54 protein-coding genes, 1 tRNA gene, 1 pseudogene and 1 other annotated feature (1 of these 57 running past the window's edge) are annotated in these 56,819 nt (G+C 61.4%); of the genes and pseudogenes, 31 read left to right on the top strand and 25 right to left on the bottom strand.

Going from position 1 to position 56,819, the window contains the following annotated elements; genetic code table 11:
• Positions 1–63: 63 nt before the first annotated feature.
• The 3 genes from ABS761_RS07465 to ABS761_RS07475 form a co-directional block, all read right to left on the bottom strand.
• The gene (locus ABS761_RS07465) at positions 64–501 is read right to left on the bottom strand and encodes a hypothetical protein (protein WP_350407498.1); all 438 of its coding nucleotides are present in this window, start codon (positions 499–501) and stop codon (positions 64–66) included.
• Between the two features lie 361 nt (positions 502–862).
• Positions 863–1,771, bottom strand: coding sequence for a retron St85 family RNA-directed DNA polymerase (locus ABS761_RS07470; protein ID WP_350407499.1), 909 nt, complete (start codon positions 1,769–1,771; stop codon positions 863–865).
• The gene (locus tag ABS761_RS07475) at positions 1,761–2,690 is read right to left on the bottom strand and encodes a retron St85 family effector protein (RefSeq protein ID WP_350407500.1); all 930 of its coding nucleotides are present in this window, start codon (positions 2,688–2,690) and stop codon (positions 1,761–1,763) included. Before ABS761_RS07475 ends, ABS761_RS07470 begins: the two co-directional genes overlap by 11 nt.
• Positions 2,691–3,203: 513 nt before the next feature.
• Here ABS761_RS07475 and ABS761_RS07480 point away from each other — a divergent pair.
• The 4 genes from ABS761_RS07480 to ABS761_RS07495 are packed head-to-tail and all read left to right on the top strand — an operon-like array spanning position 3,204 to position 7,722.
• The gene (locus tag ABS761_RS07480; RefSeq protein WP_502881398.1) at positions 3,204–4,922 is read left to right on the top strand and encodes a TnsB C-terminal domain-containing protein; all 1,719 of its coding nucleotides are present in this window, start codon (positions 3,204–3,206) and stop codon (positions 4,920–4,922) included.
• A 2-nt stretch (positions 4,923–4,924) separates the two neighbouring features.
• Positions 4,925–5,833: a TniB family NTP-binding protein gene (locus tag ABS761_RS07485; protein WP_350407502.1), complete on the top strand. Its 909-nt coding sequence runs from the start codon at positions 4,925–4,927 to the stop codon at positions 5,831–5,833.
• The gene (locus ABS761_RS07490; protein ID WP_350407503.1) at positions 5,830–7,047 is read left to right on the top strand and encodes a TniQ family protein; all 1,218 of its coding nucleotides are present in this window, start codon (positions 5,830–5,832) and stop codon (positions 7,045–7,047) included. The genes ABS761_RS07485 and ABS761_RS07490 overlap by 4 nt, the downstream gene beginning before the upstream one ends.
• A gap of 60 nt (positions 7,048–7,107) precedes the next feature.
• Positions 7,108–7,722, top strand: coding sequence for a recombinase family protein (locus tag ABS761_RS07495; protein ID WP_010981357.1), 615 nt, complete (start codon positions 7,108–7,110; stop codon positions 7,720–7,722).
• Positions 7,723–7,760: 38 nt separating this feature from the next.
• On the opposite strand, the gene ABS761_RS07500 is transcribed toward ABS761_RS07495, so the two are convergent.
• The 7 genes from ABS761_RS07500 to merT form a co-directional block, all read right to left on the bottom strand.
• Positions 7,761–7,964 (bottom strand): DUF3330 domain-containing protein, encoded by a 204-nt coding sequence (locus tag ABS761_RS07500; RefSeq protein WP_005413391.1) that lies wholly within the window; start codon positions 7,962–7,964, stop codon positions 7,761–7,763.
• A 132-nt stretch (positions 7,965–8,096) separates the two neighbouring features.
• Complete coding sequence (merE, locus tag ABS761_RS07505; protein ID WP_005413392.1) at positions 8,097–8,333, bottom strand: broad-spectrum mercury transporter MerE; 237 nt, start codon at positions 8,331–8,333, stop codon at positions 8,097–8,099.
• Complete coding sequence (gene merD, locus ABS761_RS07510) at positions 8,330–8,695, bottom strand: mercury resistance co-regulator MerD (protein ID WP_005798827.1); 366 nt, start codon at positions 8,693–8,695, stop codon at positions 8,330–8,332. Before merD ends, merE begins: the two co-directional genes overlap by 4 nt.
• A gap of 17 nt (positions 8,696–8,712) precedes the next feature.
• Positions 8,713–10,398 (bottom strand): mercury(II) reductase, encoded by a 1,686-nt coding sequence (merA, locus tag ABS761_RS07515; protein ID WP_005798829.1) that lies wholly within the window; start codon positions 10,396–10,398, stop codon positions 8,713–8,715.
• A 38-nt stretch (positions 10,399–10,436) separates the two neighbouring features.
• Positions 10,437–10,862 (bottom strand): organomercurial transporter MerC, encoded by a 426-nt coding sequence (merC, locus tag ABS761_RS07520; protein ID WP_000522996.1) that lies wholly within the window; start codon positions 10,860–10,862, stop codon positions 10,437–10,439.
• Between the two features lie 27 nt (positions 10,863–10,889).
• Positions 10,890–11,165, bottom strand: a complete 276-nt coding sequence (merP, locus tag ABS761_RS07525) for a mercury resistance system periplasmic binding protein MerP (protein WP_004178136.1) — start codon at positions 11,163–11,165, stop codon at positions 10,890–10,892.
• A 13-nt stretch (positions 11,166–11,178) separates the two neighbouring features.
• Complete coding sequence (merT, locus tag ABS761_RS07530) at positions 11,179–11,529, bottom strand: mercuric ion transporter MerT (RefSeq protein ID WP_005798838.1); 351 nt, start codon at positions 11,527–11,529, stop codon at positions 11,179–11,181.
• A 71-nt stretch (positions 11,530–11,600) separates the two neighbouring features.
• On the opposite strand from merT, the gene merR reads away from it, so the two are divergent.
• The 8 genes and pseudogenes from merR to ABS761_RS07570 form a co-directional block, all read left to right on the top strand.
• On the top strand, positions 11,601–12,035 hold the full coding sequence (gene merR / locus ABS761_RS07535) for a mercury resistance transcriptional regulator MerR (protein ID WP_005798840.1): 435 nt from the start codon (positions 11,601–11,603) through the stop codon (positions 12,033–12,035).
• Positions 12,036–12,224: 189 nt separating this feature from the next.
• A complete protein-coding gene (locus tag ABS761_RS07540) occupies positions 12,225–12,794 on the top strand; it encodes a recombinase family protein (protein ID WP_350407505.1) in 570 nt (189 codons plus the stop codon).
• Between the two features lie 84 nt (positions 12,795–12,878).
• Entirely contained in the window at positions 12,879–14,546 is a 1,668-nt protein-coding gene (locus ABS761_RS07545) for an Eco57I restriction-modification methylase domain-containing protein (protein WP_350407506.1), read from the top strand.
• Positions 14,547–15,287, top strand: coding sequence for a PaeR7I family type II restriction endonuclease (locus tag ABS761_RS07550; protein ID WP_350407507.1), 741 nt, complete (start codon positions 14,547–14,549; stop codon positions 15,285–15,287).
• Between the two features lie 57 nt (positions 15,288–15,344).
• Positions 15,345–17,618, top strand: coding sequence for an AAA family ATPase (locus ABS761_RS07555; protein WP_350407508.1), 2,274 nt, complete (start codon positions 15,345–15,347; stop codon positions 17,616–17,618).
• Complete coding sequence (locus ABS761_RS07560; RefSeq protein WP_350407509.1) at positions 17,615–19,459, top strand: UvrD-helicase domain-containing protein; 1,845 nt, start codon at positions 17,615–17,617, stop codon at positions 19,457–19,459. The genes ABS761_RS07555 and ABS761_RS07560 overlap by 4 nt, the downstream gene beginning before the upstream one ends.
• A 92-nt stretch (positions 19,460–19,551) precedes the next feature.
• Positions 19,552–20,780, top strand: a protein-coding gene (locus tag ABS761_RS07565; protein WP_350407510.1) for an IS3 family transposase whose coding sequence is annotated in 2 segments (ribosomal slippage) — positions 19,552–19,831 and positions 19,831–20,780 — 1,230 coding nt in all. Because the reading frame shifts where the segments join, the coding sequence is not laid out codon by codon here.
• Positions 19,830–19,946, top strand: a sequence feature (AL1L pseudoknot). Its footprint overlaps the gene before it by 117 nt.
• A gap of 39 nt (positions 20,781–20,819) precedes the next feature.
• A pseudogene (locus ABS761_RS07570) lies at positions 20,820–20,975 on the top strand (ATP-binding protein); the annotation flags it as partial.
• Positions 20,976–21,195: 220 nt separating this feature from the next.
• On the opposite strand, the gene ABS761_RS07575 reads toward ABS761_RS07570, so the two are convergent.
• The 5 genes from ABS761_RS07575 to ABS761_RS07595 all read right to left on the bottom strand — a co-directional run bounded on the left by ABS761_RS07575 (position 21,196) and on the right by ABS761_RS07595 (position 29,321).
• Entirely contained in the window at positions 21,196–22,305 is a 1,110-nt protein-coding gene (locus tag ABS761_RS07575) for a site-specific integrase (RefSeq protein ID WP_350407511.1), read from the bottom strand.
• A 247-nt stretch (positions 22,306–22,552) separates the two neighbouring features.
• Complete coding sequence (locus ABS761_RS07580) at positions 22,553–24,061, bottom strand: cyclic nucleotide-binding domain-containing protein (protein WP_350407512.1); 1,509 nt, start codon at positions 24,059–24,061, stop codon at positions 22,553–22,555.
• Complete coding sequence (locus ABS761_RS07585; RefSeq protein WP_350407513.1) at positions 24,058–26,307, bottom strand: CHASE2 domain-containing protein; 2,250 nt, start codon at positions 26,305–26,307, stop codon at positions 24,058–24,060. The genes ABS761_RS07580 and ABS761_RS07585 overlap by 4 nt, the downstream gene beginning before the upstream one ends.
• A 4-nt stretch (positions 26,308–26,311) precedes the next feature.
• Entirely contained in the window at positions 26,312–27,874 is a 1,563-nt protein-coding gene (locus ABS761_RS07590) for a FecR family protein (RefSeq protein ID WP_350407514.1), read from the bottom strand.
• The gene (locus tag ABS761_RS07595; protein ID WP_350407515.1) at positions 27,861–29,321 is read right to left on the bottom strand and encodes a porin family protein; all 1,461 of its coding nucleotides are present in this window, start codon (positions 29,319–29,321) and stop codon (positions 27,861–27,863) included. The genes ABS761_RS07590 and ABS761_RS07595 overlap by 14 nt, the downstream gene beginning before the upstream one ends.
• A gap of 83 nt (positions 29,322–29,404) precedes the next feature.
• Between ABS761_RS07595 and ABS761_RS07600 the strand changes: the two genes are divergently transcribed.
• The 3 genes from ABS761_RS07600 to ABS761_RS07610 all read left to right on the top strand — a co-directional run bounded on the left by ABS761_RS07600 (position 29,405) and on the right by ABS761_RS07610 (position 34,809).
• Complete coding sequence (locus ABS761_RS07600) at positions 29,405–30,262, top strand: metallophosphoesterase (protein ID WP_350407516.1); 858 nt, start codon at positions 29,405–29,407, stop codon at positions 30,260–30,262.
• 179 nt (positions 30,263–30,441) lie between these two features.
• Positions 30,442–32,280, top strand: a complete 1,839-nt coding sequence (locus tag ABS761_RS07605; RefSeq protein WP_350407517.1) for a phosphoenolpyruvate carboxykinase (GTP) — start codon at positions 30,442–30,444, stop codon at positions 32,278–32,280.
• 273 nt (positions 32,281–32,553) lie between these two features.
• Positions 32,554–34,809 carry an arylsulfatase gene (locus ABS761_RS07610; protein ID WP_350407518.1) on the top strand — a complete coding sequence of 752 codons (2,256 nt, stop codon included), beginning with the start codon at positions 32,554–32,556 and terminating at the stop codon, positions 34,807–34,809.
• Positions 34,810–34,849: 40 nt separating this feature from the next.
• Here ABS761_RS07610 and ABS761_RS07615 read toward each other — a convergent pair whose 3' ends face one another.
• Positions 34,850–35,740, bottom strand: coding sequence for a LysR family transcriptional regulator (locus ABS761_RS07615; protein WP_350407519.1), 891 nt, complete (start codon positions 35,738–35,740; stop codon positions 34,850–34,852).
• Between the two features lie 113 nt (positions 35,741–35,853).
• Here ABS761_RS07615 and ABS761_RS07620 point away from each other — a divergent pair, with 113 nt between their 5' ends.
• From ABS761_RS07620 to ABS761_RS07655, 8 genes are all read left to right on the top strand, one after another.
• Positions 35,854–36,840: a 2-hydroxyacid dehydrogenase gene (locus ABS761_RS07620; protein WP_350407520.1), complete on the top strand. Its 987-nt coding sequence runs from the start codon at positions 35,854–35,856 to the stop codon at positions 36,838–36,840.
• A gap of 36 nt (positions 36,841–36,876) precedes the next feature.
• A complete protein-coding gene (dgoD, locus tag ABS761_RS07625; protein WP_350407521.1) occupies positions 36,877–38,055 on the top strand; it encodes a galactonate dehydratase in 1,179 nt (392 codons plus the stop codon).
• Positions 38,056–38,112: 57 nt separating this feature from the next.
• The gene (locus tag ABS761_RS07630) at positions 38,113–39,234 is read left to right on the top strand and encodes a maleylacetate reductase (protein WP_350407522.1); all 1,122 of its coding nucleotides are present in this window, start codon (positions 38,113–38,115) and stop codon (positions 39,232–39,234) included.
• A gap of 50 nt (positions 39,235–39,284) precedes the next feature.
• Complete coding sequence (locus ABS761_RS07635) at positions 39,285–40,379, top strand: TRAP transporter substrate-binding protein (RefSeq protein ID WP_350407523.1); 1,095 nt, start codon at positions 39,285–39,287, stop codon at positions 40,377–40,379.
• A 57-nt stretch (positions 40,380–40,436) separates the two neighbouring features.
• A complete protein-coding gene (locus ABS761_RS07640; RefSeq protein ID WP_350407524.1) occupies positions 40,437–41,033 on the top strand; it encodes a TRAP transporter small permease subunit in 597 nt (198 codons plus the stop codon).
• Positions 41,026–42,309, top strand: coding sequence for a TRAP transporter large permease (locus tag ABS761_RS07645; protein WP_350407525.1), 1,284 nt, complete (start codon positions 41,026–41,028; stop codon positions 42,307–42,309). Before ABS761_RS07640 ends, ABS761_RS07645 begins: the two co-directional genes overlap by 8 nt.
• 389 nt (positions 42,310–42,698) lie before the next feature.
• The gene (locus tag ABS761_RS07650; RefSeq protein WP_350407527.1) at positions 42,699–43,229 is read left to right on the top strand and encodes a lipid-binding SYLF domain-containing protein; all 531 of its coding nucleotides are present in this window, start codon (positions 42,699–42,701) and stop codon (positions 43,227–43,229) included.
• Between the two features lie 54 nt (positions 43,230–43,283).
• Positions 43,284–43,844, top strand: a complete 561-nt coding sequence (locus ABS761_RS07655) for a DUF2478 domain-containing protein (RefSeq protein WP_350407528.1) — start codon at positions 43,284–43,286, stop codon at positions 43,842–43,844.
• A gap of 38 nt (positions 43,845–43,882) precedes the next feature.
• Here ABS761_RS07655 and ABS761_RS07660 read toward each other — a convergent pair whose 3' ends face one another.
• Entirely contained in the window at positions 43,883–44,293 is a 411-nt protein-coding gene (locus tag ABS761_RS07660; protein ID WP_350407529.1) for a YgiW/YdeI family stress tolerance OB fold protein, read from the bottom strand.
• Positions 44,294–44,604: 311 nt separating this feature from the next.
• Here ABS761_RS07660 and ABS761_RS07665 point away from each other — a divergent pair, with 311 nt between their 5' ends.
• Positions 44,605–45,807: an MFS transporter gene (locus tag ABS761_RS07665; RefSeq protein ID WP_350407530.1), complete on the top strand. Its 1,203-nt coding sequence runs from the start codon at positions 44,605–44,607 to the stop codon at positions 45,805–45,807.
• Positions 45,808–45,936: 129 nt separating this feature from the next.
• Here ABS761_RS07665 and ABS761_RS07670 read toward each other — a convergent pair whose 3' ends face one another.
• Positions 45,937–46,143, bottom strand: a complete 207-nt coding sequence (locus tag ABS761_RS07670; RefSeq protein WP_350407531.1) for a hypothetical protein — start codon at positions 46,141–46,143, stop codon at positions 45,937–45,939.
• 71 nt (positions 46,144–46,214) lie between these two features.
• Here ABS761_RS07670 and ABS761_RS07675 point away from each other — a divergent pair, with 71 nt between their 5' ends.
• Complete coding sequence (locus ABS761_RS07675; protein WP_350407532.1) at positions 46,215–46,691, top strand: MaoC family dehydratase; 477 nt, start codon at positions 46,215–46,217, stop codon at positions 46,689–46,691.
• 89 nt (positions 46,692–46,780) lie between these two features.
• Here the strand turns inward: ABS761_RS07675 and ABS761_RS07680 are convergent, their stop codons facing one another.
• From ABS761_RS07680 to ABS761_RS07700, 5 genes are all read right to left on the bottom strand, one after another.
• Entirely contained in the window at positions 46,781–47,719 is a 939-nt protein-coding gene (locus tag ABS761_RS07680; protein ID WP_350407534.1) for an alpha/beta hydrolase family protein, read from the bottom strand.
• A gap of 77 nt (positions 47,720–47,796) precedes the next feature.
• Entirely contained in the window at positions 47,797–48,564 is a 768-nt protein-coding gene (locus tag ABS761_RS07685; RefSeq protein ID WP_350407535.1) for an anti-sigma factor family protein, read from the bottom strand.
• On the bottom strand, positions 48,561–49,079 hold the full coding sequence (locus tag ABS761_RS07690; protein ID WP_350407536.1) for a sigma-70 family RNA polymerase sigma factor: 519 nt from the start codon (positions 49,077–49,079) through the stop codon (positions 48,561–48,563). Before ABS761_RS07690 ends, ABS761_RS07685 begins: the two co-directional genes overlap by 4 nt.
• A 69-nt stretch (positions 49,080–49,148) precedes the next feature.
• The gene (locus tag ABS761_RS07695; RefSeq protein WP_350407537.1) at positions 49,149–49,511 is read right to left on the bottom strand and encodes a COG4315 family predicted lipoprotein; all 363 of its coding nucleotides are present in this window, start codon (positions 49,509–49,511) and stop codon (positions 49,149–49,151) included.
• A gap of 254 nt (positions 49,512–49,765) precedes the next feature.
• A complete protein-coding gene (locus ABS761_RS07700) occupies positions 49,766–50,374 on the bottom strand; it encodes a TetR/AcrR family transcriptional regulator (RefSeq protein WP_350407538.1) in 609 nt (202 codons plus the stop codon).
• Between the two features lie 128 nt (positions 50,375–50,502).
• Here ABS761_RS07700 and ABS761_RS07705 point away from each other — a divergent pair, with 128 nt between their 5' ends.
• Positions 50,503–51,264: an SDR family NAD(P)-dependent oxidoreductase gene (locus ABS761_RS07705; RefSeq protein WP_350407540.1), complete on the top strand. Its 762-nt coding sequence runs from the start codon at positions 50,503–50,505 to the stop codon at positions 51,262–51,264.
• A gap of 150 nt (positions 51,265–51,414) precedes the next feature.
• Here ABS761_RS07705 and ABS761_RS07710 read toward each other — a convergent pair.
• Positions 51,415–51,490 (bottom strand) — tRNA-Phe (locus tag ABS761_RS07710).
• Positions 51,491–51,610: 120 nt separating this feature from the next.
• Here ABS761_RS07710 and hemA point away from each other — a divergent pair.
• From hemA to ABS761_RS07735, 5 genes are all read left to right on the top strand, one after another.
• Entirely contained in the window at positions 51,611–52,888 is a 1,278-nt protein-coding gene (hemA, locus tag ABS761_RS07715) for a glutamyl-tRNA reductase (RefSeq protein WP_350407541.1), read from the top strand.
• An 85-nt stretch (positions 52,889–52,973) separates the two neighbouring features.
• A complete protein-coding gene (gene prfA, locus ABS761_RS07720; RefSeq protein WP_350407542.1) occupies positions 52,974–54,053 on the top strand; it encodes a peptide chain release factor 1 in 1,080 nt (359 codons plus the stop codon).
• 84 nt (positions 54,054–54,137) lie between these two features.
• A complete protein-coding gene (gene prmC, locus ABS761_RS07725) occupies positions 54,138–54,947 on the top strand; it encodes a peptide chain release factor N(5)-glutamine methyltransferase (RefSeq protein WP_350407543.1) in 810 nt (269 codons plus the stop codon).
• A 26-nt stretch (positions 54,948–54,973) separates the two neighbouring features.
• Complete coding sequence (grxD, locus tag ABS761_RS07730; protein ID WP_350407545.1) at positions 54,974–55,315, top strand: Grx4 family monothiol glutaredoxin; 342 nt, start codon at positions 54,974–54,976, stop codon at positions 55,313–55,315.
• 115 nt (positions 55,316–55,430) lie between these two features.
• On the top strand, positions 55,431–56,642 hold the full coding sequence (locus ABS761_RS07735) for an HD-GYP domain-containing protein (RefSeq protein WP_350407546.1): 1,212 nt from the start codon (positions 55,431–55,433) through the stop codon (positions 56,640–56,642).
• Positions 56,643–56,708: 66 nt separating this feature from the next.
• Here the strand turns inward: ABS761_RS07735 and ABS761_RS07740 are convergent, their stop codons facing one another.
• On the bottom strand, positions 56,709–56,819 hold the 3' end of the coding sequence (locus tag ABS761_RS07740; protein ID WP_350407548.1) for an MFS transporter. Its footprint extends 1,134 nt past the window's final position; 111 of the gene's 1,245 nt are visible here — the last part of the coding sequence; the start codon falls outside the window, past its right edge; the stop codon is at positions 56,709–56,711.

Raw genomic sequence — 56,819 nt, forward strand, 5'->3', positions numbered from 1 at the left:
TCGGGGGCGTCCTGATCGGGTCTCGTTCAACAACCTACATTCTGACAGGTCCACGGGACTTGTTCAGATGTTCCTTAGAGCTTCGTCATGACCGTGAACAATAAATACGCGAGTTGAATCTTTTGGGATAGACCCTCTTGCTTTTTCTGATGCAGCAGTATTCTGATGCAGCACTTCTTGTGAAAAATCGTACTCGTCATTCCCGATGTCTAGGCGGAGAGAATCGATGAAGGCCAAAGATGGTTCTCCATCCTCGCGCATAAAGACATCGTAATCGCTCTCTGATCCGCCACGAAAGAAGACGCCGTGGTGCAATTTTCTGTCCAGCATTGCGCGTGCGCCAGGAAAATTCTCATCTAGAAACTTATCGATCTGGCGTCGCCAGGCCGCAAAGCGTTCGCGCCCAAAGTCAGAGCCACGCTGCGAGTACGCACTTGCAACATCAGCAACAAGACGATCTTTAAATTTTTCCAGTTGGTCTAGTGCCTGCTGTTTATCCATTTTACGGGAACCTCTCATTGGTAGCTAACGTAGTGTATTCCGCAGAATCTGCGGGATACACTGGATCATGCGGAATACTCTGAACACTGACTCCTCCTGGAGGTGGTTTACAGCCTGGGTTTGCAGGCGTAGAGCTGCTTAAATATCTAAGTATAAAATTTTCGCGAAATCCCGCGAGCTTCAGGTAGACGAACTATAGCTTGCGAGCGAGTAGAGTCCGAGTTCTTCAAAGCATCTTTCGGACTGCGAGCAAGCCGGGTTGTGACCCAATGGCCGCTCTTGTGAATGGTGCTTGCCGTCGGCTTGGGCGAAGCAATTTTGTGACGAGTGGAACCACTGAGAAACTAGGCATGCACTCAGCTCAAAGCATGGACTGCTCCAAGCGCTTACGAAATCCCGGTTCAATGTTTTCTGCGAACGCTACAAAACCCTCTAGTGCCTGGGCTTCTTCTGCACTCAACCTTCCATGGATTTTTCGATGGAACATGGCCCTAATTAGCCTTTTTCGGTCTCTACCAATTGAAATGCTGCCTGAAGGAGTTAGAACAAGACCCGTTACCACCCGTTTGCTTGCTCGCGAGGCCCTTACAACCTTAGCCATATTTAGTTCTATGCGCGGGTATGCTAGGTCACGTAATAACTGCTTGACTACTTCAACGTAGCGATCCAACTTACCTGGCTCCGCCGCAGACAGCGTAATGTCGTCAGCGTACCTGGTGTAGGTTACATGCTCATCGTTTGCAATGTCCCCAAGTAAGCGGTCAAAATCATACATCAGGCTGTTCGACAACATTGGAGAGGTCGGCGCGCCGATACATAATCGAAGAGGGTATTCTCGCCGTGGCATCCAACAGCATGTATGGGCTATGATTTCTCTAGCCGACTCCCCAAGAAAATCAGCGCAGTAATGTTCGAGATGGGTTTGAATATCGTGCTTAACGATAGATGGAAAATAATTCGAAAAATCTAGTTTCAGTAAGTGCCGGCTATCGCGGTGAGCAGTCGCGTTCGCCCTGATTGAAGTGCCAGTCATATAAGCGGTGGCGGCCTCATGGATGGGCAAGCGATCTTTTAAATAGCGAATCAACCAACGCTGAATCGTTTTAACTTCACGGGCCGGCTGAGCGACCTCCCGCATCCCTCCCGATTTTTTAGGAATGTAGAAGACCTTGTACCGCAGCGGAGCGGTTCTTGTGAGCAAAGAAATATGCGAAGGCAATATACCAAGATCCGCTGCCATCTGAAGAATGATATCTGGTTCACGCTGCATGTCGCCCTCGCACCTCTTGAATTGCTCTGAATCGTTTTTTATCTCCTTTCTCGTACTCCGATAGGAGATCTGTGCGGAAGCGCATTAAATCGAATGGACCATCTTGAATGCTAAGGCGGACAAAATGCTGCGGCTCAACGCTGATATAGAACCGTTGATCACCCTTTGGTTCCATCGCTAATAGCTTGACTCGCTCCAGCAAAAATAATGTCTGTTTTAGATTCGTTTCACTGCATTCAATTCCAAGCCCTACGAGCAGTTGACGTAACTCGCGAAGAGTCAATGCCGAACATAGGTTCAAAAGATCGCAAATTAGCAAAGCGATGTCTAGCCATCCACCTGGATTTAACACTCTTTCAGGCATTGCTTGCGAGGCCCTGAATCGAATCGCATCGGCCAGCTCTGTTTGTATTTCTGTGGCGACATCAGGATCAAAAATAGAATATCGGCCCTGTGGTTTTGTCCAGCGATGGCACTCCGCCAGATTCTCGTGCGTCTTTTCAAGATAGTCGATCGGGCCGAGCTTGATAAAGGATCCGCTTTGATAATGATCGGTCTCGATGAATATCAGAAGCTTCTTATTGAACTCTTTGATCGCAGAAAATAGGCCAAGTTCTGCAATGGATCCGGCGCTTTCCAACACGACAACGATTACCGAAGACAGCTCGGCGAGATGTCTTTCAAAAGACACTAAGTCGCGATACGTTGCCTCATGGGACCAGTCCTTGTAGTCCTCCGCAACACGAATTCGTGCTTCAAAAGCGTCGTCCTTTGCCAGTTCACGGTGGATCGCATCTCTAATGGATAGTGGCTTAGCCGACCGGATATCAGTCGGACCTCCGCACAAGAAAATAAAACCCTCGTAAGGCTTTATCCTTGAGGTCGCGAGATTCAGTTTGGCTAAAAGAAGATCTCGCATCGGACAAATTCGCTTAAAAAGCGTTCTTACCTTTAAGATGCTGCGAAAGCGGCTTCGGGTTTTTCGAGTGCTCGCAGGAAAACGCGAAGCCGCTTTCGCAGCTTAAATGCACCCAATTATTGCAAGTCTGGCGAAGCGCCCGACATATCCACGTAACCCTTGACGTAGAAACGCGTAAGAACCGCCAAAGGTTAAATCAGACTACATTTGCTGTCAATCTGAAACGACGTGTTTTGGTGTTGTTTGGCCCGCAATTACTGCTTTGGGTCGATTGCTGCAGATGACATGACCAGTTTGGAGCCAACCTCATGATCCTTCCCGGAAAAGCGTTGCGACTTGTGCTTCTGCTCCAATACCTTGTTCAACAAACGGTGGTTTTCTGAACAGATGAAAATATCGCAATTTTTCTGTCATTTTCAGAAGACGACTGCACCATTCAGCGCGGTTTGAAGCCTCTTGTGCATACGGCTCCTGACAGCCAGATATCAGGACTCCTCTGCACGAAACTCGTCTATGCTCAATACTCGTATGCACCAAAGCGAGATGAGCATGGCGACCGATACCGCACCGATTACCGAGCACGGCGTGGCCACCCTGCCAGAACAGGCATGGGAGCGTGCGCGTCGTCGCGCGGAGATCATTGGGCCGTTGGCGCAGTCGGAGACGGTTGGGCATGAAGCGGCCGACGCGGCAGCCCAGGCATTGGGGCTGTCCCGGCGGCAGGTCTACGTCCTGATCCGCCGTGCCCGGCTAGGATCGGGGCTGGTCACTGACTTGGCTCTTGGGCAGTCGAGCGGTGGCAAAGGTAAAGGCCGCTTGCCGGAGTCGGTCGAACGAATCATCCGCGAGTTACTGCAAAAGCGCTTCCTGACCAAGCAGAAGCGTAGCTTGGCGGCGTTCCACCGCGAAGTTGTGCGGGCGTGCAAGCTGCAAAAGCTGCGGGTGCCGGCGCGCAACACGGTGGCTCTGCGGATCGCCGGCCTCGATCCGCGCGAGGTCACTCACCGCCGGGAAGGACAAGATGCCGCCCGCGACCTGCAAGGTGTTGGTGGTGTTCCGCCACCCGTCTCCGCGCCGCTGGAGCAGGTGCAGATCGACCACACAGTCATCGACCTGATCGTGGTGGACGAGCGCGACCGGCAACCGATTGGCCGTCCATACCTGACCCTCGCCATCGACGTATTCACCCGCTGCGTGGTTGGCATGGTCGTTACGCTGGAAGCCCCGTCCGCCGTCTCGGTCGGCTTGTGCTTGGTGCATGCCGCCTGCGACAAGCGCCCTTGGTTGGAAGGGTTGAACGTAGAGATGGATTGGCCGATGAGCGGCAAGCCCAGACTGCTCTACTTGGACAACGCGGCTGAGTTCAAGAGCGAGGCGCTGCGCCGTGGCTGCGAGCAGCATGGCATCCGGTTGGACTATCGCCCGCTCGGGCAGCCGCACTACGGCGGTATCGTGGAACGGATCATCGGCACGGCGATGCAGATGATCCACGACGAATTGCCGGGGACGACCTTCTCCAATCCTGACCAGCGCGGGGAATACGCCTCCGAGAAGATGGCCGCCCTGACACTGCGCGAGCTGGAGCGCTGGCTCACATTGGCGGTCGGCACCTATCACGGCTCCGTGCACAACGGCCTGCTCCAACCGCCGGCCGCGCGCTGGGCCGAAGCTATCACGCGGACCGGCGTGCCAACCGTCATCACTCGCGCTACGGCTTTTCTGGTCGATTTTCTGCCCATCATCCGCCGCACGCTGACCCGCACCGGCTTCGTCATCGACCACATCCACTACTACGCCGATGCGCTCAAGCCGTGGATAGCTCGGCGGGACCGCTTGCCTGCGTTCCTGATCCGGCGCGACCCGCGCGACATCAGCCGCATATGGGTGCTGGAACCAGAGGGGCAGCACTACCTGGAAATTCCCTACCGTACCTTGTCGCACCCGGCTGTCACCCTCTGGGAACAACGACAGGCGCTGGCGAAATTGCGGCAGCAAGGGCGCGAACAGGTGGATGAGTCGGCGTTGTTCCGCATGATCGGCCAGATGCGCGAAATCGTTACCACTGCGCAGAAAGCCACGCGCAAGGCGCGGCGCGACGCGGATCGACGCCAGCATCTCAAGTCAACGGAACAACCTGTCAAAACCACGCCACCAGCGGACACGGACATGGCAGACCCGCAGGCGGACAACCAGCCACCTGCCAAACCGTTCGACCAGATTGAGGAGTGGTAGCCGTGGAAGAATATCCCATCATCGACTTGTCCCACCTGCTGCCGGCGGCCCAGGGCTTGGCCCGTCTCCCGGCGGACGAACGCATCCATCGCCTTCGCGCCGACCGCTGGATCGGCTATCCGCGAGCAGTCGAGGCGCTGAACCGGCTGGAAATCCTGTATACGTGGCCAAACAAGCAACGCATGCCCAACCTGCTGCTGGTCGGCCCGACCAACAACGGCAAGTCGATGATCGTCGAGAAGTTCCGGCGCACGCATCCGGCCAGAGCCGACGCCGACCAGGAGCACATTCCGGTACTGGTCGTGCAGATGCCATCCGAGCCATCGGTGATCCGCTTCTACGTCGCGCTGCTCGCGGCGATGGGAGCACCATTGCGACCGCGCCCACGGCTGCCGGAAATAGAGCAACTGGCGCTGACACTGCTGCGCAAGCTCGGTGTGCGTTTGCTGGTGATCGACGAGCTGCACAACGTCCTGGCCGGCAACAGCGTCAACCGCCGGGAATTCCTCAACCTGCTGCGCTTCCTCGGCAACGAATTGCGCATCCCGCTGGTCGGTGTGGGCACACGCGACGCCTACCTGGCCATCCGCTCGGATGACCAGTTGGAAAATCGCTTCGAGCCGATGATGCTGCCGGTGTGGGAGGCCAACGACGATTGCTGTTCACTGCTGGCCAGCTTCGCGGCTTCGCTCCCGCTGCGGCGACCTTCGTCGATTGCCACGCTGGACATGGCTCGCTACCTGCTCACGCGCAGCGAGGGCACTATTGGCGAGCTGGCGCACCTATTGATGGCGGCGGCCGTGGCCGCCGTGGAGAGTGGTGAGGAAGCGATCAACCACCGCACGCTCAGCATGGCCGATTACACCGGTCCCAGCGAGCGGCGGCGGCAATTCGAGCGGGAACTGATGTGAAGCCAGCGCCACGCTGGCCACTGCATCCGGCACCCAGGGAAGCCGAAGCCCTGTCGTCGTGGCTCAACCGCGTGGCCCTTTGCTATCACATGGAAGTGTCCGAGCTGCTGGAGCACGATCTTGGTCACGGCCAGGTTGATGACCTGGACACCGCGCCACCACTGGCGCTGCTGGCGATGCTCTCCCAGCGGAGCGGTATCGAGCTGGATCGGCTGCGCTGCATGAGTTTCGCCGGCTGGGTGCCTTGGCTACTGGACAGCCTTGATGATCAGATTCCAGCCGCATTGGAAACCTATGCGTTCCAGCTCTCGGTACTGCTGCCGAGACTCCGCCGTAAGACGCGATCCATCACGAGCTGGCGTGCCTGGCTGCCCACCCAACCGATACACCGCGCCTGTCCGCTCTGCCTGAACGATCCGGAGAACCAAGCCGTACTGCTCGCGTGGAAGCTGCCCCTGATGCTGAGCTGCCCACTGCATGGCTGCTGGCTGGAATCCTATTGGGGCGTGCCAGGGCGGTTTCTCGGCTGGGAGAACGCCGACGCCGAACCGCGCACTGCCAGCGACGCGATTGCGGCGATGGACCAGCGTACCTGGCAGGCACTGACGACCGGCCACGTGGAGTTGCCGTGCCGACGCATCCACGCTGGATTGTGGTTTCGACTGCTACGCACGCTGCTCGATGAGCTGAACACCCCGCTTTCGGCGTGCGGAACCTACGCGGGGTATCTCCGCCAAGTCTGGCAAGGCTGCGGGCATCCGCTGCGTGCTGGGCAAAGTCTGTGGCGACCGTATGAAACCCTGAACCCGGCAATACGGTTGCAGATGCTGGAGGCGGCGGCAACGGCAATCAGCTTGATCGAGGTGAGGGATATCAGCCCGCCAGGCGAGCATGCAAAGCTGTTCTGGTCCGAGCCCCAAACCGGGTTCACCAGTGGTCTGCCGGCGAAACCGCCGAAGCCCGAACCCGTCAATCACTGGCAACGGGCGGTCCAAGCTATCAGTGAGGCGATCATTGAAGCCCGGCACGACCCCGAGACGGCACGCTCGCTGTTCGCGTTGGCTTCCTATGGTCGGCGCGATCCCGCTTCCCTGGAACAGTTGCGCGCCACCTTTGCAAAGGAAGGCATTCCCCCGGAATTTCTGTCACATTACGAGGCTGATGGACCCTTTGCATGTCTTAGACAGAATGACGGGTTAAGTGACAAATTTTGACGACCAGAACTTTCCGGTGCACACTGTCACATAATCGAACGTATATGTGACAGGTACAAGATGCTGATTGGCTACATGCGAGTATCGAAGGCGGATGGCTCCCAGGCGACGGACTTGCAGCGCGATGCGCTGGTCGCGGCCGGTGTTGATCCGGCGCATCTCTATGAAGACCAAGCGTCCGGAAAACGCGAGGATCGTCCCGGTCTGGCGAGCTGTCTGAAGGCACTACGGCCAGGCGACACGTTGGTCGTTTGGAAACTGGATCGGCTCGGGCGCGACCTGCGCCATCTGATCAATACCGTCCATGACCTGACCGGACGCGGCATCGGCCTCAAGGTGCTGACCGGGCACGGCGCGGCCATTGACACCACGACCGCCGCCGGCAAGCTGGTCTTCGGTATCTTCGCCGCGCTGGCCGAGTTCGAGCGCGAGTTGATCGCCGAGCGCACCGTGGCGGGCCTGGCCTCAGCACGGGCACGCGGCCGGAAAGGCGGCCGGCCGTTCAAGATGACCGCCGCCAAGCTGCGGCTGGCGATGGCGGCAATGGGGCAGTCAGAGACCAAGGTCGGCGACCTGTGCCAGGAACTTGGCATCACGCGGCAGACCCTGTATCGGCATATTTCACCCAAGGGCGAGCTACGTCCAGATGGCGAGAAGCTACTCAGCCGAATTTGATGCCGACATGAGGCGACGTAGCGAAAGCGTGGTTTGTCTCAATTTGACGGCGGCGAACCGCAAGCGTTCGGTTCGCCGCTCGTTTCGGTCGCAGTGCTGGCCCGCGCCTGGAAACGTTGATAACACTCCAGCCCGCAGAAGTGCTCGACGTACTCCGCGCCTTCCGGTGTGAAGGCGGCATCGAGCGGAATTTCCTTGCAGCACACGCAGCAACTGGTGGCGGTCGGATCATTTGCATTCATGGTGGCACCCCTCCATTGACTGACGAAGACGGCGAATGCCGCCGCCGGCATCGGCTTTGCGAACAGAAAGCCTTGCCCGCGCTCGAACGCTTGGGCCCTCCGCCGTAGTCCATCCATCCGGCCGGGAAGCGCTCATGATCTTTCCCTGAATGCCCGCAACGCCCGCGCCAGTGACAGAAGAAACAGGCCGGTCAAACCGAGCGCCGTGATGACCCAATACTCGACAAGGAATGCACCGGCGGTTGTGCCGGCCAGCACGGCAGCGAGGATGGACAGGTGGCAGGGGCAAGTCAGCACGGCCAGCGTGCCCCACAGGTAGCCGGTGAACGGTTTGTGCGTCTCGGCCGGCATGCGCTCGGGGCTGTTCATGGCAAACTCTCCGCATGCTGTGCCGGCGCGGTCGGCATGGCGGCCAACTGCACTTCCAGATTGGCCAACGCTTCGCGCCGGCGTTCGACGAACTGACGCAGCACAGCAAGCTGCGCGGCAGTTTCATCGCAGTTCGCCGCATCCAGCGCCCGGCACAGCCGCGCCAATGCGCCGAGGCCGATGCCCGCCTCGAAGGCGGCCCGCACGAAGCACAGTCGCTGCAAGGCGGCGTCATCGAACAGGCCGTAGCCACCCGTGGTGCAGGCGACTGGCCGCAGCAATCCACGCAGCAGGTAATCGCGCACGATATGCACACTCACCCCGGCATCAAAGGCCAACCGGGACACCGTGTAGGCGTTCATCGAACACCTCCTTTTCCTCATCCGGCACAACACGAAAGCTGCTTCACGTCCTTGCTGAAGGTCTGCGCCGCGAGCTTCAACCCCTCGACCATCGTCAGGTAGGGGAACAACTGGTCGGCCAGTTCCTGCACCGTCATGCGGTTGCGAATGGCGAGAACAGCCGTCTGGATCAATTCGCCGGCTTCCGGGGCGACGACCTGCACGCCGATGAGCCGTCCGCTACCTTCCTCGATGACCAGCTTGATAAAGCCGCGTGTGTCGAAGTTGGCAAGCGCACGCGGCACGTTGTCGAGCGTGAGCGTGCGACTGTCGGTTTCGATCCCGTCGTGATGCGCTTCCGCTTCGCTGTAGCCCACGGTTGCTACTTGCGGATCGGTGAACACCACGGCCGGCATCGCGGTTAGATTGATGGCAGCATCCCCTCCGGTCATGTTGATCGCGGCACGGGTGCCGGCCGCTGCCGCCACATAGACGAATTGTGGCTGGTCCGTGCAGTCGCCGGCCGCGTAAATGTGTGGCGTGCTGGTGCGCATGCCCTTGTCGATGACGATGGCACCCTGCGCATTGACGGTGACTCCCGCCGCGTCGAGTGCCAGGCTGCGCGTGTTCGGTGTCCGTCCGGTAGCGACCAGCAGCTTGTCGGCACGTACTTCACCGTGTCCCGTGGTCAGCACGAATTCGCCGTTCACATGCGCGACCTGGCTGGCTTGCGTGTGTTCCAGTACCTTGATCCCTTCGGCACGGAAGGCCGCTGTGACGGCCTCGCCGATGGACGGGTCGTCGCGGAAGAACAGCGTGTTGCGAGCTAGGATCGTGACCTGGCTGCCCAGCCGGGCGAAGGCTTGCGCCAGTTCCAGCGCGACCACCGACGAGCCGATCACGGCTAGGCGTTCGGGAAGGGTGTCGCTGACCAGGGCCTCGGTCGAAGTCCAGTAGGGTGACTCTTTCAGGCCCGGAATCGGCGGCACGGCCGGGCTGGCACCCGTGGCGACTAAGCAGCGGTCGAAAGCTACCACGCGCTCGCCACCATCGTTTAAACGGACGACCAGGCTCTGCTCATCCTTGAAACGCGCCTCACCATGTACAACGGTGATGGCCGGGTTGCCGTCCAGAATGCCTTCGTACTTGGCATGGCGCAGTTCTTCGACGCGCGCCTGCTGCTGGGCCAGTAGTTTGCTGCGGTCAATCGCAGGCACAGTCGCCGCGATACCGCCGTCGAACGGACTTTCCCGACGTAAATGGGCGATGTGGGCGGCGCGAATCATGATCTTGGACGGCACGCAGCCGACGTTGACGCAGGTGCCGCCGATGGTGCCGCGCTCGATCAGCGAGACGTGCGCGCCTTGCTCGACGGCCTTCAGTGCTGCCGCCATTGCCGCGCCACCGCTACCAATGACGACGACCTGCAACGGGCGTTCGTTGCCACTGGGCTTATCAGCGGCCCCTATCCAGCCGCGCATCTTGTCGAGCAGGCCGGCGCGGTTGTCCGTCGGTGGCGCATCGGCAAGCGTTGCCTCGTAGCCCAGTCCGGCCACGGCGGTAGTCAGCGCATCCGATGACGTGCCCGCCTCAATGGCGAGTTGCGCTGTGCCCTTCGGATAGGACACCAGCGCCGATTGCACGCCGGGCACTTTCTCCAAGGCTTCCTTGACGTGAGCCGCGCACGAGTCGCAGGTCATCCCGGTGATTTTCAGGGTGGTCATGTATTTTTCCTTTTCTGTGGTGGCTACGGCTGTTGCCGTCAGCCACGTTGTTCTGGCAATTCACAGCTGTCCGGCCCGCAGCGGCGATGTGCTGGCGAGATGAAATCCCAGACCGACACCCCAACCATCAAGGCCAGGCCGACATAGAGCAGTCCACCGCTCTGCCAGCCGTAAGCCCGCATTAAAAACACCGCTGCCAGCACCAAGATCGGGCCTATCGTGCCGAGCGCCGTGCGTCGCCACTGTCGATGATTGAGCCAAGCGATAGCATTGGCGAGTAACGCGATGCCGGCGAACATCGGCAGCAGGATGCCAATGAATAGCCCCTCGTACTGGCTCAAGAAGCCCAGTCCGATGGCCGCGCCAAAGCTGGCGATGGCAGGAAAACAGGCGGCGCAGCCCATCGCGGAAACGACGCTGCCGAGCGCGCCGGTTTTGCCAGCGATGCGCGTGATGAGTCCCATGTGTCGCTCCCGAGTTCGGTTAACGGATCAGCGTTTGAGGCTGGACGGATAGCCCGCGTCCTCGGTCGCCTTGGTCAACTTCTGGACGTTGGTCTTGGCATCGTCGAAGGTGACGACGGCCTGGCGCTTGTCGAAACTTACGTCGGTCTTGCTCACGCCCTCAACCTTGGAAAGCGCGTGCTTGACAGTGATCGGGCAAGAGGCGCAGGTCATGCCAGGCACGGACAGCGTGACGGTCTGAGTGGCGGCGAACACGGGGGCAACGAAAGCGGCGAGAGCGAGGGAGGCAAACAGCTTTTTCATGATGAACTCCTGATTAGTAGAAAAATGGCATGACGTAGGGAAAACCAAGCGCGACCAAGACCAACACGGCGACGAACCAGAAAATGAGCTTGTAGGTGGTGCGCACTTGCGGAATCGCGCACACCTCGCCCGGCTTGCAGGCTGCGGTCGGTCGGACGATGCGCCGCCAGGCAAAGAACAGTGCAACCAGCGCCGCGCCGATGAAGATCGGCCGATACGGCTCCAATACCGTCAGGTTGCCGATCCAAGCGCCGCTGAACCCCAAGGTGACCAGAACCAGCGGCCCCAGGCAGCAGGCCGAGGCGAGGATGGCAGCCAGCCCGCCGGCGAAGAGCGCCCCGCGCCCGTTTTGTGGTTCAGACATGCGCGTGTCCTTTCGAATTTAAATTGGATAGCGTAACCTTACTTCCGTAGTCATGTACGGAGTCAAGCAATATGGAAAACAATTTGGAAAATCTGACCATCGGCGTTTTCGCCAAGGCGGCCGGGGTCAACGTAGAGACCATCCGGTTCTATCAGCGCAAGGGCTTGTTGCCGGAGCCGGACAAGCCTTACGGCAGCATCCGCCGCTATGGCGAGGCGGATGTAACGCGGGTGCGGTTCGTGAAATCAGCCCAGCGGCTGGGCTTCAGTCTGGATGAAATAGCCGAACTGCTGCGGCTGGAGGATGGCACCCATTGCGAGGAAGCCAGTAGTCTGGCCGAGCACAAGCTCAAGGACGTGCGCGAAAAAATGACTGACTTGGCGCGTATGGAGTCGGTGCTTTCCGAACTTGTGTGTGCCTGCCACCTGCGGCAGGGGAATGTTTCTTGCCCGCTGATTGCTTCACTGCAAGGGAAGAAAGAACCGCGCAGTACCGACGCGGTGTAGCCAAGGGAACTACGCCTAAGCGTGCTTTATTTTCCGTTTTCTGAGGTGACGTCAACCGTCAGAAAAAACCGTGCGGCCGACTTTTGATAATTCGTGCTATCGCCTTCTGAAAATGACAACTTTTCCGCCGTGAAAGTCCCTTGCGAGTGTTAATATAGTCGTCAGGTTTTCAATGTTCTGGTTGTGTTCATGAATCAACGTATTGGATACGCTCGCGTATCGACCGATGACCAGCACCTAGACCTGCAGCGCGATGCGCTGACGCAGGCGGGGTGTGGTGTGATCTACGAAGAAGCGGCCAGCGGCAAGAGTACGGCCCGACCGGAGCTTGAGCAGTGCCGTAAGGCGCTGCGGGCAGGGGATACTTTGGTGGTATGGCGACTGGATCGCCTCGGACGCAGTTTGCCTGACTTGGTGCAGATTGTGTCCGAGCTGGAACAGCGCGGCGTCGGCTTCGAGAGCCTGACAGAGAAGATCGAGACGGGCAGTGCAGCGGGGAAGTTGGTTTTTCATGTATTCGCGGCGCTCGCCGAGTTTGAACGTGGATTGATCCGGGAGCGAACTCAAGCCGGACTAGCTGCCGCCCGTGCTCGTGGTCGTGCAGGTGGCCGTAAGCCTAAGCTGGATGACCAGCAGGTGCGGGAGATCAAGGCGCTTTTGCGCGACCCTGATATGCAAGTGGCAGATGTGGCCCGCAGGTATGGCGTGTCGCGCACCACCCTTTACAAACACGTCGGCGTCATCGCGCCGCGTCAATGAGGATATGGGATGCTCCCAACAATAACCGCAGACAGTGTGCGCAGCAGGGGTGTGCCTGGACTCGCAGTCCCTGTATGCCCGGTCATGGCTGCGACAGAGGCTTTGGCGGCGCAGGGTGGGCATGAGGTTCGAGGAGCTATTTTTACGCGTTCTGAAGTGGTGGACTTCATCCTCGACCTAGTGGGCTATACGCAGGATAAGCCGCTTCACGAAAAGCGGCTTTTGGAACCATCATTCGGTGGTGGCGACTTCTTATTGCCGATCATTCAGCGGCTATTGACCGCATGGCGGGCAGCAAGGCCAAACGGCTCTGCGTTTGATGAACTCGCCGATGCGCTCCGGGCGGTGGAGCTACACCGCGACACCTTTCACGGTACTCAAACTGCTGTGGTCGAGCTGCTTAAGCGCGAGGGGGTCGCTTCAAATGCTGCGGCCGCGTTGGCTGATTGCTGGTTGTCCCAGGGCGATTTCCTGTTGACTCCACAGGAGGGGCAGTTCGATTTCGTAGTGGGCAACCCGCCCTACGTTCGTCAAGAGTTGATCCCAGCGCCATTGCTTGCCGAATACCGCAGCCGTTATCTGACGATGTATGACCGAGCTGATATATACATTCCCTTCATCGAGCGTTCGCTGTCGCTTTTGTCTGATGGTGGCAGCCTCGGCTTCATCTGCGCGGATCGCTGGATGAAGAACCGTTATGGCGGGCCGCTACGCAGCTTTGTAGCCGAGCGGTTTCACCTGAAAATCTATGTCGATATGGTGGATACACCGGCTTTTCATTCAGAGGTGATCGCCTATCCGGCCATCACTATCATCAACCGTGAAGTGCCGGGAGCAACGCGTATCGCTCATCGCCCGGCTATTGATCGGGCGACACTGACCACTCTGACAGGATTGCTCAAGGCTCCCTCGCTGCCGAATGAAGCCGGCCCAGTGCGGGAACTTGCTCGCGTTACCAACGGTGCGGAGCCATGGTTGCTGGAGTCATTTGATCAGATGGAGCTCATTCGCCGTCTGGAAGGAGCTTTCCCTCTGCTTGAAGATGTGGGGTGCAAAGTCGGGATCGGTGTTGCAACCGGCGCTGACAAGGCGTTCATCGGAGATTTCGAGACACTGGATGTTGAGCCAAGCCGGAAGCTACCGCTGGTAACAACCAAGGATATTATGACCGGCGAGGTAGAGTGGCGTGGACAGGGCATCATCAATCCATTTGCCGAGCCAGGCGGGTTGGTCAATCTCGACGATTATCCGCGCCTGCGACGCTACCTTGAGGCCAGACAAGAGGTAATTGCGAGGCGTCATTGTGCCCAGAAAACTCCGGCTAACTGGTATCGCACGATTGATCGCATTACTCCGGCGCTGGCCGCGAGACCGAAGCTCCTGATTCCAGACATAAAGGGTGAGGCGCATATTGTCTTTGAAGGTGGTGAGCTTTATCCCCACCACAACCTCTACTTTGTCACGTCAGGCGACTGGGATTTGCGGGCTTTGCAGGCTGTATTGCTGTCTGCGGTCACTCGCCTGTTCGTCGCAACCTATTCAACAAAAATGCGGGGAGGTTTCTTGCGCTTCCAAGCACAGTACCTGCGACGCATTCGCATTCCGCATTGGACGGAAGTGCCTGAACCATTGCGCCGAGAGCTGGCCGAGGCTGCCATCAAGCGGGACGTGCAAGCTTGCAACCGGGCTGTGTTCAAGCTCTATGGCCTGAGTCACGAAGAAATATCAGCCCTTGGGGGTAATGGAGAATAAATGGCACTCGATCTTGTCGATTACGAACAGAAAGCCCGTGAGGCGGTGAAGGCGTTTTGGGGTAACCGCGAAGCTGCACGGCAAAAGCAGGTAGAGTCTGGTAAGGCTGATCAAGGTGAGCGAGCAGGAGTGACCGCTGGCAAGAATATGGACGGTTTCCTAGCTTTGGTGCGCGATATCATCGAAGCCAATGGGCTTGCTCACGCCGATTTATACCTGAACAAAGGGATGCTGACCCTGCCGGGCTATTTCCGTCCAACGAAGTTGTGGGATCTATTGGTGATCTACAAGGGCGAGCTGATTGCAGCCATCGAGCTAAAAAGCCAGGTAGGCCCATCGTTCAGTAATAACTTCAACAACCGAGCTGAAGAAGCCATCGGAACCGCTCATGATCTATGGACGGCCTTTCGCGAGGAGGCTTTCGGCAAGCAACCTCGCCCCTTTGTAGGGTGGATGATGATGGTTGAGGATGCACCAGAGTCGCGTAAGCCTGTCCGTGATTCGGCACCTCACTTTCCAGTGTTCGAAGAGTTCAAGGGGGCATCCTACCTCAAACGATATGACTTGCTGTGTCAGCGACTAGTGCAGGAACAGCTTTACACCACCGCTGCCGTCATCGCAGCAGAGCGCAGCGCGGTAGATACCGGCGATTTCACGGAGTTTTCGTCGATGACTAGCCTCAGGACATTCGTATCTGCTCTGGCAGGTCACATAGCGGCAGAGGCAGCGCGGTTAGGTTGATAAACGAGTTGGTTGATCGCGCGAAGCGTCAACATTACGATATCTGCGGGGAGAATCATGCGCATCCTGAAAGTCGAAATCGGAAATTTCAGAAAGCTCGTAGCTACCCGGATTGCATTCGCCCCTGAGAAGACTGTGTTCGTTGGGGCGAACAATAGTGGCAAGACCTCCGCGATGACTGCGCTTCGCCGTTTTCTTGTTGATTCGCGGGGTTTTACCATCAACGATTTTAGCCTTGCCCACTGGCAATCGCTGAATGCTGAGGGGGAGGCCTGGGAGGTAGCCATCAAGGCGGGAGAAGCGCTCCCGACGCCGAGCCTTCTGAACTTCCTGCCGCAGCTAGATGTGTGGCTGCAGGTTGAAAATGGCGAGATGCACTACGTGCAAAGACTTCTTCCGACGCTGGATTGGAAGTCAGGGCCGCTTGGCGTTCGGCTGCGGTACGAACCCGATGAGCCAACCAAATTTCAGCAAGAGTACATTGCCGCGAGAACGAAAGCTGCTGACACTACCGCTGCCGCGATCAAGGCTGCGGAAGGGAAAGGCGATCTGCCTCAGCTCGAACTTTGGCCGCTGAACTTGGTTGACTTCCTTGATCGGCGTATGCGGTCCTTTTTCAAGGTGAAGGCCTACCTCTTGGATCCCGCGAAACTGGTGGATCCTAAGGATGGCCTAGCTGAGATGCAGGTTCTTCCGGAGGGTTTGGACCCCGTCGAGGGAAACCCGCTCGATGGCCTTATTCAGATTGACGAGATCAGTGCGCAGCGAGGCTTTGGCTCTCCTACAACTCCGCGCGTTCAGCGTGACGATGCCGGCGCAGAAGCCAGGGGTGGGCGCCGCCTCTCGACGCAATTACGCTCCTACTACGACAATCATCTCGACTGGCAGGACACTCCGGAATTGTCCGACATCAAGGCCATGGAAGCGCTCGACAAGGCGCGCAAGGCCTTTGACGAAAGGCTATCCGAGTCGTTCGACAAAGCGCTGAAAGAACTTCAGAGGCTTGGTTATCCAGGCATCTCTGACCCCAAGCTCAGAATCGCGACCAAGCTCAAATTGCAGGACGGTTTGAGCCACGATTCCGCGGTTCAGTATGAGATCCCAGCTGCGGCGGGCGGACAGGCGTATCGACTGCCTGAAGACTCCAATGGGCTTGGCTATCAGAACCTTGTCTCGATGGTCTTTGGTTTGATGAGCTGCCGTGATGCGTGGATGCGCGTCGGGAAAGCAGCCGCCTCAGGTGACGATACTAAGCCTCCGCCACCGTTGCACCTGATGTTGGTGGAAGAGCCCGAAGCCTATCTTCATGCACAGGTGCAACAGGTCTTCATCAAGCACGCTTACGATGTCTTGCGGAACAATCCGGCACTTGGAAAGTCGCCCAACTTTTGCACGCAGCTCGTTGTGAGCACACACTCCAGCCACGTCGCTCATGCCTGTGATTTTGCTGCGCTACGCTACTTCCGTCGTCTTTCGCCTACAGGGAAACGCAAAACCCCAACCGCGTGCGTGATCAACCTTTCGTCGGTGTTCGGGAAACCAGATCAGACAGCCAAGTTCGTTGCTCGCTACCTCAAGGCCACGCATTGTGACCTGTTTTTCGCTGACGCAGCCATATTCATCGAGGGCAGCGCAGAGCGGGTTTTGGTGCCGCATTTCGTGGGGCAGATCGACGCGTTCGAGTACCTGCGGAGTTGTTACATCACATGGCTCGAAGTAGGCGGAAGTCATGCGCATCGGTTCAAAGAGCTTGTGGAGGCGCTAGGTCTGACAACACTGATCGTCACCGATCTAGACGCCAAAGACCCAAATACCAACAAGGTCGAGAGGCCAGTGTTGGGTAGGGGGCTTGAGGCCCGCAACGAAACTCTGCGGACCTGGGTGCCAAATCAGACATCAATCGACGCCCTCATGAAGCTTGAGGAGAAGGATAAGGCGCTTGTCTATCCTAATGGATATGCTGTTCGTTCGGCCTACCAGACCAGTGCGAAATTAAAGATTGGAACGACCGAGGTAAATATTCACGCGAATACGTTCGAGGATGCGTTATTTTATCGAAACTTCGACTACTTTAAGGGACGGAAGGCCACAGGCCTTGCGGGCAAGTTCCAGAAGATTGCCGATGATGTGAAGGATGCTGGCGACCTAGCAGCGAGGGTGGCACTAGCGATTGACGATGGCAACAAGGCTGAATTCGCCTTGGAACTGTTGTTCAGCGATGATGTCGAGAAGCTTAGCGTCCCTGACTACATCGGACACGGACTGCTTTGGCTGAAGGAACAGCTTGAGCGCAAAGAAGCGGATCTTGCTCCGAAGGCCGGTGCAGCATGACTGCGGCAGCCGAGATAGCGAACGACGACCTTGATCTGCACGTAGACGAGGAGCTCAAAAAGTGCCTCGACCCCCAGGCACCGCAGAGCTTCTTCCTATTTGCTGGAGCAGGCTCGGGTAAGACGCGCTCGCTGATAGCTGCGCTCGATCATCTGCGCAGTACGATGGGAGGGAGTTTAAGAATGCGCGGCCAAAAAGTCGCGGTCATCACATATACGAAAGCGGCGCGCGATGAGATTATCCGCCGGACCCAGTTCGATTCTGTAATTGTCGTCTCGACGATCCATAGCTTCGCCTGGACGCTGATCGAAGGATTCAATCACGATATCAGAGAATGGCTGCGTGTCGCGCTGAACGACGACATTCTGGATCTGCAAGTCAAGGAGGCGAAGGGACGCGCAGGCACCAAGGCGTCTTCGGAGCGTCTCGCTGATATCGCTTCCAAGCAAAGGCGCCTTGCTCGGCTCGATACCACGAAGAAATTCGTCTACAGCCCAGACAGCGACAACCGTGGATGGGACTCACTCAACCACGCGGAGGTGCTTAAGCTCGCTGGCGACTTTGTGCAGACCAAACCGACGCTGCGGCAGATTCTGCGCGATGGCTATCCGTACATCCTAGTCGATGAGAGCCAGGACACTAATCGACATATTTTAGAGGCTCTGTTTACCTTCCAAGCCGCGCACAAGAGCGAAGTCGTCGTTGGTCTCTTCGGAGATATGATGCAACGCATCTATGGTGATGGTCAGCCGGGCCTCGGCGAAAATCTGCCTGCGGATTGGGCCACTCCTACGAAAAGGCTGAACTTCAGATGCCCGCGGCGAGTGATCGAACTTATAAACAAGGTCCGTGAAGCCACTGATAAGCAAGCCCAGATTCCTTGCAGCGTAGCTCAGGAAGGCCATGTCCGGATGTTCGTGTTTCCCTCTGAGGGAACAGATAAGGCTGCAGCGGAGGAGGCGATCTGTGCACACATGGCAGGTCTCACCACAGATGGGGGTTGGTTGGATGAGGACGCAGTCAAGGTCCTCATCCTAGAGCACCGCATGGCAGCCCTCCGGATGGGCTTCGATGATCTGCTGGCAGCGCTCTATCCGATTGCACAGTTTCGAACCGCGCTTCTCGACGGGACACTTCCGTTGGTCAATTTCTTCTCGAACCTGATCCTGCCGCTCTGGGATGCCAAAGACGATAAGTTTGGTATCGCGCGGATCGTTCGCGAGGCATCGCCGCTCGCTAGCGCGAGCGCATTGAAAAATGCTGATGACCAATTTAAGCAACTTGCCAAGGCGCAGGCCGGAGTCGATGCCCTTGTTGGGCTACTTGATGGGAATCCGGCGGTCACGTTCAGCGAAGTTGTTCAAAATGTCGCTGAAACCGGACTGTTCGAGATTCCAGATCTTTTCAAGGTGGTGCTGGCTGGTGCCGACATTGAGGTGGCCGATAACGACGGGGAGGAAGAGCGAACCGACCGCGATAAGGGGGTTGCGGCGTTCTTGGCTGTACCATTCGGACAGGTGCGAGCTTATGCCAAATATGTGGGCGGTAAGGCTCGTTTCGATACCCATCAAGGGGTGAAAGGCCTCGAATTTCCGCGTGTGATGGTCATTATGGACGACCGCGAGGCACGCGGATTCCTGTTCAAATACGACAAGCTCTTCGGCGGCGGAGCAGAAGACAACCAGACGGCTTCGACGCGTCGTTTATTTTACGTCACGTGCAGCCGTGCGGAACGATCCCTTGCTTTGGTTGCCTACGCAGAGCGCCCTGAGTACGTCAGAAATCAACTCTTGATGAATGGCTGGTTCAAGCCGGAGGAGATATTTCTTGGCCTACCGTAGCAGGCATCTTCGATGGTTCCTACCAATACGGCGGAGGCTGTTTGAACCGCCCCGGATTTTGTGGAGGCTCCAACCTCTGAGAGAATGGAGCTATGAAGAAGCAAAACAAGTTTTCCCCTGAAATGCGTGAGCGCGCCGTGCGTATGGTGCAGGAACACCGTGGCGAGTATCCGTCGTTGTGGGCGACCATTGAATCGATTGCCCCGAAAATAGGCTGTGTACCGCAAACCTTGAACGAATGGGTGCGCAAGCATGAGGTTGATGCAGGCGTGCGCGATGGGGTGCCTAGCGCCGAACGGGAACGCGTCAAGGCATTGGAGCGCGAGGTGAAGGAATTGCGCCGCGCCAATGAGATTTTGAAGCTGGCGAGCGCTTTTTTCGCCCAGGCGGAGCTCGACCGCCGGTTGAAGTAATCCGGCGGTTTATTGACGAACATCGGCACACCTACGGGGTCGAGCCACTTTGCAAAGTCTTGCAGATTGCCCCGTCGGGCTACCGACGTTATGCCGCACAACAAAGGAATCCGCAATTGCTGTGCGCACGCGCCAAGACGGATGCGGTTCTGATGCCCGAGATTCACCGGGTTTGGGAGAAGAACATGAAGGTCTATGGGGCGGATAAAGTCTGGCGTCAGCTTCATCGCGAAGAGTACGCCGTGGCACGCTGCACGGTAGAGCGGTTGATGCGACGCATGGGCATCCAGGGAGCCAGGCGTGGCAAGACGGTGCGCACCACCGTAGCCGACACCGCAGCACCTTGCCCGCTAGACCATGTCAATCGCCAATTCAAGGCCGACCGTCCCAATCAACTGTGGGTGTCGGATTTTACCTATGTATCGACCTGGCAAGGCTGGCTGTATGTGGCCTTCGTCATTGACGTATTTGCCCGCCGGATTGTGGGCTGGCGTGTCAGCAGTTCCATGCATACCGACTTCGTGCTCGATGCCTTGGAACAGGCGTTGTATGACCGTCAGCCGCAGCAAACCGGTGGTCTGGTACACCACAGCGACAGGGGTTCTCAATACGTCTCCATCCGCTACACAGAGCGGCTCGCCGAGGCCGGTATTGAGCCCTCTGTGGGTAGTCGCGGAGACAGCTATGACAACGCCTTAGCGGAAACCATCAACGGCTTGTACAAGGCTGAAGTGATTCATCGACGTGGCCCCTGGAAAACCAAGGCATCCGTGGAGTTGGCTACGCTCGAATGGGTCTCGTGGTTCAACCACCACCGCCTGTTGGAGCCCATCGGTTATATTCCACCGGCGGAAGCTGAAGAAAATTATTATCGGCAACTGACTGAAAAGGTCGCCGTCGAGGCCTAACTTAAACCAACCAGCCTCCACGGAACCCGGGGCGGTTCATTCAGCCAGTGGTCCTCATGCTTCGCAGAGGACCAGACGCTGACCGCTGCCTTGCTCGACCGTCTGCTGCATCACGCCCATATCGTGCAGATTGCCGGGGAAAGTTACCGGCTTAAGGACAAGCGAAAAGCTGGGAATATCAAGATCAGGACTTAGGTTTTTTGATGCCGGGGTGGGTCAGTTTTACTCCGACGATTCCGACGAAAGTGGGTCAGTTTTCAACCGGCGTTGACAATTAGTTCTTTTCCACGGGGTGTTTTATGATGTCAGCGAAGATTTATTCTGCAATATATTGATTTAAAAGTATATTCTATGTCGATTGATGTTGGGGTGGGAATGGTTTTCTGCAAGCTGATTCCTGGGATGATTAATGGCCTTAGCCCAGTTTTTTTGCCAGATCTTCAGCTCTTGGGTGATAGTAGCGCTTCAACATTCTGAGATCGCGGTGCCCAGTCACTGCTGATAACTCAAGCACATTCGGTAGCTTATCCGCCAAACGGGATGCGGCCTCATGGCGCATATCGTGGAAATGCAGGTCGTCGAGAAAGCCGGGAAGAGGTGGAGTCCCAGTACTTTGGCAGTCCGAGATATATTTCTCTTTCGCGCGTTCGATGGCTCTGACATAACCCTTCTTCAACGCGGCTGCAGTGGTTTTGAAAACGGGGCCAGACGCTGATGGTTTTGGCTTACCCGGCTCGGTTTTGGGATAGGACGGTACTCTTTGCAAAATCGCTACGGCACGTGTCGAAAGGGGAACTGTGCGGGAGTCGCCATTCTTTGTGTCAGGCAGGTACGCTGTCTGACGCTCCAAATCGACATGCTCCCATTGCAGCGACAATAGCTCCCCACGTCGCATGGCGGTCTCCAGGGCGAGCTGTACGAGAGGCAGGATCCATGGATTGCGGATGCCTGCTGCCAGGGTGCCGTTGGCGTTTCTTTCTTCACCACAAGTTAGGGCGGCGAACAGGTAGCGCTGTTCGTCAGGGGAAAGCCTGCGTTCTCTGGGCCGGGAGTGTTCTGGTCGCTTCACGTAGGGGAAGGGGTTTTCGACGTGAATACCCCATTCACGCCGGGCATGATTCAGCACTGCGGAAAGCAGGTTGATTTCCCGGTTGACCGTGGCACCAGTGACTTCTTTCAGGCGGCGATCCCGCCATTTCGCGATCTCAGTGCTGCTGACCGCTGTCATCTTGAGTGAGGCAAGAGTCTTATCGCGTAGCAGGACGTTGATCTTGATGGATTCGATTTCGGCTGATTTCTTGCTTGGAGTGACTTCCTTCTGGTAGCGTTTCAGGATGCTGGCGAGAGACGTTTTGTCCGCCTCCTTTCGGTCAACAAAGCCTGAGGTCTCCAGCTCCCGTTCGATGGTGCGCACCCACTTCTCCGCATCCTCCTTGTACATGAAGGTGCGGGACTGGGACGGAAAGCCTTTGCGTCGTACCTTGGCCTGCCATTGAAGCTCCCCTCGTTTGGTGATCGTGCCCATTCATTGTCCCAAATGTGTCCCAATAAATGAGTATATTATACGTACGCTGTTTATTTAAGCCATTATTTGGATGAATGACCATGCCTTCACACGGCAGGGGTCACTGGTTCGAACCCAGTACCGCCCACCAGAATTTAAGAGCCATATCAAGCATTTAGCTGATATGGCTCTTGTTCGTTCTAGATGTCGATTTGGGGTGATCTTCAGCAATCCCTGGGTGGCTCCAGGCTCCACCCCGGGAACGGGATCAGAGGCGAAACAGGCTGCGGATGCGTGTCAATATGGCATCTTGTCGCTGCACCGTCCGGGTTTCCCGCAATTCTTGTTGCAGCGTGCTGCGCTGCTCGTTGCGCTCGGCCAGCAGGTGGGCGAATGAGTCGGCGAGTTCGGGGCGGTTTTGCAGCATGATCTGGAAGGCTTCCTTGCTCAAGGCATAGCACTCCACCTCCCCGCGCGCACTGAGCGTCGCACTGCGGGGCTCGCCTGTCAATACGCTCATTTCCCCCATGATCTGTATGGGTTCGAGCACGGCCAAGGGGTGGCGCCCGTCCTCGCCGTCCAGCCAGACGTCCACCTGCCCGCGTACCAGGATGAACAGGCAATCCCCCACCTCGCCCTGTCGCGCGATGGTGGAACCCGTGGCGTAGGGGGTTGCCCGCAGTTGCCCTGCCAGTTGTCGGCGCTCGTCCGGGGTCAGCATGCTGAATAGCGGCAGCCCGGCGAGCACAGACTCGAGCCCGTTGAGGTCTGATTCGCGCGGTTCACCCGCCATCGCTGCATTCGCCGCGCGGTGGATGTCCCGGCGAGGTGCCGCCATGCGCCAGCCCTGCCGCCGAAACAGTGCATGCAGGTGTTGGCGAATCAAGGAGTCGCAGGTGCCTGGCGTCTCTGGGTCCGTCAGAAGGTAGCGCACGGTGTACTGCAGCATGCCATCGACGAAATCGCTCACGATGCAGCTTGGCGCGGGGTCCTTGGCGATGCCAGGCAAATCGGCCTGCGCCAGCGCCTTTTGCACTTCGTCGATGACACGACCGGACGGCATGTCGAAGCCGCAATAGAAATTGACGAGGCGCACGCGCGCTGGCGACGACGGGCCGCCGGTGAGCGTGATCCTGGATTTCATCAGATGGCTATTGGGGATCAGCACCAGTTCTCCGAACAAGGTGCGCACGGCGGTATGCCGCCACTGGACCTCGACGACCCGACCGCTCATGGTGTCGAGCTGTATCCAATCCCCGATATGGATGGAATGGTCCAGCTGCAGGGCCAGTCCGGAGAGAATGTTTCCCAGGGTGTCCTGCATGGCGAATGCCAGCACCGCTGTCAGCACCGCCGTACTGGCGACGAGGCTGCCCAGATCCAGTCCCTCGGCCGACAGGCGCAACAGCAGCCAGACGATATAGCCCAGGAAAATCAGCAGTTCCTCGAGAATCCGGGGCGGGCGCATGCCCAGCCGGGGCACCAGCAGCCGGAACACCATGAAGCCGCCTTGGCGTATCAATGTCATGCCCAGCACGAGGACGGCCAACTGGGAAAAGCCCTTGGCCAGGCTTGCCGAGCCTGTGGCGGCGCTTGCCGCACCCATCACCACCAGGGCGACGAACAGCAGCAGCATCCGCAGCGCGAATGGCAGCGCGCGCCGCGTGACCCGGGTCAGGGTCATGCCCAGTACGATGATACAAGCCATGGCCGGGACGTAATGGGGCAGCCAAGCCTGATGCAGGTGGTCGAGGAAAATTGCCCAGTATGCGGTCATGATTTGTTCTCGTGATCGAAAATCGCTGGCCAATCCGCTGGCAGCGAGACAGGGTCTGTGTCGGTCATTCTGGACAGATAGATCGAATAGAGGGTCTCATGCTCGGGATCGTCGTTCAGCAGGGACTCGAGCCTGGCCCGGGCCGCCGGCCAGCGGCGAGCGCGGTAATCATCGACTGCGGCGGCAAAGGCCGCGACCCGGGTCCGCAGCCCGTCGGTGGCCTCTGAGAGCGGGCAGATCGGCTGGAAGATCTCTACGGGCCTGGTCTTGCCCTTGACGCGGATGCGATCCACTGGACGATACAGGAATTCGTCGGCCTGGCGGCGGGTCGTGTCGGACACCAGCACCGGCAAGCCATAGTGGCGGGTCATGCTTTCAATGCGCGAACCCAGATTCACGGTGTCGCCCAGCACCGTGTAGGCCCGCCGGTAGCTGGACCCCATGTCGCCGACGCTCATCGGGCCGGTGCTCAGTCCAAGCCCGATTTCGAAGGCCGGCAGCCCCAAGGCCTGGAACTCGCCGCGCAAGCCGATCATGCGACGCTGCATGGCGAGGGACGCGCCAACGGCATGCCGGGCGTGATGCGGATCGTCCAGCGGCGCATTCCAGAACGCCATCACCATGTCGCCGACGTACTTGTCTATCGTACCCTGATGGTCAAAGATCACCCGGGTGACGGCGGACAGGTATACGTTCAGTAGATGCTTGAGTTCAGCCGCCGACAGCGATTCCGAGATCGTGGTAAAGCCCTGTATGTCGGCAAACAGCACCGTCATCTCGCGCTGTTCGCTCTCCAGCGACACCAGATCGGGCTGCATCACCATGCGTTCCACATAGGCGGGCGGAACATACTCGCCGAACAGGTCCTGGATGGCGTGCTTTTGCCGGTTGGTCCTCAGGTAGCCGGCTATCACGTTGAACGCGGTCAGGCAGAACACCATCAGCAAGGTCATGGCCAGAGGCAGCGCGATATGGGCGTAACGCCACAGCAGCAAGTTGACTCCGAGGACCAGACCCACCCACCCCGCCGAGACCATCAGCATCCAGGTGGGTGATCGGCCCGGCAACGCGAGCATGAGCAACAATCCCGATATCAGGACCATCAGGAATGTGGCCCCTGGCTCCCAGTCGGGTGTGTAGTAGAAGACGTTCTCGCCCAGGGCCGCCTGTAAAATCGCATCCAGGACGTTGGCATGCGCTTCGACACCGGGATACGCGGTCTGTAAGGGGATGGTGCGCAGGTCGCCCAGGCCCAGGGCCGAGGTGCCCACGAGGACGAGGGCACCGTCAAGCTGCTGCAACAGCTCGGAGGGGGCATCGCCGCGCAACACGTGGGTCGCCGGGATCACCGGGTAGGAGCCCGCCTTGCCGCGATAGGGCACGAGTAACTGCGCCTGAGCATCGACAGGCACTTGCACGCGGTTTCCGACTTGTACGCCGGCCACCAGCCTGCGCGCACCCGCCTCGGCGGATATGAGCTTTACCCATGGCGCACCCAGGGCCACCCGCGACATCTCCAGCGCCAGCGAGGCATAGACGCCGTTTTCATGCTGTATCGCCAGCGGCATGCGCCGCACGATGCCGTCGGCGTCCGGGATCGCGACGATGAAGCCGGCGCTCAGGGCATTGGCGGTCAGCGGCTCTGGATTGCTGGTGAAATCCGGCATGCTCAAGAGCGGGGACGCGGCGGCGTCCTCGGCGGACAGTTCCAGGAACGGAAAGGGCAGGACGCCGGTCTTGCCGCCGTCCGCATGAAAAAAATAACCCAGCATCACCTTGCTGCCCAGGGTGTTCGCCAAGATCGTATCCCCGTCGAATGCCGGGACCAGGTCCAGCAAGGCCTGGCGCATGTCGGGTGCCCAATCGACGGCCTCTAGCAATGACTGCGCCGGATTCACGCCCGGCTCGGAAAATACCGCGTCGAATCCGATTAAGGCGGCCCCGCGATCCTGCAGGGCCAGGATCAGGTCAGCCACCTTCGCGCGATCCCAGGGCCAGCGGCCCTCGCGCTGCAGCGTTGATTCGTCCACGTCGATGATGACGATGGGAATGCGCGCGGGCCTTTGTGGCGGCAGGGCCTGGAAGCGCCAGTCATACAGTAGGGAATCGAGACGCGTGATGACGGCACTGCGCGCCGGGTCGTGTGGGTTTAGAAAGTGGATGGACACCAGCGCCCCGACCAGCAGCGCGCCGGCCAATAATTGCCAGCGGCGCCGCATCCAGGGCCAGGGGGTCTTCGCGCTCAATGTTTTACTGAGTCAGCCCGGCCGTGCCTATCACTTCTTCGCCGTTGGGGCTGCTTATGTGGTAGGACACCCCTGCTTGCTCGGCGTTCGGACCGGCCAGGAAACCATCGACATTGGCGGTGCACCCGACCGTGGTGCACTGGGTGCCTGTGACTGAGGCGGCCGTGAAATCGAAGGCCCCGGTCGTATGACTGAAGCTGGACAGGGGTGTCCCCGAGGGTGTCATTGCGTTGTAGACAACGCCGGGCATGCTCACCTGCATGTCAAAGCCATAGGTCGGCGTCGAACTCAAATCGATCTGAAGGTTGAAGGCATCCAGCGTGCCAACCTGACCGGACATCATATTCAGGCCTCGGGCCGCCGACCCGCCCGCCAATTGGTAGCTCAGGATGCCCCCCAGCGGGATCTGCGCGGCGACCGAGCCAATGATGTAAGGAAGGTACTGCCCTTGCCCTAGCGTGACGTTGGGGGTGCTGGGCACGGTGGGCAGGCCATTCAATGTGCCGCTGCCATCGGTGAACTCGCCCCAGCTGACATGACCGAGCGTACCCAGCGTGCTCGGCTCTACCTGCAGGCTGCCGATGTCATATTCCAATAGACCGCTAACGCTTGTCACTGCCCCCGAACTGGGGTCGAACTGCACCCCGAAATCATTGGGATCGGTGGATAAGTAGTAGGCCGGTCCGGCTGTAAATCCGGCTAAGCGGTAGCCAAGCCCGTCAGGTAGGAAGGGCGACGGGGTGGGGGGACTAGGCGGCCCGGACGGCGGCGGGGTTGATCCCGCCGGCCCGATGGCGGCACCCGCTACCAATGTGTGAGACAAGGGAAGATCCTGCGTGACGTCCAGGCCATAAGGATCCTGGTCGATCAGCCGCAGGGTCTCGGCCTTGTCGCCTCCGACGGCAGTGGCCAGGTATAGCGGCCCCTGCTCGGTGAACCGGGGCGCCGTGCCCAGGGTCACCTCCGCGTTCCGTCCCTCGGGCACCTCGAGGGTGCCCTGGTCGTTCGTGATCACGACCTTGCCCTTGCCGACGTGCACCCGCAAGGTATTGGGCGGATTGAGGACCGCGATATATTCCGTGCCGCGGATGCCCAATGTCGCGACGGACGTTTTCAGTTGATAGCGCTCGTGCCGGACTTTTCCGATCGAGCCTGTGATCGTGCGCAGGCCGCCACGCACCATGCCGAACACTAGGGAACCGTCCTCCTGGGCCTGGTCCTGGTGCTGGTACTCATCCACCGAGAAGGTGGTGTTCGGCATCAGCGAGACCAGACCGCCGTCGGTGAAGCGCATCTGCGCGCGGCCGTTCTCGGCCGTGTCTATCGTATCGCCGCCGAAGATATCCGCGCCCTTTTGCAACGGCCTGGAGGCCGAGCCTGAGGCCGTTGCGGTCACCACCCCGCTGGTGAAATTGACGCGTGCCGCGATCTCGGCCGCCGCCGGCGCCTGCAGCATGAGCGCGCCGAACACGGCCGCCGCCAGCCAGTGAAAAACCCGCCGCACGCACGCATCCCCGTAAGGCCCGGCCTGCGCCCTGGCTTTCCACAAAGAATCAGAAAAACTCATAGCGCAAACTCATGGTGAGGGTATGCCGTTGATAATCAAACAGTGGGATGGAAGAATCACTGGCCGCAAAGCGATACTGGGGGCGCAGCGACAGCTTGCGATTCAGCGCATGATTGACGCCGAGATACGCATCGTAATGAGTCTCGGTGCGAGACTCGAGAAAGAGGATTTCCTGCCCGTCGTAGCGGCGGCGCTCCGCGCCGACGCCCGCCTCGATCTGGGTGCGGGGCGTCGCCATCACCATGCCGCCCAGGCGCAGGCCATGGAAAGCATGCTGGAAATTGTCCGGGGCGCTCGAGTGCTTGTTGAGCTCCCGCCCGGCATACACGCTGGCATACACGACCGCGCGATTCGCGGCCAGGCCTTGGGCCCAGGACACGCCGCCGACATAGCGATGCGCGTCGCGCTCGCCCATCGAGGGGTAGCGCAGTTCACTGACCTGGCCAAAGGCACTGAACTCGGCGCTGTCTGAAACCGTATACGCGTATTGACCCAATACACCGAGCAGGTTGCGATAGTCGTGGCCACCCAGGTTGTAGTACTGGCCCAGGAGTTTGCCCGTGAATTGATGGCGGGAGGTCTTGTAGGTGAGGCCCACCCCGGCATCGGCCACCGCGCTGTTGTAGTCGTGTGTGTTCCAGTATCCTGTGCCGGACACGTTGCCGTCGGCGATGAAACGCCAATTGCTATTCAGAGGCGTCGAGTAACGGATATTGAATGCCGCCTGATTGAATCCGCTGGCCCGCTCGCGCCCTTCGCGGCTCAAGCGCATCCGCTGGTTGTTGAACAGCGGTATCGCAAGACTGTCTTGTGACGTCGCGTTATTGATGTTGCTGTCATACCCTATCCCTAGCTGCACATACGAGCGCAGACGGGTATCGTCGTGCCCGGACTCGGTGCCCGTGAGCTCATCGAGATAGTCGGTGATCACCGACGCGAGCTGAACCGGAGGGGCGGACTGGGCCAGGGTGTCGAGTTCGAGGCGGGCGCTGTCTGTTTCGGTCAGCGCCATATGGGCACGAGCCATGCCTAGGCGGCATAAGCCGTTGTCGGGTTGCACCGATAAACAACGCTCGAAGGCAAACGCGGCCTGGGTTCCGTGACCAGTGCCCAGGGACGCCTGTCCGAAGAGGAAGTCGTAGGAAGGCTCCCCGGAAAGGTCATCCTGCAAGGGCAGCAGGATCCGGTGGGCGGTTCCCGCCTGCCCGGCATTCAGCCAGTCCCTGGCCTGAGCAAGCGCGTCCTGATGGGTCTGGAGCCAGACGGATGAGGGCGTGGGTTGCGCCATCGCCTGACCCATTCCCCATGTGGCCAAGCCCGCACATAGAAAAAGCGCGCAAGCCCGCCCCCCTTGCCGCATCCCTGCAAGCCGGTCAATCATCTGCTTTCCCCTGCCCCGCCGGGACTGCTTTTTATTAGAAATTCTGATTAAACCATCATTTTCCATGAAGCTATGTTAAGTTGCAATCTTTTATACTTTATCTACGGTGATTTCCGCTAAAACAGCCGGTATCCCGCGAGATTTTCAAAATGAAAGACACTCCCCCCCCGGACCAGTCCATTGTTGTCGTACAGGTGACGGATCCGCACTTGTACGAAGATCCCTCGGGATGCTTGCTGGGCGTCCAGACCGACGCCAGCCTGCGCGGGGTGCTGCGGCATATCATCGAGTACCAGCCGGACATTGGCCTGCTCCTGGCAACCGGGGACATCAGCCAGGACGGCAGCCTGGCCGCGCAGCAACGATTTCTGCGGCTGGCCGCCGATGTGCCCGCCCCTTTGCGCGGACTGCCCGGAAACCACGATGCGGGGCAAGCCTTTCACCAGGCCTGGGGCGAGCAGGCCGATCCCGTCAAGGATATCGGGCGCTGGCGGCTGATCATGCTGGATACCCGGGTTCCGGGCTCCAATGCCGGGCGTCTGGCCGAGGCGCAACTCGAGCTGTTGCTTTCGGCGGCACAAGAGGCGCATGACAAGCACATACTGGTCGCGCTGCACCACAACCCCATCGCCATGGGCAGCGCGTGGCTGGACACGATGACGATCGCCAACGCGTCGGCCCTGTTCGACATCCTCGAGCGATTGCCGCGGGTCCGGGCGCTCCTCTGGGGGCATGTGCATCAGGAATATGACGGCTTCCACGAGTGCGCCGATCGGGCCGGGCGGCAATCCCCCGGGGTCAGGCCGCCTGCGCGCCGCGGCCTGCGCCTGTTGTCCACGCCGTCGACCTGCGTGCAGTTCACCCCCGGCAGCCGGACATTCAGCCTGGACAGCGCGGCGCCCGGCTACCGCTGGCTGGTGCTGCATCCCGACGGCCGCTTGGATACAGGGGTGAGCCGTGTCGATGGCCTGGGCTTGAAGCCCAGCCTGGACAGCGCGGGCTATTAGAAGCGTCTCATCGAGGAAACCCCCGGCGTGGATATCGTGCCTGCGGCAGACTCTCGCCTTGGATTGGCGAAACGGGCCGACATCGGCGTGACCTCCCGATATGTGGGCCGAGGCGCCATAGCATGCGTATACACTACGAGATTGGCCATGGTTGGAAAACCAGGGAGGAGACCCATTTCATGAACGCTGCCAATCCACAATCGACAATGATGACCGGGGCGCCGGACTGGGTGCGCCACGAGCGCCTGAAGGCCTGGGTACAAAAGATCGCCGCACTGACCCAGCCCGACCGCATCGAATGGTGCGATGGTTCGAGCGAGGAATACGACCGGCTGTGCGAAGGCCTGGTGCAGGCGGGGACGCTACGCAGGCTCAACCCCGCAAAGCGGCCCAATTCCTACTTGGCCTGGTCGGATCCGGACGATGTGGCGCGGGTCGAGGACCGCACCTTCATTTGTTCGGAACAACGGGAGGACGCGGGCCCCACCAACAATTGGGCGCCGCCGGCGCAGATGCGAGAGACGCTCGATGGCCTCTTTGAGGGGTGCATGCGAGGCCGCACCCTGTATGTCATCCTGTTTTCCATGGGACCGCTGGGCTCCCCGATCGCCCACATCGGCGTCGAGCTCACCGACTCGCCCTATGTCGTGGCCAACATGCGCATCATGACGCGCATGGGCCGCAAGGTCTACGACGTGCTCGGTGCCGATGGCGATTTCGTGCCCTGCGTGCACTCCGTGGGTAAACCGCTGCAGCCCGGCGAGGCCGACGTGCCCTGGCCATGCAACGAGACCAAGTACATCGTTCATTACCCCGAGACCCGCGAGATCTGGTCCTTCGGTTCGGGCTATGGCGGCAATGCCCTGCTGGGCAAGAAATGCTTCGCCTTGCGTATCGCCTCGAACATGGGCCGCGAGGAAGGCTGGCTTGCCGAGCACATGCTCATCCTTGGGGTGACCTCGCCCCAGGGCAAAAAGATGCATGTCGCCGCGGCGTTCCCCTCGGCCTGCGGCAAGACCAATTTCGCCATGATGATTCCGCCCGCATCGCTGCCGGGATGGAAGGTCACCACCATCGGCGACGATATCGCCTGGATCAAGCCGGGGCTCGACGGCCGGCTGCGGGCCATCAATCCCGAAGCCGGCTATTTCGGCGTCGCGCCGGGCACCAATGAAAGGACCAACTACAACTGCATGGCCTCGCTGCGCGGGAATGTGCTGTTCACCAACGTGGCGCTGACCGACGACGGCGACGTCTGGTGGGAGGGCATGGGGCCGGCGCCCGCGCATTGCATCGACTGGCAAGGCAAGGACTGGACGCCTGACTGCGGGCGCAAGGCGGCGCATCCCAATGCGCGCTTCACGGTGGCGGCCGAGCAAAATCCCGCCATCGATCCGGAATGGGACAACCCCGAGGGTGTTGCCATTGATGCGTTCATCGTGGGGGGGCGTCGCGCCGACACGGTGCCGCTGGTGACCGAGGCCCGCAACTGGGTGGAGGGCGTGTACATGGCGGCGACGCTGGGCTCGCAGACTACGGCCGCGGCCGTCGGCGCACAGGGCGTGGTTCGCCGGGACCCTTTCGCCATGCTGCCATTCTGCGGCTACAACATGAGCGATTATTTCGCCCATTGGCTGGCGCTGGGCGAGAGGCTCCAGGCGGCGGGTGCGACGCTGCCGCGCTTCTTTGCCGTCAACTGGTTCCAGACCGACGATGACGGCCACTTTATCTGGCCCGGGTTCGGCGAGAACATGCGGGTGTTGAAATGGATGCTCGAGCGCATCGAGGGCGCCGCTGGCGGCAGCGAGTCGCTGCTGGGCACGACCCCGCGCTATGAGGACATCGCCTGGGACGGCCTGGATTTCAGCCGGGATGCCTTCGCTCGGATCACCGCCATCGATGAGGAGGCCTGGCGCAAGGAACTGGCCTTGCATGCTGAATTATTCGACCGGCTCGCGCGGGGCCTGCCGCCCTCATTGCGCGACCATCGCGCGGACCTTGCTGAGCGGTTGGGCTAGGACCGTCCGGCTCGGAACGCCAAAGCCCGCGTCCCGGCGCGGGGTAACCGTGCGGCCTCTGGGCGCCGGCACGCGTTCCGGCCCTGGGTCGTCATGCGCTCAGCGCATGGGTTTGGCCCAAATAATGCAATAGATATCTGCCCGCAGGGCACATACACTGAATCTCCGGATCAGCCGGCCTTTGGATCAGCACTGCGCCAGAGGCCGTGGACAAGGCACGATCAGCCAGGCGAACCGGCGCGGTCGCCCGCGCCGACCGTCAGGAGACCAGACATGGCCCACCCTCAGCGAATCGGCAGGACGATCGAGGATTCCACACCCTATTGGCCCGCGGAGCCCGCCGCGCCGCGAAATGCGCCCAATGTATTGATCGTGCTGTTCGATGATGTTGGGTTCTCGGATTTCGGGTGCTATGGTTCGGGGATCCGCACGCCAGCCATCGATGCACTGGCCACCGGCGGCTTGCGGTATTCGGGGTTCCATACGACCGCGATGTGCTCGACCACCCGTGCGTCCTTGCTGACGGGCCGCAACCACCACTCGGTCGGGATGGGCTGCCTGGCCAATTTCGACAGCGGCTATCCGGGCTACCGGGGCAAAATCTCCAAGGAAGCCTGCACGCTCGGCGAGGCGCTGCGCCCCGCCGGTTACCGGAACTATTTCGTCGGCAAGTGGCACGTGACGCCGATGAGCGAGGGCGGGTCCACGGGGCCCTTTGACGGCTGGCCGCTGGGCCGGGGGTTCGACCGGTTCTATGGATTCCTGAACGCGGAAACGGACCACTATTCGCCCGAGCTCGTCCAGGACAACACCCACATCGCACCGCCCGGCGATTACGCGAGCGGCTACCACTTGAGCGCCGACCTGGTGGACAAGTCCATCGGTTTCATCGCGGACCACATCGCGCAGAAGCCGATGGCGCCCTGGCTGACCTGGCTGGCTTTTGGGGCCTGCCACGCGCCTCACCAGGCGCCCAAAGCGCTCATCGACCGCTACGAGCCCCTCTTTGCCGATGGCTGGGATGCCGACCGGCAGCGGCGGCTGGCGCGGCAGATCGAGATGGGTCTGGTCCCCTCGGGCACGGTGCTGCCTCCGCGAAACGATGGGGTGCGACCCTGGGACGAGCTGTCGGGTGATGAGCGCCGCCTGTTCGTGCGCCTGCAGGCGGCGTACGCGGCGATGCTGGATCATGCTGATCAGCAGATCGCGCGCCTGGTGGAATTCCTGCGCACGACCGGGACGCTGGACAATACGATCGTGATCGTGATGTCCGACAACGGTGCGAGCCAGGAGGGTGGGCCGCTGGGGGCGGTCAACACTCTGGGCAGCTACAACTACCAGCCCGAGTCGCTGCGGGAAAAACTCGAGCGCATCGAGACTATCGGCGAACCCGGCAGCCACTCGAACATCCCGCATGGCTGGGCGATGGCGTCCAATACGCCGCTGAAGCGCTACAAGCAGAACACGCATGGCGGCGGTATCCGGGACCCCTTTGTCATATCCTGGAACCGGGGGATCGCGGCCAGGGGGGAAATCAGGCACCAGTTCGTCCATGCCTGCGACTTGTTCCCGACGCTGCTGGATGTGATCGGCGTGCGAAGCCCGCAACTCGTCAATGGCATTGCGCAGATACCCATCGAGGGGGCGAGTTTCAAGGCATCCTTCGCCGATCCCGATGCGCCGGCAAAGAACGCGCCGCAGCATTTCGAGATGTTCGGCCATCGCGGCCTATGGCTTGGGGGCTGGAAAGCCGTGGCCTATCATCCGCCCGGCACGCCGTTCGAGGACGATCGATGGGAGCTCTACCACCTGGAGACGGATTTTTCCGAAGTCCGTGACCTGGCCGCGCAAAAACCCGTCCTGCTCGAGGCGCTCAAGGCGATCTGGTGGGAACAGGCCGAGAAATGCAAGGTGCTGCCGCTGGACGATCGCTTCGGCCCGAGGTTTGCCGAGAACGCCCGGCGCATACTCGGCGAGCGCCGGCGGTTTGTCTTCCACCGCGGTGTGGGACACGTCCCGACCGACTTGGCGCCGGACGTCAGGAGCCGCAGCTACACGATCCGGTGCCACGTGGCGCTCGAGCCCGGCGCCCAAGGGGTCCTGATTGCGCATGGCGATGCCACCACCGGCTATTCGCTGTATGTGAAGGACGGTTACCTGTTCCACGACCTGAACCTCGGCGGCAGCCATGAGATCGTTCGATCCGTCCAGCGGGTGCCGCCGGGCGCGACGACACTCGGCCTGCGGGTCGGACGGCTTGAGCGCGGCGCACTGGGCGAGGCCCTGCGCAGCCGCTATATCCTGCTGGTCGACGACGAGCCGGCGGGTGAAATCGAGAGCACGCGCCACTTCAAGTCCCTGATCTCCTGGTCGGGTTGCGACATCGGCTGCGACAGGGGGTGCGCGGTGTCGCTGTACGAGGCGCCGTTTCCCTTCACCGGCCACTTGTCCAGGGTGGTGGTCGACCTGGATGACGATCAGGTGCTTGACGGCGAGACGGTCGGCCTGGCCGAGATGGGCCGCGAGTAGGTCGGGTGGGTGCTGCTGCGCCGTCGAACGGGTCGGCGTCTTAGCGCAGCGACGCGCCAACCGCCGTTGCGATGTCGACGAACTTCTCGATGGCGGGCGATACGCGCTCGCTAGGGCGGATGACGCCCAGCGTCAGGCGCGGGCCGCGGCCCCGTAGCCGGCGGTATGTGGCCAGCGGGCGGGCGTAATGCTGCAATTGTGAGGCCACAAAGCCGATGCCCATGTCGCTGGCCGCCATGGCAACGATGGATTGGGCCGGCGCGGCCTCGATGATCTTGCGGGGGCTGAAGCCCGCTTGGTGGCACAGGGTGATGATCTCGTCGTACAGGCGCGGGCCGACGGCTCTGGGAAACAGTATGAATGTTTCCCCCGAGAGATCCTCGAGTGTCAGGACTGATTTCCCGCTCAGGGGGTTGATGTCCGAGAGCACGACGTCGAACGGGATGGCCGAGATCACGCGGCAGGCGAGCGCCCGGTCCTCGAGGGGCGGGTGCACCAGCCCCACTTGGATGTCTCCTCGCCTCAGCGCGTATTCCTGGTCCGCCGTCGTCATCGACCGGACAGTGAGCGCGACCTTGGGAAATGCTTCTGAGAATCGCCGGGCAATTTCGGGAAAGATGACGAACAGCGCGGTGGCCGTGACACCGATACTCAGTTCGCCGATCGCGCCGCGCTCGATCTGCCGGGCGCGATCGACGATATCGGTCATTTGCAGCAGCAGCTTGTATGCCTCTCTGCGAAAGAGCTCGCCCGCGGGCGTGAGGGAGACGTTTCGCTTGTCGCGGTAAAAGAGCTGGACCTGCAACTCGTCCTCCAGTTGTCGCAATAACTGGCTGAGTCCCGGTTGGCTGATGTGGCAGCGTTCGGCCGCGCGCCGGAAATTCAGCTCCTCGGCCAGTACAACGAAACATTGCAGGCGCCGCTGGTCCATGGGGTCTCCGTTTTTTTGCCCGTTCTAATAAGTACTAATTATTATTAGATCATAAAACATAATTGGACTCTCTCAATGAGCGGCTTGTAGGATGCCCTCAAGGAGACAAGACAATGAAAATCATTATGGTCGGCGAGGCGGCCAATCACCGGGACGCGCTGGCAGCGGGCTTGCCCGCCGAGTGTGCATTCCTTGCCCTGCCCCGCGAGGCGGCGCACAGTGGGGAGCACGACGCGGCGATCGCCGCCGACGATGTGCTGATCACCCTGCGCTTCTCGCGGCCGCGGGGGGAAATGCCGGCGTTTCGTTTGTTGCATGTTCCCGGCGCCGGTCTGGACGGCATCGCGCTTGACACCCTGCCGCCTTCGGCGACGGTGTGCAATGTCTTCGAGCACGAGATTCCGATCGCGGAATACGTCCTGTTGACCATGCTCGATTCCGAGATTCGCCTGGCCGAGATGCGTCGGCGGTTCGTGACGCAAAATTGGTCCGAGGCATATCGCCATCGCGTTCAACATGGCGAGATCCATGGTAAGACCATCGGCCTGATTGGCATGGGCCGCATCGCACGGGCCATCGCGCAGCGCGCCAAGGCGTTTGGCATGCGGACGATCGCCACCGATCCTCAGGGCGGCGTGCTGCCTGGATTGATCGACGACTTTGCGCCCCCGGGCGAGCTCGATCGCTTGCTTGGCCAGGCCGATTTCCTGGTGATCGCCTGCCCCTTGACCGAGGCGACGCGGGGCATGATCGGTGCCGGGCAACTGCGGCGCATGAAGCCTTCGGCGGTGCTGATCAATGTATCGCGCGCCCCGATTGTCGAGGAGGGTGCCTTGTTCGCTGCTCTGAAGGACGGGACGATCGGCGCTGCGGTGCTCGACGTGTGGTATCGCTATCCCTCCGCGGCCGACGATGAGGTTGCGCCAGCGGATTATCCCTTCCATGAGCTGCCGAATGTCGTCTGCACGCCGCATTCTTGCGCTTGGACGACGAATCTGGCGGTTCGCCGGTACGGGTTTATTGCGGGCAACATCCGGCGCCTGATAGCCGGCGAGCCCTTGCTCAACGTGGTCCGGGCGCCGTCGGCCGGACGGCCATAACAGGGAGTATCGGGAATGCCGGGGAAAGAAAGCGCCGTGCCGATCAAGATTGTCGACGTGACCACGATGGTGGTGAACGCCGAGATGCGCAACTGGATTTTCGTCAAGGTGACGACTGACCAGGACGGGCTGTATGGATGGGGCGAGGCCAGCCTCAATTGGAAGACGCGCGCGGTCGTCGGGGCTGTGGAGGATCTTCGGCCTCTGCTGATCGGCCGCGATCCGCGCGATATCGAGCAGATCCTGCGCGCCCTGAACAAGCACAGCTATTATCGCCTTGGCATCATCGGTGCCACGGCCATCAGCGGCATCGAGCATGCGCTGTGGGATATCTTTGGGAAAAGCCTGGGGGTGCCGGTTTGGCGTTTGCTGGGCGGCAAGGTGCGCGATCGCGTCCGCGTCTATACCCACCTGGGCATGGGCGATATGAAATCCGTCTACGAGACCTTCGATGAGGGCGCCCTGGTCGATCGCGCCCTGGCCGTGATCGACCAGGGCTATGACGCGCTCAAGGTCGTCTTCATTCCATACTCCCATTATTCGATTGGCAACGAGGCGCGCCGCGATGTGGGCCGGCGCATGCGGGTGCTGCGCGAGGCGGTCGGCGACGAGGTGGACATCATGATCGATTTCCACGGCCGGCCCGCCTCGATATCGGCGGCGCTGCAGTTCATCGAAGAGCTCGTGCCGTACCAGCCGATGTTCTGCGAGGAGCCCGTGCTGCCTGGCGATGCCGAGGCGCTGCGCGCCATCACCGCGCGCGCAGCTTGTCCCATCGCCGCGGGGGAGCGACTGGTCGGGTTCAAGGAGTTCGAGCCGTTGTTCCGCGCCCAGGCGGTCAACATCATCCAGCCGGATCTCAATCATACCGGCGGCCTGCTCGAGGGCAAGCGCATCGCGCACGCGGCCGAACATGCATTCATGGGGGTCGCGCCGCACAATCCGAACGGCCCGATCGCCGGCGCCGCGGCCCTGCATTTTGATGTGTCGACGCCGAACTTTGTGATCCAGGAGGAAATGTCCGGTGCGGTGCCTTGGTACGACGACGTGGTCAGCACGCCGATGCGGCGGATCGGCAACGCGTGGCAGGTTCCCGATGGCCCCGGGCTGGGCGTCGAGGTCAATGAACGCGAGGCCGCCAAGCATCCGTTCAAGCAGGAAGTCATGCATGCGGCGGGCGCCGTGCTCGAGGATGGGACCATCGTCGACTGGTAGCGGTGCGTGGAACGGGCGCCGTGGTTTAAACGAATCGATTTCGAGGGAGCAGCATCGATGAGCAGCAGTGAGAGGGGGGAGTTCGACGGGGCTGATTTCGCCACGCCGGGCGGTGTCTACAATGCGATGCCGCCGCGTATCGTATTCGGTGCGGGAGCGGCCGTCCGCGTGGCCGAGGAGGTGGCGCGGCTGGACGCCCGGCGGACGTTGGTGGTGTGCACGCCAGGGCGCAATGAGATGGCGCATCGGGTCGCGGATCGCCTCGGGGACTTATGCGCTGGCGTCTATCCCGAGGCGGTGTCACAAGTGCCCATCGAGCTGGCGAGGACCGCGCGCGCCCATGTCGCCGAGCATGGGGTCGACTGCCTGCTCGCTGTGGGCGGCGGCGCCGCCATCGGTTTGGCCAAAGCGGTGTCCCTGGAGACCGGCAAGGCCTATATTGCCATCCCCACGACATACTCCGGGTCCGAGATGACAGGGTTTTGTGGCATCACCATCGACGGTGTCAAGCGGATGCACACCAGCCTGCGAATGCTGGCACATACTGTGGTTTATGATCCCGAGCTGACCTTGAGTCTGCCGGCGCAGGTGAGCGCCGAGAGCGCCATGAACGCCATGGCGCATTGCATCGAAGCGCTGTATGTGTCGACCGCCAGCCCGGTGATCGCCACGGCAGCACTCGAGGGGATCCGAGTCCTGCGCGGCAGTCTGCCGCGTGTCATGCGCGATCCCTCGGATTTGCAGGCTCGCCGCGGTGCGCTGTATGGCGCCTACCTGGGCGGCGTCGCGCTGACGGGCGGGTTCGCCCTGCATCACGGCGTCGCCCACGTCTTGGGCGCAAGCTATGGAATACCCCATGCCACGTCGCACTCGATCGCCTTGCCGTACGTCACGGCCTTCAACGAGACGGCATGCCCGGCCGTGATGGCCAAGGTCGCCCAGGTGCTTGACGCCGATACCGCGGCCGGTGGCGTGTACGATTTCGCCCGGTCGGTGGGCGCCCCGGTCAGCCTGGCCGATCATGGCATGACGAGCAGGGATATCGAACGTTGCACCGAACTGGTGATCGAGACCGACAACGGCTTGAACCCCCGTTCGGTCCAAGCGCGGGGCGTGCGCTCGATCCTCGAGGCCGCCCTTTCCGGAGAACGACCGCGGGCCGAGGCGTTTGCGGCGTGATTTCCTTCACACACCCCTTACAAGAACAATCCATACGACCAAGGAGACTGATGATGAACACTTATCCGACGATGCGCCGCGCCTTGGGCGCGCCATCCCTTGCTGCTGCTCTGATCCTGGGGGCGCTCGCGCCCGTGGCCGGCAGCTCCGCACAGGACATGCCCGAAACCAAGCTGCGCGTCATCGGCGGCTATAGCACGCTGGTGCAGACGCAGCACGTCGAGAAGCCTTTCTGGCTCGAGGAAATCCCGGCCGATTCCGGCAACAAGATCACGGTCGAATATGCGAGTTATGACGTCATGGGTTTGCAGGAGCAGCAGTTGTTGCGGCTCACGGCCTCCGGCGTTGCCGATTTCGCCTCCACCGACATCGTCAAGGTCGCAGGCGACGAGCCCGCATTCGAGGGCTGCGACTTGACAGGGATATCACCCGACCTCGAGACCGCGCACAAGGCGTGCAAGGCCTGGGCGCCGGAAGTCTCCAGGATCATGGAACAGAAATTCAACACCAAGCTGTTGGGCCTCGCGCCCAATCCAGGGCTGATCTTCTGGTGCCGGCCCGAGATCCGCGGCTTGCAGGACATCAAGGGCAAGAAAGTACGCGTCAACAGCCGGACCATGTCCGACATGGTCGTCGCCCTGGGCGGCTCGCCGGTGACGACGCCATTTGGCGAGGTCGTGCCGGCCTTGCAGCGCGGCGTCTTCGATTGCGCGATCACCGGCAGCCTGGCCGGCAACACGGCGGGCTGGGGCGAGGTGACCAAGTTCCTGCTGCCGGTGCCGATCAACTGGTCCATTTACTACCAGTCGGTGAACCTGAAATCGTGGAATAATTTTGATCCGGCGGTGCGGGAATACCTGACCAAGAAGTTCGAGTCGCTGGACGAGCGGCTGTGGGCCATCGGCGCAAAGGCCAACCAGGAAGGCATTGACTGCAACACCGGCAAGGACCCATGCACTCTGGGACGCAAAGAGGCCATGACCCTGGTGCCGCCCACCGATGCCGACAAGGCGCTGATCAAAAAAATCGCCCAGGAGGTCGTATTGCCGCAGTGGGCCAAGCGCTGCGGCAAGGAATGCGCCGGCCGCTGGAACGAGACTGTCGGCAAGGTCGTCGGCATGCAGATCGACCTGTCCAAACTCTAACTTTTCCCAGAGAGGGCGGCGCGCTGCGCCGCGCCCTCTCGCTACACGGATAAAGCCATGTCAGACATTTTTTCCACGCTGGCACGCTACAGCGCGCGCATGGGAGGCCTGGCGGTACTGTTGATGGCGTTCGTCATTGGCATCGACGTGCTCAGCCGCAAGTTGTTCGGCGGTTCCATCCTCTCGGGCGGGTCGGGCGAATTGTCGGGGTACGTGCTAGCCATCGCCACAGCCTGGGGCGCCTCGCTGACACTGCTGTACCGCGGCCATATCCGCATCGATATCCTGCAGTCGATCCTGCCCCGCGCGGCCTGGGTGTTCTTCGATCTGTTCGCGATGCTCGTCTTTGGCGCGGCCTGCGCCGTGCTGGCGTGGGCCGGGGTTTCCACCTTTCTCGAGTCCCTGGTGCGCGATGCGCACTCGATCACCCCGCTCGCCGTGCCCCTGGCGGTTCCCCAGGGACTGTGGGCGGCGGGCCTGGTCTTCTTGTGCCTGACCAGCCTGTACTTGTTCATCGAGGCGCTCCGGCGCCTCGCGCGGGGGGACCGCATGGGCGTCGTGGCGCTGATCGGTACCCGCACCGCCGAGGACGATCTGCGCGAGCAGCAGCAGGTGATCCAGGAAGTGAGCGCCAAGGAGACCGGCCATGCTTAGCGTTTCCGTCGGCATGCTGCTGCTCTTGCTCGCCGTGGGCATCCCCGTGGCGGCGGCGATGATCGTACTCGGCTTGTTGCTGGCGGGCTGGTTCTCGCCCATGCCTCTGTGGATCGCCTTTGGCGAGCTGACGTGGGGAACGTCCAGCAGCTTTACGCTGTTCGCCATCCCCTTGTACATTCTGCTGGGCGAGTTGCTCCTGCGTAGCGGCATCAGCGAAAAAATGTATCACGCCATTGCACAATGGCTGGCGCGCCTGCCCGGCGGGCTGATGCACGCCAACGTGGGCTTTTCCACCGCCTTTGCCGCCATGAGCGGTTCGAGCGTGGCCTGCGCCGCAACGCTGGGCACCATCGCCAACCCCATGATCAAGCGGTATCGCTACAACGAGCCGCTGTTCCTCGGCACCATTGCAGCGGGCGGCTCGCTGGGCATTCTGATCCCGCCGTCCATCCCCCTGATCATTTACGGCGTGCTCACCGAGACCTCGATTCCCAAGTTGTACCTGGCCGCCATGCTGCCCGGCGTGCTGCTTGCCGTGCTGTTCTCGACGATCATCCTGGTGTGCTGCCTAGTCCGGCCAGCCTGGGGTGGCCAGGCCCTCACGGCCGCCTGGCGCCGGCGCTGGGAGGTGTTGCCCGACCTGCTGCCGCCGCTGTCCATCTTCATCCTGGTCATTGGGGCTATTTATGTGGGATGGGCGACGCCGTCCGAGTCGGCCGCGCTGGGGGTGCTGATGGCGCTGGCCCTCGCCGTTGCGCGCCGGCGCTTTACGATCAAGATGCTGCTGGATGCCGCCGAGGCCACCATGACGACCACCGCCATGATCCTCCTGATCGTGATCGGGGCGTTCCTGCTGAATTTCGTGCTGACCGCCATCGGCCTGTCGTCCCTGGTCACGCACCTGTTCAGCGATGCGAGCCTGTCGCCGACCGCCGTCCTGCTGACCGCGGTGGTGTTTTACCTGGTTCTGGGCATGTTCATGGAGCCCTTGTCCATGCTGATCGCCACCGTGCCGCTGATCATCCCGGCAATCAAGGCGGCGGGCATCGATCCGCTGATGTTCGGGGTCTTGATGATGGTGCTGATGGAAACCGCCATGTTGACGCCGCCGGTCGGCATCAACCTGTTTGTCGTCCAGGGCACGCGCGAATCCGGCAAACTCAAGGACGTGGTGTACGGCGCGCTGCCCTTTGTCGTGACCATGCTGGCCATGATCGGCTTGCTGGTGTTTTTTCCGAGCCTGACCTTATGGCTGCCGGGGATCTTGTCGTGATGTCCGGCCGCGTGCCGAAATCCCGTGATCAGTGCCGGACCAGGGTCGCGGCGGCTCCGTTTTCCTCGTAGAGTTCTATCGTGAGACTGGACGCCGTGCCGCCCGCGCCTCGGCGCCTAGCAGCAGCGGGCATGTCTTGCTGCGGTATCGGCCTGTCGTTCTAACGGGGATCCATGGTTTCGGGGTATGGTCGCCGGCGAGGCCGGCAACCTGCGGTGCCACGCGAAATCGAGTGCGGCCGCATCTGGATTCTGATATGGTCTTGACAGTCACAAGCCGTGACATGTCATAGGCGGGCAAACCGTGACAGTGGCGCAATACACGAGGGAGGCGTAATGATTTGGGGATCATTTGAGGGCGGGCGGCATGCTGGCCGCGGATTCGCGTGGTTGGGGGCATTGCTGTGCGCAACCGCACTTGCCTGGAGCCTGCCCGCCGGGGCCGCGTCCAGCGCCGAGCGTGAGCTCGAGCACGAGGCGCGCGCGGCATTGGAGCAACTCTACGAGCAGCAGCCTGAGACCCGATTCCTGACAGAGCAGTCCAAAGCAGTGCTGGTGTTTCCGCGCATCCTCAAGGCGGGCCTGATCGTGGGCGGGGAACGCGGCAAGGGCGTTCTGTTTCGCAATGGCAAGCCCGATGGCCATTATGTCTCCACGAGCCTTTCCTATGGTCTGCAGGCGGGGGCCCAGGCATTTGGGTATGCCTTGTTTTTCATGCGTGAAAGCGCCATACGCGTGCTCGATGATCGCGACGGCTGGGAAATCGGCGTCGGCCCCAGCGTGGTCCTGATCGATCAGGGCGCGGCGCGCAAGCTGTCCACCACCACGGCCGACCATGACATCTATGCCTATGTCTTTGGGCAAAAGGGCCTGATGGCGGGTATAGGCGTGCAAGGCAGCAAGATCACGAAACTCGATTGAACGTCCGGGCCGCGCTTTGGGACGCATGGCCCGGGCTCGCCTGGAGACTCGCACATGACCACGCATCCAGAGCCGGGCCCTGTTCCGTTTCATGGGGCGGAACTGCCGATCGCAGCCCTCGTGCACGCGCATGGGGACGAGGCCGACGCCGTGGTTCGGGATTTTGTTGCTCTCCAGATCCAAAGAGGCCTGGATGTACGAGGCCTCGTGATGCTGCGGGATCCGGCGCGGCGTGGCAAGCAGCAGCGGTGCCTGCAGGACGTCCGTTCCGGCGAGACCTTCGAAATCTTCCAGGACCTGGGCAAAGGGTCCCGTGCCTGCTGCCTGGATATCAGCGCCCTGGTCGCGGCGGGCGCAGTACTGCGCACGGCGGCCCAGGCGCGCCCGGATCTGGTCGTGATCGACCGCTACGGCCGCCAGGAAGCTGAAGGGGGCGGCTTTTCCGCCGAATTCCTTGCGCTGATGACCGAGGGCATCCCGCTACTGACCATCGTTGCGGATGAATTCGTCGATGCTTGGCGCGGCTTCACCGGCGCGCTGGGCGCCGAGCTGCCGGTGGACGCCGATCGTTTGCGCGAGTGGGGTGCTGCGACCTGTATGTCGTCGAGAGCGTGAGGCATGGCTGCGGCCGCACTTTGCCCGGTTCGGGGCTGCTAGGGCAGCAGTGTGACGCGGTCCACCTCGAACTCGGTCTTGCGTAGGCCTTTGTCGAGTTCGCCCACCAGTTCCACACGGTGCTCTGCGTTGATGGTCTGGCCGGTCGGGAAGTCCTCGGCGTCGATCTCGACGGTCATGCGGCCCGTTGCATCCTCGAAGATATAGCGTTCATTCCCTTCGAACGAAATGATGCGGCCCTGCAGTCGGGCAATCTGATCGTCACGGCCCGTCTCGAGCAGTTGTTTGACCGTCATCAACGGTGCGTCGGCGGGCCCGGAGTACGCGCCCTGGGCAGCCTTGCCGGTGTTGCTGGGACCGGTGTAGCCCGCTGGCTGGGCGATCGCCACGGCGACGGTACCCAGGGTCAGGACCGCAGCGGCGGCCGAGGCGAATATGATGTGACGCATGGTTTAATTCCTATGGCCAGGTGTGGGTGGGCCCGCGGCTTGCGGCAACCCCCATCAAGAGGTCGCGCTCGAAAAGTCGGTGCGCGTCCAAGGAGTCTACGGCAAAAGTATATGGATGTCGTGTGCATCTGGCCGTCGGTGCGGGCGCAAGGGCTCCAGGATATCCCGGAAGCAAGCCCCCGGTTGTGGTGAAATATGTGACTGTGTCCGGAGCATGTGACGGTTGTTCAAGAATAAAGGATATATATAATTTATTCTGATCGCGATGGAGCAGGGTCGAAGGGTTGGGCTGGGCAACGCAAGGGCATGCAATGACTCCTGTATGGCGCAAGAGCTTCTGGCTGATGCTGGGGGCGTCACTGATTCTTTTTCTATCCCTGGGCACGCGCCACGGCTTTGGCTTGTTCCTGGCTCCCATGAGCACCGAGTTTGGTTGGGGGCGCGAGGTGTTTGCCTTTGCCATGGCCTTGCAGAACCTGGCCTGGGGCATCGCGCAACCCTTCGCGGGCGCGCTGGCGGATCGTTTCGGCGCGCGAAGCACCGTCCTTGCGGGCGGGGTTCTGTACGCCGCCGGCCTGGTGTTGATGGGCTACGCGGACTCCCCGTTGTCCTTGTCCATCAGCGCCGGCTTGCTGATCGGAATCGGCTTGTCGGGCACCTCGTTTTCGGTGATTCTCGGCGTGGTCGGGCGTGCCGTGCCGGCCGAGAAGAGAAGCGTCGCCATGGGGATTGCCGCGGCCGCCGGTTCGTTTGGTCAGTTTGCCATGCTGCCGGGTACGCTGGGGCTGATCGAATGGCTGGGATGGGCCGCCGCGCTGGTCGTGCTCGGCCTGCTGGCGGCCTTGGTGGTGCCGCTGGCTGCGATGATCAAGGATCGGCCTTCCGTTGCGCACGGACCCGAGCAGACCCTTGGAGAGGCGCTGCGGGAGGCATGCAGCCATTCCGGCTTTTGGTTGCTGGCCTTCGGTTTCTTCGTGTGCGGCTTCCAGGTGGTGTTCATCGGGGTGCATTTGCCGTCTTATCTGGAGGATAAACACCTGCCGGTCATCGTCGGCACCACGGTGCTGGCGCTGGTGGGACTCTTTAACGTGTTCGGCACCTATATCGCCGGCTGGCTCGGGCAGCGTCATTCCAAACCTCGCCTGCTGAGCGCCCTGTACCTTGCGCGCGCCGTCGTCATTGCGCTGTTCATTGCGCTCCCTTTGACAGTCTGGACCGCCTACGCGTTTGGCATCGCCATGGGGCTGCTCTGGCTGTCCACCGTGCCGCTGACCAATGGCGCGATCGCCACGATGTTCGGCGTGCGTAATTTGTCGATGCTGGGCGGCATCGTATTCCTGTTCCACCAAGTGGGCTCGTTTTTGGGTGGATGGCTGGGAGGTTATCTGTTCGACCGCACTGGAAGCTATGACTTGGTCTGGCATATCTCGATTGCCTTGAGTATCGTCGCCGCCGTCCTGAACTGGCCGATACGAGAGCAGCCGGCGATCCGGCTGCAGGGCGTGCAAGCATGAGACGCAACATTGGAATCGTCTTGGCCGTTTGCGCGGCCACTGTGGTGGCGCTGGTAATCCTCTATGGCTGGCGGCAGGCCGCGTTTGATCTATGGCAGGTTGGGATGAGCCTTTGTAGCTGATCCGACCTCACTCCGCCTGGAGCAAGTGCTCGCGGGCGGCGGCCAGCAGTTCGTCGGAAATGGGGCTGCCTTCGGTCGCCCTCGCCAGCACCATGGCGCTGACCATGGTGGCGGCCTGCGCCAGGGCATTGGCCCGACGCGCGTCTTCATCCCCGGCCGCCGGCGGGCGAGCGTGGGCCTGGTTCGCGGTCCGGCGGCGCCCGCCTCGGATCATGTCATATCGACTCCCTTCAAAAACTGGACCTGCTATAACGTATGGCGGGTCAATACTTCAAGGAGGCAAGCATGTCGGTGATGGCGACAAATAAACAGCCGGTGGCGCCCCGTTATCTGGAGGACCTCAAAGTCGGCGATCTGACCGAAACCGGCGAGTTCACCCTGACGCGGGAGCTCATTCGATCATTTGCCGAGCAGTATGATCCGCAGCCCATGCATCTCGATGAGGAGGCCGCGCGCGACTCGGTGTTCGGCGAATTGGTCGGCAGCGGATGGCAGACGCTGGCGGTGACCATGCGGCTGGTGGTGGATGCGCACCTGCTGGGTGGTACGCCCTTGGTGGGGGCCTCATTCGGGGACGTGCGGTTTCATGCGCCTGTGCGGCCTGGGGACACGTTGCGGGCCAGCGTGGAAGTGACCGCAGTGCGCCCGTCGAAAAGTCGCCCCGAGCGCGGTTTCGTGGATATGAGGGTGACGACCAGGAACGCCGACGGCGTGACGCTGGTCACGCAGACCTGGAGCCTCGTCGTACCGACGCGGACTTGAGTCCGCAGGGCCAAGGGCCCATCGCGAGCCGCTTGCGGCGAGGTGGCGGGCGCCAGGGGAGCGCAGGACCGCGGACGCCTGCCGGCCACTCAGCAATCGGACGGCATGGTCTTCAGTCTTCCGGGGGATCCTTCCGGGATCGAGGCATGCCGCAGCCATTCCAGGGCGTAGGGCCACAGGGTGTCGCGGAAGCGCTCGTGAAAGAATGCGAAATGGCCGACCATGCCTAGGCCGAGGTCCTGCGGGTCGATTCGCAGATGGCGGCGTGGGCTGGCGCTGTAATACCGCAGCAGGCGATCCAGCGCCGCCTCGGTGCCATAGGGGTCGTCCTCGATGCCCAGTGCGAGTATCGGGGCGCTGATCGTCTCGAAGTTGCGGACCAGTTCGGCGGCCTGTGGCAAGCCTTCCGCTGTCAGGGCGCCCCGCCGGACACAGTCCTCGAAACGAGGGGTCATGCGCGCCCAGTCCAGCGCGACGCCCTTGGGCGTGTCTTCCATCCAGCCCAGCCGCTTGGCGGGGACATGACCCAGCAGCACCGCCAGGAAGGGCATCAGGACGTGCCATTTCAGGAACATGCCGCGGCGTTTTTCCAGCCGGTAGTCCCGCCAGTACCCAAACTGGGCGCCCATGGTGAAAATCCGGCGCACGCGACGAGCTGTCGGTGCCAGGCCAATGACGAAGCCGCCGACGGAGTGCCCAATCACATCGACGGCCTGGCCCGGGAAGCTGTGGGCCGCATATTGCAGGACCCCCTCGAAGTCGTGTTCGCCCCAATCGATCCAGTCGGCCTGGAAGTGGCGCAGAGATCCCCGGCGCGACTCGCCGATGCCGCGATAGTCGTAGATCACGACATCCCAACCGTGTGCGTGCAGGTACTCCGCGAATCGTAAATAGTACCGGCAGCGTACGGCGGTTGCGGGGTTGATGATGGCGAGCGGGCGGGGAGAGCCTCCGGTTTGGGGGTGGCGCCACTGGTAGCCGCCCAACGGATATCCGTCGGCGGCGGGGATGTTGATGGTTTCAGTCATGTCGCGCTTCGGCGGTGGGGGGGCGTATCGTTTGGATGGGTTTGAAGAAATCGCATGTCCGTGGGGTTGTGGCGCCTCTACCAGTCGACCAGGCGGCCGCCCAGTGTGGCGCACACGTCAAGCGCGATCGCTCGCAGGTTTGTTTCAGCCAGATTGCCGGACAAAGCGTAACCCATGCCCCGGTCGGCCCAGTAGAAGGTGCGTCGTGCCCCATCGCGCAACAGCCGGACTGCGGTTTGTTTTTTCGGGAATTTGGCGATATACAACGCCAGCCGCTCGCCCGCTTGATTTTGGTACATGAACTGCGCGGCCGGCCCGGACTCGTCGGGCAGCAGGCGGCCGCCCATCAGGGCGTAGCCATATTCCTGCAAGGACGGAACCGATAGTGGATGATTCAGCCGCTTGGAGAGCCACCCCGCCAGGTGCGCCTGCTGTGCCGCCTCCACCTCCACAGGGTGCCGCTGTTCCGGCGCATACACCGCGTAGGCCATATCTGCGTGGTGCGCGAACGCTGGCGTCACGATGCCGAAACGGGACGGCGCCCACGCCAATGCCAGTCCCAGCATCAGCCCGGCTGCTGCCATTCCGGCCCACTGCCACCAAGGTGCGCGGCGCCGCACGAACAGCGCCGGCATGTCATGCGGCAGTGGGAACAGGGCTTTCAGGGCGGCATTCTGCGCGCGATAGTGGGCGATAGACACGGCGGCTGCCGGATCGCCGGCCAACCGAGAGCTGATCGCCGCGCGCTCGGTCTCGGAGAGCTCGTCATCGACCAGCGCCGACAGCAAGCGCAAATCCTCCCCGAATGCCGGGGGCGATCTAGTGGAATGAAGAGATTCCCTCATGACACGTGTTGCACCACTTTCAGGGCCGCCTGCTTGGCCGAATCCTCTGACAACAAGGCTCGCAGGTGCTTGCGGCCACGTGCCACGCGCGACATCACTGTGCCAATCGGAACCCCCAGCACGGTTGCGGCCTCTTGGTAGCTCAGTTCCTCCAGGCCGATCAGCAGCAGCACCTCGCGCTGCTCGACCGGCAAGCGGTACAGCGCCCGCTGCACGTCGCGCAGCGCCAGTCCGTCTGTTTCCGTGGCCGGCATCGCCGCGCTTTGCCAAGGGGCGGTTGCGTCGTCCACGGTGAATTCGTGCCGGGCGCGTAATTGGTCAATGAATAAGTTTCTTAGGATAGTGAGCAGCCAGGCGCGCAGATTACTGCCAGGTCGCCACAGGCGCGTCCGGTTCAGCGCGCGCTCCAACGTATCCTGCACCAAGTCATCGGCCCACGCCGGATCCCCGGTAAGGGCGCGCGCATAGCGCCGTAAATTTGGTAGCCAGACGAGAAGGTCAGCCTCGAAGCTCACGCAGGGGTCTCGGATCGGCAAGGCGGTTCACGCCAGGCCTTGATGTTCCAAAGGCCTGGCGCCCGCTTGTCACGGCTTGGCCACGTGCCAAACGGCGTTGATCCCATCGCCCATGGTGTCGCCCGGCTTCTTGTCCAGGTGCCAGCGGTACAGCGGGTGACCTTTGTAGGCCCACTGAAGGACGCCGTCGCCGCGCTTGATGATGGTCCAGTGGCTGTTCTCCTTGTCGTATGAGTCGGCCACCGCGGGCGGCCAGTTGGTGGCGCAACCGCCAGCGCACTTGCTTTCGCCAGCCGTCGTGTCTTTGTCGAAAACATACAGTGTCATATTATGCTCATCAACAATCCTGTCGTTCGAGATCAGTGGAGGTTCGGCTAGCGCAGGCGGTGACATGGCGACGCCGAGCGCCAATAACATCAGGGTACGAAACATGAGGTGCTCCTCGGTTTGGGTCCAAATCCACTGCTGCGGCAGGTCCGTTGCGGTAGTGGGATGCACAGAAGGGTGTTCATGGCCGATGGCGCCGAACCCTCCATCATGAATAAACGGTTGGCGTGGTCGATTTATTCCTTTTAGTTGGCCGTCATGCGGAATGAGCGTCAACCCGCACCGCACGCGGACGCGAGATCCTTCTTTGGCTTGAGGAGTTGAAGACGGGCCTTGAGACTGGCGGATGCTTCAAATGTCTACAAAGATGCTGAGCTGCCTGCAGGCCAGCAGGAAAGTGCTTGTTCGGCCACGGCTTCCAGCATCCCGCGGCTGAAGCCGGCTTTCGCCTGCACCGCCATGCCGTGAAGGACAGCGAGCAAGAATGCTGCCAGCGCATCGGCTTTGGCATTACTTGGCAAGTCGCCCTGGGCTTTGGCTTGCTCAAAGCGTTCGCGAAGCTGCGCTAGCCCGACCTCGCGAATTTCTATCAGAGCTTGTCGCACGGGCTCCGCATCGTCCGATCCTGCAATGGCGCCGTTGATGATGAAACATCCCGTATGGTCGGGGTTACGGGTGTTGAGTTCAACTGAGCGGTAGAGTAGGTGCGCAGCAACCTCACGTGCCGTCGGTAGTTTCAGCGCCTCTGGGATGAAGTCCTGGTAATGCTCGTAATAGCGCCGCAGTGCTTTGCGAAAGAGTGCCTCCTTATTACCGAACGCGGAATAGAGCGCGGGCCGTTCCACGCCGGTGGCCTGGGTGAGGTCCGTGTAGGAGGTGCCTTCGTACCCCTTGCGCCAAAAGATGCATAGGGCGGTGTCCAGCGTTTCATCTACATCGAATTGGCGATGGCGTCCCATGTTGTTCATCCCTGTTCTTCAAAGATAGCGATCGTGACCGAAGTGCTTGACGCCATATCATAACGAACGTTATCGTAACGATCGTTATTCTATTTTAACCCTGGACTTATCAGTCCATTCCACCCAGAGGGATCATCATGCACAAAGAACTCGCCGGCAAGGCCGTACTGATCACTGGCGGCTCGCGGGGCCTGGGCGCTGCGATGGCGCATGCGTTTGCAGACCGCGGCGCAAATGTGGCCTTAAGCTATGTGGCTGCGACCGAAAAAGCGAATGCCGTCGTGGGACAGCTGGAGGACAAGGGCGTTCGTGCAATAGCTATACAGAGCGACCAAGCCGATTTGAGCGCTGCCAAGCCGCTTATCGACAGAGTGGTCTCGACGTTTGGTAAGCTCGACGTTATCGTGAACAACGCAGGCATTGCGGTCCAGGGCCATTTAGTCGACGACCCCGCCCTCGACGAAGAAAGTTACAACCGGCAGTGGCAAGTCAACGTCATGGGTACGATCGCCAACACCCGTGCGGCGGCGGGCAGATTGGCCAACGGCGGACGCATCATTTTCATTGGCTCCCGGCTCGGCACTCATGTGCCCTTCCCAGGAGTGGCGGACTACGCTGGGAGCAAGGCGGCGCTGGTCGGATACGCCAGGGGTATTGCACGCGATCTCGGACCACGCAACATCACGGTGAACGTCGTCCAGCCCAGCGTCATGCCCACGGACATGGCTGCCGCGGTCGCCGGTGATTCGTTGCAGCGGGACGCCCTGCTGAATCTGCATCCGATCCGGCGCTTTGCCACCCTGGAAGAGGTTGCTGAAACGGTCTGCTTCCTCGCCGGCCCATCCGCCAGCTATATCACTGGCGAGGTGCTCAGTGTGTCAGGCGGCGTCGCCATCTGATCTGACGGGTGCCCATCCCATTGTTAATGGGGTAGAGCCTAGAGCCCTGAACCCGCTAGCGCGGTTGACACTTGGTTGACAGCAGCAGGGCATAGGACAAGAAAGGCCTGTCAGACACCTGACAATCCTTTGATTCTACTGATGATTCTCTGGTGGCCCGGGGCGGAATCGAACCACCGACACAAGGATTTTCAATCCTCTGCTCTACCGACTGAGCTACCGGGCCAAGACGCAAAATCATACACGAAAAAACGACGTGCTGCAGGGAGATCCCCTCTGGATGGCTCCTGGAAGTCGCCAGGCGTTTATAATGCGGGTTGTCTTTCTTGTGTAGATGTTTCTAGGCATGTCGGTCGACGTCCTCACCTTCGGGTTGAACCACGTTTCCGCGCCGGTCTCGGTGCGGGAGCGCGTGTCGTTTCCGCTCGACGTGCTAAAGCCCGCCCTGGCGGGGCTGCGCTCGGCCTTTGGCAGCGCGGTGCGCGAGGCGGCTATTTTGTCGACCTGTAATCGCACCGAGGTCTATTGCGCCGCCGACCCCGGGGTCGGCGCGCGTCTGCCCGCCTGGTTGGCGGAATTCAACCGTCTCGAGGCGGGCATCCTGATCCCGCACGTCTATCAGTACCAGCGCAACGATGCGGTGCGCCACGCCTTCCGGGTCGCGAGCGGCCTGGATTCGATGGTGCTGGGCGAGCCCCAGATCCTCGGCCAGATGAAATCCGCCGTGCGCGCCGCCGAGGAGGCCGGCACGCTGGGCACCTTGCTGCATCAACTGTTCCAGCGGACTTTCTCAGTCGCCAAAGAGGTCCGCTCGCAGACCGCCATCGGCGCCCATTCCGTGTCCATGGCCGCGGCTGCCGTGCGCCTGGCCGAACGCGTTCTGGGCGACCTGTCGCAGGCCAGCGTGCTGTTCATCGGCGCGGGCGAAATGATCGAGCTCTGTGCGACGCACTTCGGCGCGGCGCGGCCGCGCCGGATGGCCGTGGCCAATCGCACGGTCGAGCGCGCCGAAATCCTTGCGGGCCGCTTCGACGCCCGTACGCTGAAACTATCAGAGCTGCCCAAGCACTTGGCCGAGTACGACGTGATCGCCTCCTGTACGGCGAGCTCCCTGCCCATCCTCGGGTTGGGGATGGTGGAACGGGCTGCGCGTGCGCGGCGTCATCGCCCCATGGTGATGGTTGACCTGGCGGTGCCGCGTGACATCGAGGCCGAGGCCGGGCGCCTGGCCGACGTCTATCTATATACCGTGGACGACCTGGGCCGCATGGTCCAGAGCGGTGCCGATGCGCGCCGCGCGGCGGTGGTGCAGGCCGAGGCCATCATCGAGACGCGTGTCCAGAACTTCATGCACTGGATGAGCCAGCGCGAGATCGTTCCGGCGATCATCGATTTCCAGCGCAGCGCCGATGCGTTGCGCCTGGCAGAGCTGGATCGCGCGCGGCGTTTGCTCGCGCGCGGCGAGGATCCGCAGGCGGTGTTGGATCAACTCGCCCATGGCCTGACCCAGAAGTTCATGCATGGGCCGCTGACGGCTCTCAATCGCAGCGAGGGTGCCGAGCGCCAGCAATTGCTGGCGCTGCTGCCGCGGCTGACACCCGAGTCCGGCACCCGTCGCCGGTAGCGACGCTCTGCGCGTCCTCGTCGGGGAGGGCTTGCCTTGCTCCCCCTGGATTCCGAACCCGCCATACACCCTGGATGATCCCGCCATGAAACCCTCGATGCGCAGCCGATTGGAGCAATTGGCCCATCGTCTGATCGAGATCGATGCGCTGTTGGCCGAACCCGACGGTGCCGACGATCTGGACCGTTTTCGCAAGCTCACGCGTGAACGTGCCGAGCTCGAGCCGGTGGTCGAGACCTTCAAGGCCTGGCAGCGGGCCGAGGCCGATCGCGCGGGTGCTCGCGAACTCGTATCCGATCCCGAGATGAGGGATATGGCCGAGGAGGAGCTGGCGTCGGCCGAGGCGCGTCTGGACGAGTTGGAGGGCGAGTTGCAGATCTTGCTGTTGCCGCGCGATCCCGATGACGATCGCAGCGTGTTCCTGGAAATCCGCGCCGGCACCGGCGGCGACGAAAGCGCACTGTTCGCGGGCGATCTGCTGCGGATGTATATGCGCTATGCCGAGCACCAGGGCTGGCGGGTGGAGTTCATGTCCGAGAGCGGCGCCGAACTGGGCGGCTACAAGGAGGTCATCGTCCATGTCGAGGGCGCCGGCGTCTATGGCCGCCTGAAGTTCGAGTCGGGCGCCCACCGGGTGCAGCGCGTGCCCGAGACTGAGGCGCAAGGCCGCGTGCATACCTCGGCCTGCACCGTGGCGGTGATGCCCGAGGCCGATACGCTGGTCGACATCCAGATCAACCCCAACGACCTGCGCATCGACACCTTTCGCGCGAGCGGCGCCGGCGGCCAGCACATCAACAAGACGGATTCGGCGGTGCGCATCACTCACGTGCCCACCGGGCTGGTGGTGGAATGCCAGGACGACCGTTCGCAGCACCGGAACAAGGACAAAGCCATGCAGGTGCTGGCCGCCCGTCTAAAGGACCGGCAGCAGCAGGAGGCGCATGCGCGCGAGGCCGCGCAGCGCAAGACCCTTGTCGGCTCGGGAGACCGCTCGGAGCGCATCCGCACCTACAACTATCCCCAAGGGCGGGTGACGGATCATCGCATCAATCTGACGCTGTACAAGCTTGGCCAGATCATGGAAGGCGACCTTGCTGAACTCGTCGGCGCCCTGCTGACCGAACACCAGGCCGAGCAACTCGCCGCCCTCGCCCTGGACTAGGGCTCGGCGGCGTGGCATAAGGAGATTGCTTTGGGGGCCGAACCGGCTAACCGAGAGGCGTGCGCCGCGGCGCAGCCCGTTACCTTGCGCACCCGCGTCGCCGCCAGCCCGCTGCCCCGGCTCGAGGCCCACATGCTGTGGCGACAGGTGTTGGGGGTTCCGCACAGTTGGCTGGTCGCCCATGACGACGAACCGTTAGCGCCCGAGCGGGTGGTGGCGTACGAGGTCCTCGAGGCACGCCGCGTCGCGGGCGAGCCGATGGCCTATATTCTGGGGCGGCGCGAATTCCTCGGGCGCGACTTCCGGGTGACGCCCGAGGTCCTGATCCCCCGGCCCGATACCGAGCTGTTGGTCGAGGCGGGTCTGCGGGCCCTGGCGGGGCGCGAGAATCCGCGCGTGCTCGATCTGGGGACCGGGAGCGGTGCCGTGGCGGTCTCGATCGCCCTGGCACGCCCGGATGCGCAGGTGACGGCGACGGACCTCAGCGCGGCAGCCCTTGAGGTCGCGGCCGACAACGCACGGACTTTAGGGGCATCGCTACAGTTTTTCCACGGGAATTGGTACGATAGTCGATTGGGGTCGGCACAATATGATCTCATCGTGTCCAACCCGCCGTACATCCATGCGCTGGACTCGCATCTGGGGCTGGGCGATTTGCGCTTCGAGCCGACGATGGCGCTGACCGATGGGGCCGATGGCCTATCGGCGTTACGCGCAATCGTCGACGGGGCGCCGTCGCACCTGATGCCTTCGGGCGTGGTGTGCGTCGAACACGGATGGGATCAGGCCGGCGCGGTGCGTGACTTGATGCGGCATCGCGGTTTTGCAGACATTGCCAGTCTCAGGGATCTGGCAGGCATTGAACGGGTGACTCACGGTCGCCTGCCGTTTTAATCATTACTCTTTTCTGGTAGATCATCATGAGCGAAGAAGTCCAATCCGAAGTCCAGGCATTCATCCGCGAGACGGTCACGGGTAATCCGGTCGTCCTGTTCATGAAGGGCACGGCGCAGTTCCCGCAATGCGGCTTCTCGGCGCGCGCGATCCAGGTCCTCAAGGCGGTGGGCGTCACCAAGCTCGTGACGGTCAATGTCCTTGAGGACGCCGAGGTCCGTCAGGGGATCAAGGATTACGCCAACTGGCCCACGATTCCCCAGCTCTACGTCAAGGGCGAGTTCGTGGGCGGCACGGACATCATGTCCGAGATGTATGAAAAGGGCGAGCTCGCCGAGATCGTCAAAGAGGCTGGGGCCACCGAGTGAGCCGTCGGCTTCATCAGGACGCCGGCATTGCGCCCGGCGTCCGTGCGCTGTGCCATTGCGGGCGCGGCGTGGATGGATTATCCGACCTGCCGATCTGATTCCTCGTCCCTCTGCCATGCTCAAGCGGATTTCTGTTTCACAGCTGCGGATCGGCATGTACATCCATGAGCTGTGCGGCTCGTGGCTGGATCACTCGTTTTGGCGGTCGCGCTTCCTGATCGAGCAGGACAGCCACTTGTCGCGCTTGCAAGGTTCGAAGCTCGAGTGGGTCTGGATCGATACGGATCGGGGGCTGGATGTCGAGACGGTCGCCGCACAGGTGGCTGCCGGTTCGACCTCGGACCGCTCCGGCACGCGCGCGCAGACCCTCGTGCCCGTTGTGGACGACCCTGCCCGCAAGGCCAGTGAACGGGCGCAGGGGGTGCGCGACGCGTCGGGGGACCTGGTGGCGCAGATGTTCAGCGATGCGCAGCTCGGGCGGCGCCTGGACGTCAAGCAGATCGAACGCCTCGCGCGGGACGTGGCCGACTCCATCGACGAGCACCCGGATGCCTTGCTCAGCCTCGCGCGGATCAAGCGCGCCGATCAGTATACGTATATGCATTCGGTCGCGGTGGCGGCCTTGATGACCTCCTTGGCCCGCGAACTCGGGCTGCCCGCGGAGCAGGTGCGCCTGGCCGGCATGGCCGGCCTGCTGCACGACATCGGCAAGGTGGGAATTCCGGAAAAGATCCTCAACAAGGCGGGACGCCTCACCGACGAAGAGTTCGAGATCGTCAAACGACACCCCGCCGAGGGCGCGGCCATATTGCGCCGTGAGGAGCCCGAGATCCCGCCTGAGATCGTGGATGTCTGCCTGCATCACCACGAGCGCATGGACGGGCGCGGGTATCCGGACGGCCTGGCGGGCGGGCAGATCAGCCTGCTGGCGCGCATGGGGGCGATTTGCGATGTCTATGATGCGATCACGTCGAACCGTCCGTACAAGAAGGGCTGGGATCCAGCGTTCTCCCTTGGCAAGATGGCCGAGTGGGAGGGCCACTTCGACGCCGAGATCCTCGCTGCCTTCACCCGTGCCTTGGGCCGGTATCCGGTCGGGTCCATCCTCAGCCTCACCTCGGGCGAGTTGGCGGTCGTGGTCGCACAAAACCGCGATGTGCCCGATGCGCCGGTGGTCAAGGTTTTTTATTCCAATCGCCTGTGCCAGTACACGGCCGGACGCCGGATTGATCTCGCCGATCCGGACTGCGGCTGTCGGATCGTGCCGGCGGTCAAGCCGGTCGACTGGGCGCAATCCGGGCTCAGCCTGCCGAGCTTCATCGACTGAGCGTCGGCGAGTTGTGCGCGCGCGACGATGGACGTGCGGCGCGGCCGGCGCGGTGTCGGCGCGACGCTAGCCGCGAGTGTCCGCGCGCCGGCTGATGGCGAGCGCCAGAGCGATGCCGGCGATGGCGTAAGTGCCGGTCGCGAGCCAGGTCCACTGCCACCCTCCGGCGATATTGAC

The sequence above is a fragment of the Castellaniella sp. GW247-6E4 genome (assembly GCF_040276065.1).
GTDB lineage: Bacteria > Pseudomonadota > Gammaproteobacteria > Burkholderiales > Burkholderiaceae_B > Castellaniella.

Bases quoted from the DNA above. Each gene is read 5' to 3' on its own strand.
- ABS761_RS07465 (WP_350407498.1), bottom strand. From the start codon at position 501: ATGGATAAACAGCAGGCACTAGACCAACTGGAAAAATTTAAAGATCGT.
- ABS761_RS07470 (WP_350407499.1), bottom strand. From the start codon at position 1,771: ATGCAGCGTGAACCAGATATCATTCTTCAGATGGCAGCGGATCTTGGT.
- ABS761_RS07475 (WP_350407500.1), bottom strand. From the start codon at position 2,690: ATGCGAGATCTTCTTTTAGCCAAACTGAATCTCGCGACCTCAAGGATA.
- ABS761_RS07480 (WP_502881398.1), top strand. From the start codon at position 3,204: ATGCTCAATACTCGTATGCACCAAAGCGAGATGAGCATGGCGACCGAT.
- ABS761_RS07495 (WP_010981357.1), top strand. From the start codon at position 7,108: ATGCTGATTGGCTACATGCGAGTATCGAAGGCGGATGGCTCCCAGGCG.
- ABS761_RS07500 (WP_005413391.1), bottom strand. From the start codon at position 7,964: ATGAATGCAAATGATCCGACCGCCACCAGTTGCTGCGTGTGCTGCAAG.
- merE (WP_005413392.1), bottom strand. From the start codon at position 8,333: ATGAACAGCCCCGAGCGCATGCCGGCCGAGACGCACAAACCGTTCACC.
- merD (WP_005798827.1), bottom strand. From the start codon at position 8,695: ATGAACGCCTACACGGTGTCCCGGTTGGCCTTTGATGCCGGGGTGAGT.
- merA (WP_005798829.1), bottom strand. From the start codon at position 10,398: ATGACCACCCTGAAAATCACCGGGATGACCTGCGACTCGTGCGCGGCT.
- merC (WP_000522996.1), bottom strand. From the start codon at position 10,862: ATGGGACTCATCACGCGCATCGCTGGCAAAACCGGCGCGCTCGGCAGC.
- merP (WP_004178136.1), bottom strand. From the start codon at position 11,165: ATGAAAAAGCTGTTTGCCTCCCTCGCTCTCGCCGCTTTCGTTGCCCCC.
- merT (WP_005798838.1), bottom strand. From the start codon at position 11,529: ATGTCTGAACCACAAAACGGGCGCGGGGCGCTCTTCGCCGGCGGGCTG.
- merR (WP_005798840.1), top strand. From the start codon at position 11,601: ATGGAAAACAATTTGGAAAATCTGACCATCGGCGTTTTCGCCAAGGCG.
- ABS761_RS07540 (WP_350407505.1), top strand. From the start codon at position 12,225: ATGAATCAACGTATTGGATACGCTCGCGTATCGACCGATGACCAGCAC.
- ABS761_RS07545 (WP_350407506.1), top strand. From the start codon at position 12,879: ATGGCTGCGACAGAGGCTTTGGCGGCGCAGGGTGGGCATGAGGTTCGA.
- ABS761_RS07550 (WP_350407507.1), top strand. From the start codon at position 14,547: ATGGCACTCGATCTTGTCGATTACGAACAGAAAGCCCGTGAGGCGGTG.
- ABS761_RS07555 (WP_350407508.1), top strand. From the start codon at position 15,345: ATGCGCATCCTGAAAGTCGAAATCGGAAATTTCAGAAAGCTCGTAGCT.
- ABS761_RS07560 (WP_350407509.1), top strand. From the start codon at position 17,615: ATGACTGCGGCAGCCGAGATAGCGAACGACGACCTTGATCTGCACGTA.
- ABS761_RS07575 (WP_350407511.1), bottom strand. From the start codon at position 22,305: ATGGGCACGATCACCAAACGAGGGGAGCTTCAATGGCAGGCCAAGGTA.
- ABS761_RS07580 (WP_350407512.1), bottom strand. From the start codon at position 24,061: ATGACCGCATACTGGGCAATTTTCCTCGACCACCTGCATCAGGCTTGG.
- ABS761_RS07590 (WP_350407514.1), bottom strand. From the start codon at position 27,874: ATGAGTTTTTCTGATTCTTTGTGGAAAGCCAGGGCGCAGGCCGGGCCT.
- ABS761_RS07595 (WP_350407515.1), bottom strand. From the start codon at position 29,321: ATGGAAAATGATGGTTTAATCAGAATTTCTAATAAAAAGCAGTCCCGG.
- ABS761_RS07600 (WP_350407516.1), top strand. From the start codon at position 29,405: ATGAAAGACACTCCCCCCCCGGACCAGTCCATTGTTGTCGTACAGGTG.
- ABS761_RS07605 (WP_350407517.1), top strand. From the start codon at position 30,442: ATGAACGCTGCCAATCCACAATCGACAATGATGACCGGGGCGCCGGAC.
- ABS761_RS07610 (WP_350407518.1), top strand. From the start codon at position 32,554: ATGGCCCACCCTCAGCGAATCGGCAGGACGATCGAGGATTCCACACCC.
- ABS761_RS07615 (WP_350407519.1), bottom strand. From the start codon at position 35,740: ATGGACCAGCGGCGCCTGCAATGTTTCGTTGTACTGGCCGAGGAGCTG.
- ABS761_RS07620 (WP_350407520.1), top strand. From the start codon at position 35,854: ATGAAAATCATTATGGTCGGCGAGGCGGCCAATCACCGGGACGCGCTG.
- ABS761_RS07630 (WP_350407522.1), top strand. From the start codon at position 38,113: ATGAGCAGCAGTGAGAGGGGGGAGTTCGACGGGGCTGATTTCGCCACG.
- ABS761_RS07635 (WP_350407523.1), top strand. From the start codon at position 39,285: ATGATGAACACTTATCCGACGATGCGCCGCGCCTTGGGCGCGCCATCC.
- ABS761_RS07640 (WP_350407524.1), top strand. From the start codon at position 40,437: ATGTCAGACATTTTTTCCACGCTGGCACGCTACAGCGCGCGCATGGGA.
- ABS761_RS07645 (WP_350407525.1), top strand. From the start codon at position 41,026: ATGCTTAGCGTTTCCGTCGGCATGCTGCTGCTCTTGCTCGCCGTGGGC.
- ABS761_RS07655 (WP_350407528.1), top strand. From the start codon at position 43,284: ATGACCACGCATCCAGAGCCGGGCCCTGTTCCGTTTCATGGGGCGGAA.
- ABS761_RS07660 (WP_350407529.1), bottom strand. From the start codon at position 44,293: ATGCGTCACATCATATTCGCCTCGGCCGCCGCTGCGGTCCTGACCCTG.
- ABS761_RS07665 (WP_350407530.1), top strand. From the start codon at position 44,605: ATGACTCCTGTATGGCGCAAGAGCTTCTGGCTGATGCTGGGGGCGTCA.
- ABS761_RS07670 (WP_350407531.1), bottom strand. From the start codon at position 46,143: ATGATCCGAGGCGGGCGCCGCCGGACCGCGAACCAGGCCCACGCTCGC.
- ABS761_RS07675 (WP_350407532.1), top strand. From the start codon at position 46,215: ATGTCGGTGATGGCGACAAATAAACAGCCGGTGGCGCCCCGTTATCTG.
- ABS761_RS07680 (WP_350407534.1), bottom strand. From the start codon at position 47,719: ATGACTGAAACCATCAACATCCCCGCCGCCGACGGATATCCGTTGGGC.
- ABS761_RS07685 (WP_350407535.1), bottom strand. From the start codon at position 48,564: ATGAGGGAATCTCTTCATTCCACTAGATCGCCCCCGGCATTCGGGGAG.
- ABS761_RS07695 (WP_350407537.1), bottom strand. From the start codon at position 49,511: ATGTTTCGTACCCTGATGTTATTGGCGCTCGGCGTCGCCATGTCACCG.
- ABS761_RS07700 (WP_350407538.1), bottom strand. From the start codon at position 50,374: ATGAACAACATGGGACGCCATCGCCAATTCGATGTAGATGAAACGCTG.
- ABS761_RS07705 (WP_350407540.1), top strand. From the start codon at position 50,503: ATGCACAAAGAACTCGCCGGCAAGGCCGTACTGATCACTGGCGGCTCG.
- hemA (WP_350407541.1), top strand. From the start codon at position 51,611: ATGTCGGTCGACGTCCTCACCTTCGGGTTGAACCACGTTTCCGCGCCG.
- prfA (WP_350407542.1), top strand. From the start codon at position 52,974: ATGAAACCCTCGATGCGCAGCCGATTGGAGCAATTGGCCCATCGTCTG.
- grxD (WP_350407545.1), top strand. From the start codon at position 54,974: ATGAGCGAAGAAGTCCAATCCGAAGTCCAGGCATTCATCCGCGAGACG.
- ABS761_RS07735 (WP_350407546.1), top strand. From the start codon at position 55,431: ATGCTCAAGCGGATTTCTGTTTCACAGCTGCGGATCGGCATGTACATC.